Source organism: Hungatella effluvii (genome assembly GCF_003201875.1).
Lineage (GTDB): Bacteria > Bacillota > Clostridia > Lachnospirales > Lachnospiraceae > Hungatella > Hungatella effluvii.
The window spans coordinates 57672-115342 of the sequence record NZ_QJKD01000003.1; the positions used below are offsets into that span (position 1 = coordinate 57672).

The 57671-nt window shown below is 50.5% G+C and carries 53 protein-coding genes, 1 tRNA gene and 1 pseudogene (2 of these 55 cut by a window edge); 13 read left to right on the forward strand and 42 right to left on the reverse strand.

Annotated elements, in window-relative coordinates; all coding sequences use genetic code 11:
• Positions 1-408, forward strand: the 3' portion of a protein-coding gene (locus DFR60_RS06175) for a CvpA family protein (RefSeq protein WP_110322123.1). Its footprint begins 309 nt before the window's first position; 408 of the gene's 717 nt are visible here — the last part of the coding sequence; the start codon falls outside the window, past its left edge; its stop codon occupies positions 406-408.
• A 164-nt stretch (positions 409-572) separates the two neighbouring features.
• Here DFR60_RS06175 and DFR60_RS06180 read toward each other — a convergent pair whose 3' ends face one another.
• The 3 genes from DFR60_RS06180 to DFR60_RS06190 form a co-directional block, all read right to left on the reverse strand.
• Positions 573-1160: a helix-turn-helix domain-containing protein gene (locus DFR60_RS06180; RefSeq protein ID WP_110322124.1), complete on the reverse strand. Its 588-nt coding sequence runs from the start codon at positions 1158-1160 to the stop codon at positions 573-575.
• A gap of 11 nt (positions 1161-1171) precedes the next feature.
• Entirely contained in the window at positions 1172-1516 is a 345-nt protein-coding gene (locus DFR60_RS06185; RefSeq protein ID WP_110322125.1) for a GIY-YIG nuclease family protein, read from the reverse strand.
• Between the two features lie 70 nt (positions 1517-1586).
• On the reverse strand, positions 1587-2825 hold the full coding sequence (locus DFR60_RS06190) for an ROK family protein (protein ID WP_110322126.1): 1239 nt from the start codon (positions 2823-2825) through the stop codon (positions 1587-1589).
• 311 nt (positions 2826-3136) lie between these two features.
• On the opposite strand from DFR60_RS06190, the gene DFR60_RS06195 reads away from it, so the two are divergent.
• Together DFR60_RS06195 and DFR60_RS06200 are read left to right on the forward strand one after the other, a co-directional pair.
• Positions 3137-3517 carry a BlaI/MecI/CopY family transcriptional regulator gene (locus tag DFR60_RS06195; RefSeq protein ID WP_002603229.1) on the forward strand — a complete coding sequence of 127 codons (381 nt, stop codon included), beginning with the start codon at positions 3137-3139 and terminating at the stop codon, positions 3515-3517.
• Between the two features lie 3 nt (positions 3518-3520).
• Positions 3521-5314, forward strand: a complete 1794-nt coding sequence (locus DFR60_RS06200; protein ID WP_110322127.1) for a BlaR1 family beta-lactam sensor/signal transducer — start codon at positions 3521-3523, stop codon at positions 5312-5314.
• A gap of 84 nt (positions 5315-5398) precedes the next feature.
• Here the strand turns inward: DFR60_RS06200 and DFR60_RS06205 are convergent, their stop codons facing one another.
• Together DFR60_RS06205 and DFR60_RS06210 are read right to left on the reverse strand one after the other, a co-directional pair.
• Positions 5399-5755, reverse strand: coding sequence for a hypothetical protein (locus DFR60_RS06205; RefSeq protein ID WP_025529922.1), 357 nt, complete (start codon positions 5753-5755; stop codon positions 5399-5401).
• 158 nt (positions 5756-5913) lie between these two features.
• Positions 5914-8109, reverse strand: a complete 2196-nt coding sequence (locus tag DFR60_RS06210) for a penicillin-binding transpeptidase domain-containing protein (protein ID WP_207659505.1) — start codon at positions 8107-8109, stop codon at positions 5914-5916.
• A 277-nt stretch (positions 8110-8386) separates the two neighbouring features.
• Between DFR60_RS06210 and DFR60_RS06220 the strand changes: the two genes are divergently transcribed.
• Positions 8387-8806 (forward strand): hypothetical protein, encoded by a 420-nt coding sequence (locus DFR60_RS06220; protein ID WP_002603225.1) that lies wholly within the window; start codon positions 8387-8389, stop codon positions 8804-8806.
• Between the two features lie 93 nt (positions 8807-8899).
• Here DFR60_RS06220 and DFR60_RS06225 read toward each other — a convergent pair whose 3' ends face one another.
• The 17 genes and pseudogenes from DFR60_RS06225 to DFR60_RS06305 form a co-directional block, all read right to left on the reverse strand.
• Positions 8900-10339 (reverse strand): D-alanyl-D-alanine carboxypeptidase family protein, encoded by a 1440-nt coding sequence (locus DFR60_RS06225; RefSeq protein WP_110322129.1) that lies wholly within the window; start codon positions 10337-10339, stop codon positions 8900-8902.
• 257 nt (positions 10340-10596) lie between these two features.
• Positions 10597-12999: a family 43 glycosylhydrolase gene (locus tag DFR60_RS31235; RefSeq protein WP_110322130.1), complete on the reverse strand. Its 2403-nt coding sequence runs from the start codon at positions 12997-12999 to the stop codon at positions 10597-10599.
• A 15-nt stretch (positions 13000-13014) separates the two neighbouring features.
• Positions 13015-13998, reverse strand: a complete 984-nt coding sequence (locus tag DFR60_RS06235; protein ID WP_110322131.1) for a LacI family DNA-binding transcriptional regulator — start codon at positions 13996-13998, stop codon at positions 13015-13017.
• Positions 13999-14160: 162 nt separating this feature from the next.
• Positions 14161-15663 carry an arabinosylfuranosidase ArfA gene (gene arfA, locus DFR60_RS06240; RefSeq protein WP_110322132.1) on the reverse strand — a complete coding sequence of 501 codons (1503 nt, stop codon included), beginning with the start codon at positions 15661-15663 and terminating at the stop codon, positions 14161-14163.
• Between the two features lie 38 nt (positions 15664-15701).
• Complete coding sequence (locus DFR60_RS06245) at positions 15702-16544, reverse strand: carbohydrate ABC transporter permease (RefSeq protein ID WP_110322133.1); 843 nt, start codon at positions 16542-16544, stop codon at positions 15702-15704.
• A gap of 10 nt (positions 16545-16554) precedes the next feature.
• A complete protein-coding gene (locus DFR60_RS06250) occupies positions 16555-17484 on the reverse strand; it encodes a carbohydrate ABC transporter permease (RefSeq protein WP_198292966.1) in 930 nt (309 codons plus the stop codon).
• 16 nt (positions 17485-17500) lie between these two features.
• Positions 17501-18850: an ABC transporter substrate-binding protein gene (locus DFR60_RS06255; protein WP_110322134.1), complete on the reverse strand. Its 1350-nt coding sequence runs from the start codon at positions 18848-18850 to the stop codon at positions 17501-17503.
• Between the two features lie 495 nt (positions 18851-19345).
• A pseudogene (locus DFR60_RS06260) lies at positions 19346-19636 on the reverse strand (YmaF family protein); the annotation flags it as partial.
• A gap of 21 nt (positions 19637-19657) precedes the next feature.
• Entirely contained in the window at positions 19658-20974 is a 1317-nt protein-coding gene (locus DFR60_RS06265) for a glycoside hydrolase family 28 protein (protein ID WP_110322136.1), read from the reverse strand.
• A gap of 31 nt (positions 20975-21005) precedes the next feature.
• Positions 21006-22175: an ROK family protein gene (locus DFR60_RS06270; RefSeq protein ID WP_110322137.1), complete on the reverse strand. Its 1170-nt coding sequence runs from the start codon at positions 22173-22175 to the stop codon at positions 21006-21008.
• A gap of 38 nt (positions 22176-22213) precedes the next feature.
• The gene (locus DFR60_RS06275; RefSeq protein WP_110322138.1) at positions 22214-23632 is read right to left on the reverse strand and encodes a sulfatase family protein; all 1419 of its coding nucleotides are present in this window, start codon (positions 23630-23632) and stop codon (positions 22214-22216) included.
• Complete coding sequence (locus DFR60_RS06280) at positions 23619-24860, reverse strand: AGE family epimerase/isomerase (protein WP_167437530.1); 1242 nt, start codon at positions 24858-24860, stop codon at positions 23619-23621. The genes DFR60_RS06275 and DFR60_RS06280 overlap by 14 nt, the downstream gene beginning before the upstream one ends.
• A gap of 52 nt (positions 24861-24912) precedes the next feature.
• A complete protein-coding gene (locus DFR60_RS06285; protein WP_110322140.1) occupies positions 24913-25779 on the reverse strand; it encodes a carbohydrate ABC transporter permease in 867 nt (288 codons plus the stop codon).
• A gap of 11 nt (positions 25780-25790) precedes the next feature.
• Positions 25791-26690, reverse strand: coding sequence for a carbohydrate ABC transporter permease (locus tag DFR60_RS06290; RefSeq protein WP_110322141.1), 900 nt, complete (start codon positions 26688-26690; stop codon positions 25791-25793).
• A 63-nt stretch (positions 26691-26753) separates the two neighbouring features.
• Complete coding sequence (locus tag DFR60_RS06295; protein ID WP_110322142.1) at positions 26754-28067, reverse strand: ABC transporter substrate-binding protein; 1314 nt, start codon at positions 28065-28067, stop codon at positions 26754-26756.
• Between the two features lie 300 nt (positions 28068-28367).
• Entirely contained in the window at positions 28368-29993 is a 1626-nt protein-coding gene (locus DFR60_RS06300) for a VanW family protein (protein WP_110322143.1), read from the reverse strand.
• A gap of 194 nt (positions 29994-30187) precedes the next feature.
• On the reverse strand, positions 30188-31069 hold the full coding sequence (locus DFR60_RS06305) for a LysR family transcriptional regulator (RefSeq protein WP_110322144.1): 882 nt from the start codon (positions 31067-31069) through the stop codon (positions 30188-30190).
• Positions 31070-31314: 245 nt separating this feature from the next.
• Here DFR60_RS06305 and DFR60_RS06310 point away from each other — a divergent pair, with 245 nt between their 5' ends.
• Positions 31315-32313, forward strand: coding sequence for a YeiH family protein (locus DFR60_RS06310; protein WP_110322145.1), 999 nt, complete (start codon positions 31315-31317; stop codon positions 32311-32313).
• 15 nt (positions 32314-32328) lie between these two features.
• On the opposite strand, the gene DFR60_RS06315 is transcribed toward DFR60_RS06310, so the two are convergent.
• Genes DFR60_RS06315 through DFR60_RS06325 form a run of 3 tightly spaced genes read right to left on the reverse strand, consistent with a single transcriptional unit; the run spans position 32329 to position 35031 of the window.
• Positions 32329-33090 (reverse strand): DUF4261 domain-containing protein, encoded by a 762-nt coding sequence (locus DFR60_RS06315; RefSeq protein WP_110322146.1) that lies wholly within the window; start codon positions 33088-33090, stop codon positions 32329-32331.
• 24 nt (positions 33091-33114) lie between these two features.
• Positions 33115-34086: a magnesium transporter CorA family protein gene (locus tag DFR60_RS06320; RefSeq protein WP_110322147.1), complete on the reverse strand. Its 972-nt coding sequence runs from the start codon at positions 34084-34086 to the stop codon at positions 33115-33117.
• 24 nt (positions 34087-34110) lie between these two features.
• A complete protein-coding gene (locus tag DFR60_RS06325; RefSeq protein WP_110322148.1) occupies positions 34111-35031 on the reverse strand; it encodes an NYN domain-containing protein in 921 nt (306 codons plus the stop codon).
• 170 nt (positions 35032-35201) lie between these two features.
• Here DFR60_RS06325 and DFR60_RS06330 point away from each other — a divergent pair, with 170 nt between their 5' ends.
• The 5 genes from DFR60_RS06330 to DFR60_RS06350 all read left to right on the forward strand — a co-directional run bounded on the left by DFR60_RS06330 (position 35202) and on the right by DFR60_RS06350 (position 37662).
• On the forward strand, positions 35202-35405 hold the full coding sequence (locus DFR60_RS06330) for a spore coat associated protein CotJA (protein WP_055658737.1): 204 nt from the start codon (positions 35202-35204) through the stop codon (positions 35403-35405).
• Entirely contained in the window at positions 35405-35701 is a 297-nt protein-coding gene (locus DFR60_RS06335) for a spore coat protein CotJB (RefSeq protein WP_002603201.1), read from the forward strand. The genes DFR60_RS06330 and DFR60_RS06335 overlap by 1 nt, the downstream gene beginning before the upstream one ends.
• Complete coding sequence (locus tag DFR60_RS06340; protein WP_055658735.1) at positions 35701-36312, forward strand: manganese catalase family protein; 612 nt, start codon at positions 35701-35703, stop codon at positions 36310-36312. The genes DFR60_RS06335 and DFR60_RS06340 overlap by 1 nt, the downstream gene beginning before the upstream one ends.
• A gap of 128 nt (positions 36313-36440) precedes the next feature.
• Positions 36441-36513 (forward strand) — tRNA-Val (locus DFR60_RS06345).
• A 120-nt stretch (positions 36514-36633) separates the two neighbouring features.
• Positions 36634-37662, forward strand: a complete 1029-nt coding sequence (locus DFR60_RS06350) for a penicillin-binding transpeptidase domain-containing protein (protein ID WP_110322149.1) — start codon at positions 36634-36636, stop codon at positions 37660-37662.
• On the opposite strand, the gene DFR60_RS06355 is transcribed toward DFR60_RS06350, so the two are convergent.
• From DFR60_RS06355 to DFR60_RS06370, 4 genes are read right to left on the reverse strand one after another with little or no spacing between them, the layout of a single operon-like run.
• A complete protein-coding gene (locus tag DFR60_RS06355; protein ID WP_110322150.1) occupies positions 37574-37903 on the reverse strand; it encodes a GNAT family N-acetyltransferase in 330 nt (109 codons plus the stop codon). The genes DFR60_RS06350 and DFR60_RS06355 overlap by 89 nt on opposite strands.
• The gene (locus DFR60_RS06360; RefSeq protein WP_002603198.1) at positions 37887-38195 is read right to left on the reverse strand and encodes a DUF3837 family protein; all 309 of its coding nucleotides are present in this window, start codon (positions 38193-38195) and stop codon (positions 37887-37889) included. The genes DFR60_RS06355 and DFR60_RS06360 overlap by 17 nt, the downstream gene beginning before the upstream one ends.
• A 38-nt stretch (positions 38196-38233) precedes the next feature.
• Positions 38234-39394 (reverse strand): AAA family ATPase, encoded by a 1161-nt coding sequence (locus DFR60_RS06365; protein WP_110322151.1) that lies wholly within the window; start codon positions 39392-39394, stop codon positions 38234-38236.
• 2 nt (positions 39395-39396) lie between these two features.
• The gene (locus DFR60_RS06370; RefSeq protein WP_110322525.1) at positions 39397-40209 is read right to left on the reverse strand and encodes an RNA ligase family protein; all 813 of its coding nucleotides are present in this window, start codon (positions 40207-40209) and stop codon (positions 39397-39399) included.
• Positions 40210-40816: 607 nt separating this feature from the next.
• Between DFR60_RS06370 and DFR60_RS06375 the strand changes: the two genes are divergently transcribed.
• Positions 40817-41359, forward strand: a complete 543-nt coding sequence (locus DFR60_RS06375) for a DJ-1/PfpI family protein (RefSeq protein ID WP_110322152.1) — start codon at positions 40817-40819, stop codon at positions 41357-41359.
• 22 nt (positions 41360-41381) lie between these two features.
• Here DFR60_RS06375 and DFR60_RS06380 read toward each other — a convergent pair whose 3' ends face one another.
• From DFR60_RS06380 to DFR60_RS06395, 4 genes are all read right to left on the reverse strand, one after another.
• Positions 41382-41582, reverse strand: a complete 201-nt coding sequence (locus tag DFR60_RS06380; RefSeq protein ID WP_025531210.1) for a helix-turn-helix transcriptional regulator — start codon at positions 41580-41582, stop codon at positions 41382-41384.
• Positions 41575-41925 (reverse strand): DUF3796 domain-containing protein, encoded by a 351-nt coding sequence (locus DFR60_RS06385; RefSeq protein ID WP_110322153.1) that lies wholly within the window; start codon positions 41923-41925, stop codon positions 41575-41577. The genes DFR60_RS06380 and DFR60_RS06385 overlap by 8 nt, the downstream gene beginning before the upstream one ends.
• Positions 41926-42072: 147 nt before the next feature.
• The gene (carB, locus tag DFR60_RS06390) at positions 42073-45267 is read right to left on the reverse strand and encodes a carbamoyl-phosphate synthase large subunit (RefSeq protein ID WP_110322154.1); all 3195 of its coding nucleotides are present in this window, start codon (positions 45265-45267) and stop codon (positions 42073-42075) included.
• On the reverse strand, positions 45267-46340 hold the full coding sequence (locus DFR60_RS06395; RefSeq protein WP_110322155.1) for a carbamoyl phosphate synthase small subunit: 1074 nt from the start codon (positions 46338-46340) through the stop codon (positions 45267-45269). Before DFR60_RS06395 ends, carB begins: the two co-directional genes overlap by 1 nt.
• Positions 46341-46633: 293 nt before the next feature.
• On the opposite strand from DFR60_RS06395, the gene DFR60_RS30275 reads away from it, so the two are divergent.
• Together DFR60_RS30275 and DFR60_RS06400 are read left to right on the forward strand one after the other, a co-directional pair.
• Positions 46634-46810 (forward strand): hypothetical protein, encoded by a 177-nt coding sequence (locus DFR60_RS30275; RefSeq protein WP_167437531.1) that lies wholly within the window; start codon positions 46634-46636, stop codon positions 46808-46810.
• Positions 46811-46979: 169 nt separating this feature from the next.
• On the forward strand, positions 46980-48251 hold the full coding sequence (locus tag DFR60_RS06400) for a peptidoglycan-binding protein (RefSeq protein ID WP_110322156.1): 1272 nt from the start codon (positions 46980-46982) through the stop codon (positions 48249-48251).
• 129 nt (positions 48252-48380) lie between these two features.
• Here the strand turns inward: DFR60_RS06400 and DFR60_RS06405 are convergent, their stop codons facing one another.
• The 9 genes from DFR60_RS06405 to DFR60_RS06445 form a co-directional block, all read right to left on the reverse strand.
• On the reverse strand, positions 48381-49286 hold the full coding sequence (locus DFR60_RS06405; protein ID WP_110322157.1) for a DUF368 domain-containing protein: 906 nt from the start codon (positions 49284-49286) through the stop codon (positions 48381-48383).
• 32 nt (positions 49287-49318) lie between these two features.
• Positions 49319-49963 carry an HAD family hydrolase gene (locus tag DFR60_RS06410; RefSeq protein WP_110322158.1) on the reverse strand — a complete coding sequence of 215 codons (645 nt, stop codon included), beginning with the start codon at positions 49961-49963 and terminating at the stop codon, positions 49319-49321.
• A 187-nt stretch (positions 49964-50150) separates the two neighbouring features.
• Positions 50151-50789, reverse strand: coding sequence for a cytidylate kinase-like family protein (locus DFR60_RS06415; RefSeq protein ID WP_110322159.1), 639 nt, complete (start codon positions 50787-50789; stop codon positions 50151-50153).
• Between the two features lie 359 nt (positions 50790-51148).
• Entirely contained in the window at positions 51149-51931 is a 783-nt protein-coding gene (locus tag DFR60_RS06420) for an N-acetylmuramoyl-L-alanine amidase (protein WP_110322160.1), read from the reverse strand.
• Between the two features lie 72 nt (positions 51932-52003).
• Entirely contained in the window at positions 52004-54208 is a 2205-nt protein-coding gene (locus tag DFR60_RS06425) for a glycoside hydrolase family 2 protein (protein ID WP_110322161.1), read from the reverse strand.
• Between the two features lie 107 nt (positions 54209-54315).
• Complete coding sequence (locus DFR60_RS06430; protein WP_110322162.1) at positions 54316-54786, reverse strand: Lrp/AsnC family transcriptional regulator; 471 nt, start codon at positions 54784-54786, stop codon at positions 54316-54318.
• A 305-nt stretch (positions 54787-55091) separates the two neighbouring features.
• Positions 55092-56321: an LL-diaminopimelate aminotransferase gene (locus tag DFR60_RS06435; RefSeq protein WP_110322163.1), complete on the reverse strand. Its 1230-nt coding sequence runs from the start codon at positions 56319-56321 to the stop codon at positions 55092-55094.
• Positions 56322-56342: 21 nt separating this feature from the next.
• Positions 56343-57152, reverse strand: coding sequence for a diaminopimelate epimerase (dapF, locus tag DFR60_RS06440; RefSeq protein ID WP_110322164.1), 810 nt, complete (start codon positions 57150-57152; stop codon positions 56343-56345).
• 10 nt (positions 57153-57162) lie between these two features.
• Positions 57163-57671 carry the 3' portion of an ANTAR domain-containing response regulator gene (locus tag DFR60_RS06445; protein ID WP_110322165.1) on the reverse strand. It continues 40 nt past the right edge of the window, so 509 of the gene's 549 nt are visible here — the last part of the coding sequence; its start codon lies off the right edge, out of view; its stop codon occupies positions 57163-57165.

The following is a 57671-nucleotide window of genomic DNA, read 5'->3' on the forward strand; positions in this document are numbered from 1 at the left end:
CTTGGCCTTCCGGCCTTTTCCATATCCGGCGTCTTTGGAACACTGCTCGATAAGGTAACCGGAACGGGGCGGGATGTCTTAAGCGCGGCGGCTGAGATTATCTCTCAGCGAATTGCCTTCGTACTGATTTTCATTGTCGCATTTATCATCATCCAACTGGCAGTGCTCTTTGCTTCTGGCTGCATCGAAGGGCTGACCAGCCTTCCGCTTATGGGTCCCGTAAACCGGATCGGCGGCGCCCTCTGCGGAGCGCTTCTCGCCGCATTCATCGCGCTGGCCCTTTTGTGGGTTCTGGGAACCTTCTTCCCTTCCCTCACTGCGGATCATGGGATTCTCTCTGAGGAAGCATTAAAAGGAAGCCGTTTGCTGCCGCTGTTTTTGAAGGCTGTAAAGAAAGTATTGCCGTAGCGGGTGCGGCGGGGCAACTCCTTAAAAGATACAAAAAAGGCCGTGCACTGGTGATTTTTCACTCATCGGTGCGCCGACCTTTTCTTTATTTTATTAACGCTACTATTTCACGGTAATTCTGCCCGAACCTGCGGAGAATCTGGATCGATCCGCATCAGTTCAAACTAAAACGGATATTTCTGCAGTCCATGATTGGTACAGTATAAGTACAAATACCCACCCCGTCTAATCATTGGCATACGAAATTCCGGGTTCTGTTCCGGATACAGCCTGTTTAAGCAGATCCAGTCGTGATAAACACAGGCCGCAAAAGCAATATAATGTTCCTTGCTCATATCATGATCTAATGTTACATAGTATTCCAAATCAATCTCCTGGATTGTGGGGTTATGTTTCTCCGAGCACGGTACCGGGACTAACGGCTTTAACTTTCTTCCACAGCAGGAAATTGACGCGGTTCCCGTGCTTACAAGAATATTGCCGCAGTTGGGGCACACGTAAAAGAGAATTTTTTCCATCTTGCCGGCATCCGGGCTGTTGGGAGCAAGTTCGCCCTGAAGCAGTTTTAAAATATCGGCGCCCAGCACCGTGGACAGATCATCCCATAACGATACATCCGGACAGCCCAGACCGCATTCCCATTTGGAGACAGTCTTGTTGCTGATTCCCAAAAGGTCTGCGACCTGCTGCTGTGTCATTCCTTTCTCTTTTCGAAACTGCAGGATCAACCGTCCTACTTTTGCACAATCCATTCTTTCCCCTCTTATTTCCAGATCTTGACGGCCTTCTTATCCGCCTCTAAGCATTCCTCCCGGAGCAGCTCCAGTTCTTCCGTATGGTCCTCGCATGGGTCTTCATACTTCAGCACCTTAATCACCGACTGCTCAAAGCCTTCCTCCCCATACTCATTCCACAGCTCCTGCAGATGCCGGTTCGGATGGGAAGAGCCCGATAATCTGGCAGAGACGCTGTTGAAGGCGGTTCCCGTATCTCCCGATATTCCCAGAAATGATTCGCCGGTAGCCCTGCATTTCAAAGAGATCACCCCCATCTCCGGATGGCGGTTTTTGTATTCCATAATAAGCTGTTTTTTGCGTTCTGTATTCATGTTTATCACCTCGTACTCCATTGTACCGCATAAAACCTGCGGGGACAATCTACGATCCGTAGACTTTGCATCATTCGTCAGATGGACTCTCAAGCGCCCCTGCCTGGTTCGTTGCCGGGATAAACTGGCCCGGACTGTCGAAAATCCGGTCGATGGCTACGATTGCCGCTCCCGTCAGGATCGGATCGCCCTGATAGGTGCTGATCGACAGTGTGAGGCCCTCCCACACGTCGGCCAGAATGCCCTCCCGCACGGTTTCACGGATCACGGTCTCCATTCGTTCCGGATCCGGTCTCGCCATATCATCCCCGATGATGATGATATCCGGGTTAATGACATTGACAATATTGATAATTCCGATTCCAAGGCTCTCGCAGGCGCGCTGGTAGCAGTCGATGCAGAACTGGTCGCCTTCGCGGATCCGCCGTTCCACATCTTCAAAATTACAGCCCAAACGGCCGGCCTGGTCACCGTATACCGCCTTCACTAATTCCAGGGAGGAGGCATACCGCTCCAGACAGCCCTTATTGCCGCAGGCGCACGGCTTTCCGTTCCGGTCGATGGTCATGTGTCCGATCTCCCCTGAGGTTCCCAGAGCGCCCTTGTAAATCTTTCCGTCCATCACAATCCCCGCGCCGATTCCCTGACCGGCCGCGATATAGACCAAGATATCATCGCGGTAGGCATCCTTTAAGTCCCACATATGGGCATAGGCACCGGCGTTGGCATTGTGCTCTAAAAAAACGGGGATGTCCAGTTCTCTGTCAAAGAATTTTTTTAAATCAACGTCCTTCCAGATATCGGCTCCCGTGATCAGAGCGATTCGGTTTTTCTTCGCTATAAACGGCCCCGGCACAGCCATACCTGCCGCCAGTATGGTATCTTTTCCGTATTTTTTCATCAGAATGCGCATCTCGGCCGCGATCTGATTCAGAATATCTTCCGCATCCGGCTGCTCTTCCGGTTTAAAATCCACTCGCTTCTTCGTGATCTGCGTCCCTGTCAAATCGAACAGACCGACGCTGTAATGCTTTCTCGCAAGGCGCACGCCTATGACCCGGTAACGGTCCGGATTAATGGATACGCCGATAGAACGGCGGCCCTTGCTTCCATTCAGGAAGCCCACCTCCGTGACGATTCCCCAGTTTAAGAAATCCTTCATAATATTGGTCACGGTCGCCTGTTTCAGCCCTGTCAGGGAAGCCAGATATGCCCTGGAACACATGCCTTCTCTTCTTAAATTTTTTAAAAGGAGAGAACGGTTCATCTCCTGTGTCACGTCCTGGTTAATTCCCCTGTTTTGGACCATGTTGTCTTACCTCGCACCTCTTGTATGATTGGCCGGACAGTCTCCGGCCGGGGCCATGCCTTTGAACGGCTGACCCTGTTTTAAATGGCTGACTGACCCTAGTACTGCATTGCGCAATGAATCAGGCTTTTATTCCAATTAATTACGCAATGCAGTACTAGTATATCATGGTCCTGCCGAATCCGTCAAATGAGAAAACTTTGAGAAAACCATAAGAAAACTCGCTCAAATATTTGATCCCGCCCCCTTTACAGCGGCGTTCCGCTCGCGTATAATATGTCTATTACATTTGTAAGAACAGGGAGGTTATCATGAGCAGGCTGCCGCAGATATCAGAAGCCGAATATGAAGTTATGAAAGTCATCTGGAGCAAAGCTCCCATAAGCACCAACGAGGTGACGGACTGCCTTTCAGAGGCTACGGAGTGGAGCCCCAAGACGATCCAGACGCTTCTTAAGCGCCTCGTGCAGAAGGGGGCCATTACATATGAAAAGAAAAGCAGGGTCTTTGTATATACCCCGCTGGTAGCAAAGGAAGACTATTTAAGCCAGGAGAGTGAGCATTTTCTTAATCGGTTCTACAATGGAAATCTGACCTCACTGGTGGCAAATTATATGAAGGACGAACGGATCTCCCAGGAGGAACTGGAAGAGCTTCGCGGCCTCTTATCGCATGGCGGGGAAGGAGAATAGCAGATGGCAGAATCTCTGCTTCTTTATCTGCTGCAAAGCAGTGCCGCCATTGCAGTTTCCGGCGGCATCATTATGTTCATACGAAAAGCGTTTGACCGGTACTTGACAGCGGAAACCCGTTACCGCCTGTGGTTTCTTCTCCTGATCCTTGCGGCCGCGCCGTTCCTGGCTGAAGCATTTCCATGGCTGGGCAGGCTGACTTCCCGTCTTGCCGGTCTGCGGACGGCCCCGGCCGGGGATTCGTGGCAGGGCGGGGGCCCGGAGGCTGCCAGTAATATTTTTACAGCCACGGGACTGCTCCATGATTTTTCCGTTTCGGTGAGCCGTAAAATGCCTGGTTATCTGGCATTCTCCCTTCTCTCCCTCTGGATTGGAGGAGCGGTCTTACTTGCGGTCCTCACCCTTATTTCCGCAGTCCGGGTTAATTTTTTAAAGAAGACTGCCCTTCCCGTTCGGGATGCACTCCTGCTGGACATATTTGAGGACTGTAAGAGGCAGCTTGGAATCCGGATGGATATACCGCTTCGTTCTTCCTCCCGGCTCCGCTCCCCGGTTACGGCGGGAATCGCCGCGCCTTGTGTGCTGCTCCCGGCATCCCGCCTCTCCGGACTCTCGGAAGACGAGATCCGCTGCATTCTGCTGCACGAGCTTTTGCATTACAGGCATAAGGATATCATGAGCGGCGTTCTTTTCCGCCTTCTCCTGATTTTTTACTGGTTCCATCCTCTGGTCTGGCTGGCCATAAAGGAGATGGAAAGCGACCGGGAAATTGCCTGCGATACGGCGGTATTGGCGCTTCTTGGTGAAAAAGCGTCCTGTGATTATGGAAATGCCCTGCTTCATTTTGCAGCCGGTCTCTCCCATCTGACCTTCGGGCAGACAGCCGGCATCGGCGGCAGCCGCAAAGAGATCCGGAAGCGGATTCTGTACATTGCCTCCTACCGCCGGGAATCCGGCAACAGACGGTTAAAGAGCCGGCTGCTGTATCTTTTGACCGCAGCGCTGGTGATCTGTACCACGCCGTCCGCCTCCGCTCTCCCATTTTCCTCAGACCGCTATCGTGCGGCTATGCCCCAGGCGTCTTTAGAAGATTTGAGCAGCTATTTCGAAGACTTTGACGGCAGCTTCGTCCTGTATGACAGTTCCGAAAACCGCTATCTGATATCCAATGAGGACGACGCCCGCACAAGGATTTCGCCAAACTCCACCTACAAGATCTACAGCGCCCTGATGGCCCTCGACGCGGGTATCATCACTGCGAAGGATTCTGCCATGGCCTGGAACGGAGAAGCCTGTCCCTTCGATTCCTGGAACAGGGACCAGAACTTAAACACCGCCATGACAAACTCGGTCAACTGGTATTTTATGAATCTGGACCGCCAGAGCGGCCTGGACTCGATCAAACGGGAGCTTACCGCGCTCTCTTATGGAAATCTGGACTTTTCAGGAGGCCTCTCGCGGTTCTGGCTGGAATCCTCCTTGAAAATATCTCCTCTGGAACAGGTGAAGCTGCTGGCTGCATTATCCGGCCACACGCTGCCGTACTCGGAGCGTGACATGGAGACCGTTAAGGACGCGCTTTTCCTCTCCTCCGACGGCACATCGTCACTGTACGGAAAAACCGGCACCGGCACTGTCGATGGAAAAAACACCAACGGCTGGTTTATCGGCTTCATAGAATCTGAAAACGGCTCCTGTTCCTTTGCAGTCCATATTAACGGAGACGACGGGGCAACCGGTGCAAAGGCGGGAGAGATCGCACTGCGTATCCTGAAAGAGAAGCAGCTGTATGGGTAATAAAAATGTCATCAGACGAAACCGTTGCGTTCCCGTCAGATGACATTTTTATTGTCTGAAATCGGAAAAACGGCTTAAAACCGCTTATTCGACCGTAACCTTAAACCGACACTTTTCAGCCCCGCTCAAAACCGTTTCAATTATTTCCACCTCTATGTGCTTTTCCGGCATCATATTTTCCAAAACGTATATCATACTCTGTCTGGAGCATTCACAGAAGGAAGCGTCTTTTCCTCCCGCCAGTGCTTCCTCACATACGCATTTGGGATAACCCATTTCATAAATATGGCCCTTTTCGATTTCTTTTGCAAAGGAATGCTCTGTATCTCCATATTTCTGACAATATGTATCCATATTGAAGCCGCAGTCCTGAAACCACTGCATCTGAACAGGTAATACGGTATCCTTTACACAGTTTATTGCTTTTGTCCTGTAATCCATGATTCTCTCCTCAAATCGAATTTGTAAAATGTACATATCCACTACAGACAAATACGCGCTATACCTTAACAATTTTACTATATCCGTGTGTATCTGTCAAATTCAGAGGTACATCATCACAAGGAAATTTCTACCATAAATCCAGTAACTTAAGTTCACTACTGCACCGGCGGAATATAAGAATCCAGCACGGCCCTCGCCTTTCTCACCACCAGGCCGCTGCCTCCGGCATTCTTGACATCCTCCACCATACTGACCATGAGTATCGGCGTGCGGTCCGGACCGTCAGCCGTATAGACTGCAAACCAGCCCAGCTCTGTTCCAGAGGTGTCTCCTTTCGATGCTTTTATCTCGGCCGTTCCCGTCTTGCCTGCCAGAGTAATATCTCCCCGCATCGCGGCGTGGCCGGTTCCGTGCTCCGAGCTGATTACCTTTTTCAGCGCGGTATCGATTGTTTCCGCAATCTCAGGAGTGCAGGCGCCCTTCAGCCATACTTCCGATGCCGGTTCTTTCCTGTACGTAATATATGGCTTTATGACATCTCCCCGGTTGGGGAACATGGTATAAAGGGCCGCCAGGTGGATCGGATTCATCAGCACCTGTCCCTGACCGTATCCGCTGTCTGCCAGCTGGATTTCCGTCTCGATCCGTTCCGTGTTGGAATACTGGGACTGGGATACAGATATCTCGAAGGGCAGATCCTGATTGAAGCCCAGGCGGTCGAGCCCGGCCATAAAATCGTCATACCCGATCTTCAGCGCAGCCTTCGCAAAATAAATATTATCGGAGTAAATATAGGCATTTTCCAGGTTGACCGGGCTGTAGTCGTGGAGCGTCGTCACCTGATACTTTCCCCAGCTGGCATCCTTCTGCCAGCTAAGTCCCGCACGGTCCGTGCCAAAGCTTTCGCCCGGAGTCAGCGCTCCCGTGGAAAGCCCGATGACTCCCGTTATCGGCTTAAACGAGGAGCCGGGCGCAAAGCGCTGGCGGAAACGGTTAAACATCGGCTTTCTCTCGTCTTCATTTAACGAGGCCCATTTCTCCTCTGACATGCCGAGTATGAAATCATTGTCGTCATACGACGGCGTATTCACCAGTGCCAGCACCTCACCCGTGTAAGGATTCATGGCGACCGTGCAGCTCTTGACGTCTTTGAACGTCTCGTAGATGGTCCTCTGAAGGCTGCTGTCTATGGTCAGCGTGATATTGCTGCCGTCTACCCGCGGTATGGCGGCCAGAACCAGCTTTTCCGCGCCTTCGGAGGTGACGATCGAGATCTTTTCTCCGTTCTGTCCCTTCAGTTCTTTTTCATACAGAGTTTCGATTCCGCTTCTCCCTATGACGCTGTCCGATAAGTATCCCTCGCCCGGATGCTTCTCCAAATCCTCAGCCGTCACATTCTGGACATATCCCACCAGATGGGCCGCCGCCTCTCCCAGCGGATAGGATCTCACCGGTGTATCGGTAATCATCACGCCCGGTATGGCCAGAAGCGCGTCCTGGAGCGCCTTATTCTCCACATTATCCGCTCTTGGACTCGCTGACTGGAGATCAAACTCATCTACCTTTTTCAGCGTCTTGACCGGAACCAGGGAGTCTTCCTTCACCCATTTTGCCGCCAGCTTCTTCTCTATACTCTCCATGGAGACTCCAAGAAGCTCAGAGAGCCGCTCCAGATCAGGGTTAGAGCCGGAAGTCTCTCCCTCCGTTCCCGCGGTATAACCGGCCATTTTCCCGGGCACAAGGCCCACCAGAGAAGCGTTTCCTTTTCCGGCAAGCAGGCCGCCGTCCCGGTCCAGAACCTCCCCTCTCACTGACTGGTCGGTGGAGACACGCACTTTATCGGTGCGGCCCAGATTCGGGAAAATAACCTGATCATTCCAAATCATCCGATAGTCGCCCGCCGCCTTTTTCTTCTTCGTTCCCTTGTCCTCAGCCGCCTGCTCCCAGATAAAATCAACCTGATTCAGAAAATTGATCTCGCCGGCGGAGCTGTTGAGCGAAGTCTGGTAGCTGACCGTCTTCAATCCTTCCGTCCGTTCCTCCACACTCTGGATCTCCACACGAATATCGGCGGCGCCGATTCCCTCATAGATGTTTTTATTTCTCGCTGTAAAGTCCTCCAGACTGATATTCTTCCGGCTCTGTTCGTTCAGCATTCCATACATCGCCTCGTAGTTACCGGTCCTGATATAATCCGTGTACTCCATCAGGAGCTCTTCCGGGGTCTTCTCCTTCTCCGCCTCCCCTCCTCTCCGAAACCAGAAAATCCCTGCCACAATCACCGCAGCAATCAGGATCCCTGCAGCTATACCACCGATCATCAGTCCACGTTTGCTTTTTCTACGTCTCATAATATGGTTCCTCTCTTTACAGCTTCGTTCTCACACCTTTTCCTGAAATGGCATTTTACGCACAATTCCGTCAAATCTCACATCCGCTCCCGCAGACTTCGCGCCCTGCACCGAGTTTTTATAAATTATTACACATGTAAGATTTAAAGTCAATATATCATTTCTATTGTTAAGAAAAATGTAACATTTATTTTCCTTCAAAAACTGCGTCGCCATCTCTTGACAGATCTCCAAAACCGGCATATAATGAACGTTGTTCATTTAAGGAGGTATTCACATGAAAATCAAAAAAAATTATCTACTGCTGCTTGCAGGCATTGTCTGGCTCGCAGCCGGCTTTAATATTCTGCGCATCGGGATCATTTCCTATAAAAGCTATGTGACACTGATCAACCTGGCCCTTTCCGCAGCAGTATTTTTCCTTTTCTGGTTCATGGTGTTTGGCAAACTGGTACGCAGGCACACCGACCGGATTGTACGCTATGAGGAAGAGATGCAGTTCATTCTGAAGTTCTTTGACCGCAAGTCCTTCTGCATCATGGCCTTTATGATGACCTTTGGGATCGGCCTGCGCACCTCCGGCCTCTGCCCGGATATCTTTATCGCAGTCTTTTACTCAGGGCTGGGAACCGCGCTGGTTCTCGCGGGCCTCGCATTTACCGGCAACTATATCACACAGGCGGCCAGGAATCGTTAGTCACTGAAAAAACTCCCGCGGCAGTCGCTGGAATTAAGTATAAAAAAGGCTGTACCCTCTCCCGGTTCCCGGGTGAGTGGTACAGCCTTTTTTCTATCTCTTCTTTCGATTATTCCCTTTACTACGGTCTCCCAGACGCTCTTTCAGCAAACGGTCGAATTCCTCTTCCGTCACGCCTTCTTCCCGAAGCCGTCTGCGCCTCTGCTCCCTGCGGAGCGCGCGCTGCTGTTCCTCTTTCTTCCGGGAGTATGACAGATACGCACCACCGCCGGCAGCGGCGGCAATCACCACCAGTGCGATAATCAGAAAGGGATTGATGGAAAACTTCTTCACGTCCTCTTTCTTGTCATCCGCTTCCGGCTTTGTCTCTTCCTGTGTTGCCGGCTCCGTGACCGGTTCCTGCACTTCTTTCTGCGTCAAATAGGCGCCGCCCACTTTCCGTCCGTCGTATGTATACTGGATAAACGCCACGCTTCTCTCCGGATGCTCGTCCGGAAAATCGGTTGTCAGCGTGTGCTCCGTATCCGCAAATACCGCGCCCTCCGGGAGTGTCACCGCTCCCGACGGATCGATCTTAAGATCCGCCGGCAGATAGCTTTTTCCGGCCACCTCCACGGCTGTCTCGCCTTCGGTATAGGCAGTTTCGTTTTCCGCTACATTAAAATTGGTAAAATGCGCAAATCCATATTCCAGAAGCGCCTTGCTGTCCAGATAATACTGTCCGGGACTCCCCTTCAGAATCACGGATATCATACGCTTTCCGTCCTTCTCCGCATAGGTAACCAGCGTGTTGCCGGCTTTTAAGAGGTATCCCGTCTTGCCGCCCTTCACCGGCGGATAATAGTACTGGCTTGAAGAGTCATTCGTATTCAGGATCAGCTTATTCTCCGCATAAATCGTCAGGCCATCCGGATTGTTGATCGTAGGCGGAAACGTATGTGTCAGCGCCGCGCTGATTCTGATAATATCCGGCTCTGCAAATGCCGCTCTGGAGATCGCCGCCATGTCTCTGGCCGTCACGTACTGTGTGTCTCCGTTGAGGCCGGAGGGATTATCGAAATGGCTGTCCTTACATCCCAGCGCCGCGGCCTTGTCGTTCATCATCTTCACGAACGCTTCCTGAGACCCGGCCACATGCTCTGCCAGCGCGTTAGCCGCCTGATTACAGGAATGAACCAGCAAGGAATAGAGGCAGTCCTCCACGGACAGATTGTCTCCTTCTGCCACATTCAGCTTATTACCGCTGTCGGACTCCACGTTATTGATCGCGCTGCTTGAAAATGTCACCACATCGTCGAGTTTGCTGTGCTCCATCACCAGAAGAGCCGTAAGAAGTTTCGTAATACTGGCCGGCGGGTACGGCGTATCATACGCTTTTCCACCTAAAATGGCGCCGGAATCCATGTCGATGACAACTCCTGCCTCCGCTTGTATATCTGGTCCGGCCGGCCATGCCGGAGCAGCGTAGGCAGTCATGAGAAAACAGTTGCTGATCAGTGTCCAGCAGAGTAATTTCTTCAAAAAACATTTCATATTTTGTTCCCCTCAATTATGTATACACGCCCTGTTATTACATTCGTAAGAGCATTTTTTTATTATACACTGGATTAACCGGTGTGTAAACAGACTTCGTAAATTTTAGAATGAACCGGAAAATCCGGGGCCGCAGTACCTTAAGATCCCTCACTTCTCTCTCCCGGCAAAGAAAAATGCCGGAAAGCCAGCCTCTCGGCCATTTCCGGCATTTCAACTTTGTTTCAATCCACGCTCGATCATTTCACAGAGTGCGACTATACCTTATAGATGTGCGGCTTCAGTTCCAGCCGCTTCATGCGCATCTTCATAAGCAAGGCCTGATATTCTTTCTCCTTAGCCAGGTTATGAAGCTCATACGGGTCGGCCTCCAGATCGTAAAGCTCCTCCGCGTCCCCATGATTATCCACATATTTATACTGCTGCCATACGACTGCTTCCGCCCTCCACGGCGCAAGGTGTCCGTAGGTCTCGGCCAGGAGCGCCGTCCTCCAGCCCGGCCTCTGCTCCGTGAACAGCCGGAATATATCCTCTCCATCCACTGGTGAGCGGAAGGCGCTTCCCGCAGCGCTCACGATAGTAGGAGCCAAATCACAGTTGGTGACCAGCTCCCTGCATATCCGGTTCTTCGGGAGCACGCCGGGGCAGGCCATCGCAAGCGGAATCCGCAGCACCTCCTCCGGCAAATAAAAGGCCTTGTCAAAATGGCCGCCGTGGCAGGCCAGGGCATCACCGTGATCCGCGGTCCAGATAATCAACGTATTCTCATCCATCTGAAGCTCCCGCAGCTTCTCAATCACGCTTCCCACAGCCTCGTCCACCATAGTGATCTGGCCGTAGCATCTGGAAAGGAGCATCTGCCACCGGGACCATTCCATGGGATTCGGCCGGATCAGCTCTCTGTCACGGCTCGTTTCCCTTCCCGTATCGAACAGATAGGATTTCGGCTTTCCGGCCAGATCATCGGAAAAACTCGGGTATTCTTCTATGGATTCCGGCGGATAGAGCGCCGCAAATTCTTCTGTCGGGCAGTACGGCTGGTGCGGTCCCCAGAAATCCACCCGCATCATAAACGGAGCCTCCTCCCGTTTCAGCTCCTCCAGCTGCCGGCAGGCCATATCCGCAACATAGTACGCCTCATGGCACTCTTTCGGTCCCTCCAGGATGCCGGAGAGCGCCTCATTCGTGAGATCCCGTGGGAAATCGTAGAGATCCCCCTCCTTTACATTGTCGATCCAGCCCTTCTCGCACATATTCATTTCCACGCGCATTCTGGCCGGCGGAAGTTCTTTCCGCCTCCGGTACTCTTCGTACTCCGGCTGATGGTATGGATTGGAATAATCCGGGTAGGACACCCCAAGGCATCCCAGATCCGACGGTTTTCCGGCGCAGGCATGCCATTTTCCAAAGTAATAATTCCGGTATCCGGCTTCCTTAAGGACATCCACATACGTTTCATGGCTGTCCCAGGGCGTTTCAAAAGAATTGTCCGTCTGGCCGTGATGGTGGGGATACAGCCCCGTCATCATCGTTTTTCTGGAAGGCATACTGAGAGGCGAGGAGCAGTAGGCGCGTTCAAAGAACACTCCCTCCGCCTTCAGCCGGTCAAAATACGGCGTCTTCACTCTGGGATGACCGTAAAATGCCTGATGGTCCACTACCATCATCAAAATATTAGGACGCCTGTTCTTCCGAAAATGAAACACCGGCTCCTCATTTTCATCCCACTCCACGGGAAGTGTATAGGCATGCCGATTCTCATCATACAGAGGATCGCCCAGAATCTCGTCATACTGCCTGGCATGGAATACCATAATATCCGTGAGACCGTCCTCAGATTTCACGAAGGAATTGTGGCCGGGGCCGAATATTCCCTTTTCCACATCGGTCTTCACCACCGGTTCTCTGGATTTTGACCAGTCAGACGGATCGAGGGGGTCTCCTCCTCTCCGTAAGCGCAGCATTCCCATGCAGTAATCGGCTCCCGTCGAGCTGGCCGAATACGTCAGAAACAGCCTGCCGTCTCTCTCTAAGACAGCCGCTCCTTCGTTCACCCAGAATCCGCGGCGCTCCCAGTCATAATCGGGGGCGCTTAATAGCACCTGCGCCGTCAAAAGCCGGTCCGGCGCCTCCATCTCAGCGATGTATAAATTGGATATCTTTTTGCCGATATTCACCTTCTCCGCCCAGACGCAGTACCATTTTTCCCGGTATGAGAACACCGTCATATCAAGGGAAAAATCCTGAAATGAGAATTTGTCAGGCTCCGGGGTTTCCGCCGCCTTCATCTGTCCCAGTTCCTGCCACTCATCTTCCATCGGGTCTCCCCTGTTTACCAGCACATAAGGACGGATTTTCCAGATATCGTCCTTCTCTCCGGCAGCAAAATAAATGTACCAGGCACCGGATATATAATGAATCTCAGGCGCCCATATATGACAGCTCATCGGTCCGCTGTCGTGCCTGACCCAAAGTGTCTTTTCCTCCGCGTATTTTAAACCGGATATATCCGCGGCTTTTCTCAGTATAATCCTGTCATATTCAGGGACCGACGCGGTAAAGTAATACGTACCATCCTCATGCTTAAAGATGTACGGATCAGCCCTGTTTTCAATCAGCGGAATGTTGTATTCCGTTGATGCATAATGATCTCTGTCCATGTCTGTCCTCTCTGTCTACAGAGTCTCTCCCTGGACAAGGCGGTAGCGCTCGTAGGTTTCCATGGCAATTTCCCGGCCTTCCATCTCGTCGAACAGAAGCTCCACTGCCCTTTTCGCCACTTCCTCCACCGAATTATAGATGGTGGACAGGCGCGGAGATAAATATTCCAGAAGCTCAATATCATCAAAACCCATGATTCCGTAGTCCTTCGGCGCCCGTTTGCCGCGGGCCTTCAAATACTTCATAATATCCATCGCATAGATATCGCCGGAACAGAAAAATGCAGTCCTGCCGCCTCCCTCTTCCAGAATGGAAGCCGCTTCCTCCCCGTACGATTCCGAGCTTATGATCTGCCCCTCCGTGAACCGGCTCCCCATCGCATCCCGAAAGCCCTCCAGACGCTGCTCATGGGTATAGTTGTTCCCTTCCTTGGACTCGCCCAGAGGCGGGCAGACAAACACCACCCGCTCATAGCCGGAATCCAGAATCTTATCCGTCGCTTCCCTTGCCGCCCTCCGCTCATCAATTCCCACAAACGGAATCTCATCCGAAACCTTGTTTCCAATGACGATGAGCGGTGTGTCCAGACTCTTCAAAAACTTATTAAAATGTTCGCCTTTATTTACCGGGGAAAGAATCAGGCCATCCACGTGGTAATCCACCAGCTTTCGGATTAAATCCACCTCTTTTTCCCTGTTCTTTCCATGGAGCGTGATGTTTACACAGTAGCCTCTTGTCTGAGCCTCCGTCTCGATTGCACTTAACATCTGGGCAAAATACTGGTTCTTGACATCAAATACCACGACGCCGATATACATCGTCTTTCCCTTTACCAGTCCTCTTGCCAGAAGATCCGGCCGATACCCCAGTTCTTCCGCTGTCCTCACGATCCTGTCTTTCGTCTCTTTACTGATCCTTCCCTGGTTGTTCAGGGCCCGGATCACGGTCGTTCTCGAAACCTGACAGATTCTCGCTATATCATTCGTCGTAACACCCATTTTGCACCATGCCTCCGGTTTCTTCATTATTCCCGCGAGCAACGAGCCAAACGGACACGCTGGCGCGTCCATTTGGCGACTGCCGCGAGGGTCAAATGCCCCGTTGCTTGCAGCGGGGTTTTTGACTTGCGCCGGAATTCTCTGTACCTGTTCCGGCAGCTGTCACTTAACTTTTATTCGTAACACATTCCATGACAGCCTGTCAAGCATAACCGCAACTTTTCCGTCTTTTATGGCAGCGTCATCCTTTTGTTCCGGTCTCACCGGCTGATGGCCCAGTGAATTTACGGCTTCCGGATCGTCCGAAGCAAGAACGCGGTGCTCCAGCACAGCTTCCGCCTCATATCCCTGTAAATCCAGTGACACCTCCATCTCCTCCGAAGGAGAACGGTTGATCATAAATACAACCATCTCTTCCCCGTTCTCCACCGCGGCCGTATCCAGAAGCGGGATCTCTTTCTTTTCATATAAAACCGAGTCTGAGGTTACACGGCAGTCCATGACGTGGCCGTGACCGTAGGCGGCAGTATCTGCAAATGGATAGTAGATCGGCTGCAGCCACATCCCGCCGCCCTTTTCTGTCATGATCATCGCGCTGACATTGGTCAAAAGGGACTGGCACGCAATCTTGACGCGGTCCGCATGTTTCAGGATTGCCAGAAGCATTCCTCCGAAGAGCAGCGCGTCCTGAAAGCTGTAAACCATCTCGCTGATCGGCATCGCCTGCTGCCAGGGGCTCTCGTCGCACTCTCTTACCGTCTCCTTTGACGCCCTGGTCCACACGCCCCATTCATCAAAACTAATAGAAAGCTGTCTGGAAGAGCGTTTTTTCGCTTTGATATAGTCACAGACTGATGTGACTGTCCGGATGTAGTCACTCATCTCATCCGCCTGTGCCAGGAAGCTTTCCACAGGCTTTTCATGGCCGTCAAAATACTGATGCAGGGATATGTAATCCACATACTCATACGTCTCATCCAGAGACTGCGCCTCCCATTCCGGGAATGTGGCCATGGTATTTAAGGAGCTTCCGCAGGAAACCAGTTCCACACCGGGATCCAGGATTTTCATGGCTTTGGCGGTCTCTCTCACCAGCCTTCCATATTCAGAAGCGCCCTTATGGCCCAGCTGCCATTCCCCGTCCATCTCATTGCCGAGACACCAGGTGCGGACCCGGTACGGTTCTTCCCGCCCGTTCCTTCTCCGCTTTTCGCTGTATGTGGTGCCCTCCTTAAAATTACAGTATTCCAGGTAATGCAACGCTTCCCGGATACTGCCGGTTCCCAGATTGACCGCAAGCATCGGCGATACACCGGCCTTTTCACACCATTTCATAAATTCATCGGTTCCGAACTCATTCGTCTCGACCGCCTTCCAGGCCAGCTCCGGCCTGCGCGGACGCTCCTCCTTCGGGCCGATTCCGTCTTCCCAGTTATAGCAGGAAACGAAATTACCGCCCGGATACCGGATGGTGGTAATGCCGGCGTTTCGGACCGCCTCCAGCACATCCTTTCGGAATCCATCCTCATCAGCCAGCGGATGATCCGGCTCATAGATTCCGGAATAGACCACCCGGCCCATATGTTCCACAAAGCTTCCATAGATCCGGTCGTCAACGGAACCCTTTTTAAACTCTCGATTGATCGTAATTCTGGCTTTCTGCATTGTTTTTTTCTCTCCTCTGTTTCAGCAGCCTGGCAGCGCTAGTCCTTCATTCCGCTGGTCGCGACACTGGCGATAAAATATTTCTGGAAAAAGATATAAATGACGAGCAGCGGCAGCACCGACAGAAGTGCACCTGCCAGCTGCGGCCCGTAATAAGTGGTCGCGTGTTCTCCCACGAAAAGGGCAAGTCCTGCGGAGAGCGTCCTCATCCTCGTGCTGCTGGTCATCATTAATGGATACAGCAAATCATTCCAGTTCTGCATCAGATGGAAAATGGCCAGAGTCAGTACCCCCGGTATCACCAGCGGAAACATAATCTTTGCAAATATACCGAATTCGCTCATGCCGTCCACTCTTGCCGCTTCCTCCAGATCCTTCGGAAGAGCCGCGAAGTAGGACCGCATCATAAAGATGCCGAATGCCGAGGTGGCCTTCGGCAGAATCAGTCCGCCGTAGGTGTCCAAAAGCCCCAGCAGATTCGATTCCAGGAACAGCGGAATCATCATAACCTGGAATGGTACCATCATGGTAAGCAGCACCAGCATGAACAGGATATCTTTCCCCTTAAAATCCAGCCGCGCAAACGCATAGCCCGTTAATGAGTCAAACAGCACTGCCAGAATCGTTGAACCGCCTGCAAATATCACGGTATTTTTAATATATGATGCCATAGGGATTGTCTTAAAAATCCTCTGGAAGGACTTCAGTGTATATTTCGTTCCAAAAACAGTCGGCGGATATCCCAGGATCTCCTTTTCCAGTTTAAAGGACCCGACCGCCATCCAGATAAGCGGAAACAGGACAATCACAATCAGGAACACCGTCAATACGATCTTAACCACACTTAAAAGTGTCACACGTCTTTTCTTCTTTTCGTTCATCCCCGGCCTCCTAATTCTGGTTAATAAACATGTTCTTGTACATCGGAAGGGAGACAGCCAGTATCACCACGAGCAGAAGCACAGAAAGGGCACAGGCGTATCCCAGATTGTAGGGCTGATTAAAACCGGTTTTATAAATATACTGTACCAGCGTCTCGGTCTTAAACTGGGGACCGCCCTGTGTCGTGACGTACACCTGGTCAAACACCTGAAGAGAGCCGATGGTATTGGTAATAAGGCAGAACCCCAGCGTGGGCTTCAAAAGCGGCAGTGTAATCTTAAAGAACTGTGCCGTCTTCCCTGCCCCATCGATCTCCGACGCCTCATAGTAGCTCTGGGATATCCCCTGGATTCCCACTACCAGAATGGACATGGTATAGCCAAAATTTTTCCATACCGTCATGGCGATCACGGTCGGCATGGCCGTCTTCGCATTTCGGAAAAAGGTGGCGTTATGAATACCGATCTGTTCCAGTAAGTACGGTATGAATCCAATATTGGTATCTAAAAGAATGGACCATATAATGCCTACCGCCGCCATGGAGCAGACTACCGGAAGGAAGAAGATGGATCTGGCCGCCTTGTTAAAGAGGCTGGTCTTTACCAGCGCATTGGCCGTCAAAAGTCCGATCACAATCTGAAGAGGCACTTCGAACAGGACGAATATAACCGTGTTCAGCAGTGCGTTCCAGAACCGTGTATCCTGAAATGCCGTGATAAAGTTGTGGGCCCCTGTAAAACTGGTGTCCGTAAAGAAAATATTCATGTCAAACAGACTGATTACGAGACATGCCATCAGCGGAATAATCGCAAATACGAACAGTACCAGGATGGAGGGCAGCATAAATAAATATGCTACCCGATCCGGTTTATTCCAGTATTTTCTGCCGAATGAACGTGAAGGGGACTTTCTTGTTTTTATATTATTCAATGAAATCACCTCTATGTATTGCTGTCTACTCAGAAAGCAGCTTGTTGATGCTCTCCGACGCCTTGCTCAGTTCCTCCTGAGGGTCGTTGCCGGCCACTACATTTTCGATCATGGGGAATAAAATGTCGTTATTGACCTGTTTTACAGATTTAATTCCCGGTGCAAAGGAAAATCCAAACTCAGAGATGGATGACAGTGCATTGACTGTTGCATCCGCTTTGATGTCTGTATCCTCTGCCAGAGACTTTAAATATGGCGGATAGCCGTTGCGCAGGGACCATTCTTTACAAGTCGTGTCTGAATTCCAGTAGGCGATAAAGTCGTAAGCCGCCGCCTTTTCTTCTTCACTGGCCGTGGAGGTGACTCCAAAGCCCTGGACTTCAATGACACCGGCAGCCTCCTTGTCCCCTGCAGGCATTCCCGTAACACCAAAATTGATCTCCGCTTCCTTCAGTCCGCTGATCAGCCATGGACCGCCGCAGTAGATTCCCATCTGTCCGGCAAGCATTAAGTTATCCGTATCGGCTCCTGTAGATCCAACCGGCGCAGCCTCCTGATTGACAAGATTCTGAATATACTGAAGGGTCTTTAAGTTCTCAGGGCTGTCCAGAACAGAACTCTTACCGTCTGCAGAGAAGACGTCACCGCCGTTGGACTTGAACATTGCATCAAAATAGCAGGGCGCTCCGCTGATCGGGAAACCGATTCCATAAAGCTTTCTGGACGGATCAGATATCTTCAGCGCATACTCGGCCGCCTCTTCCCATGTTGCCGGCGGTGTCTCGGGATCAAGTCCCGCCGCTTCAAACAGATCTTTATTCCAGTAAAGGAATGTGGAATGAACCTGCATCGGAATCATCATCTGTACCTTCTGGTACTGAAGCGCCTGAAGTGATGCATCACTGAAATTCGAGGCTTCCACTCCGGTCTGTTCGAAGAAATCATCAAGCGGCGTCAAAATTCCATTATCCGTATAAGTTGCCGTATCAAAATTACCTCTGATAATAAGGGCGGGCGCTGTCTTGGAAGCGATGGCTGCCGGGAGTTTTTCCTCTAAGCTGCTGGCTGGCATGATATCCATCTCAATCGTAATTCCTTTGGTATTTTCTTTATTATAGCGCTCCACAATCTCCCTCAGCACATCGCCGTCCGTTCCTGTAAATGCATTCCAGAACTGAATGGTGATCGGGCCTGCGGCTTCCGCCTGCTTATCTGTCTCTCCCTCTGCTAAAGCAGCCTGGGTATCCGAGCCTGCCTGGGTATCGGCGGCCGTTGTCGTCTCTTCTTTTCCTGCCATCGGTGACTTCGTATTGCATCCTGCCAGTGAACACACCATGACTCCGGCCAGCATCGCAGCAACAAATCTTCTTTTCATATAGAACCTCCTGAAATATGGTTGTTTAACAACTGTAATATATAAATTTTAATGAAAAGAAACCTTTACTTTTTTACTTAAATCATTTAGAATGGTACTGAATAAGGTATCCTGACTGTTTATCCGTATGTTTCGCGGCAGACCGATAAACTCTCAGGGTATTTTTTTGCCCTCGCCTTTCTCTTCCTTCACCGGCATTCGTTATTTTTCCCAAATACGCATTCATTTATTTGGTTATATTTCATTAAATTTATTTCTGTTATTTGTAATCGAGGTTTTTGTATATGCACTTTTTATTTGCGTACACGTGTACTCTATGTCGTTTATTATATTCCTTGCACAATTTATTGTCAATACCCTTCTTTACTTTTTTGCATTTTGTGTAACAGTTCAGACAGCGGAAAAATCACTGATATCCCTCGCCAGTTCCCTCCAGTAAAATTACCAAATCAAAAAAGCTGGCACAGGATTTTCCTCCTATGCCAGCTTTCCATACTATTCGATTGGATTATCGATCAAAGATGCCACCTGAAACTCATGAACATGTCCATCTGCGGAAGTCGTATACGCCTTGGCAAAATGAATATGCTTGCCGCCTCCAACCGGTATCGCGGCAGAAGACGTCCCGCAGAATTCATGGTAATGGCCGTCATAAGAATCTGTGCGGAACTTTATATTGTGAACATGGCTTCCCATGTAAGGAATCGCCTCGTCAGAAACCGTCGCAAACCGATGGTTGTGAGGATCCTTGCAGTACTCTGCGATAAACGTACTCCCTACGATCTCGTGTACATGCTCTAACCTGCATTACCGGTTATCGTAGCTGTCATTTTTCTCATCACGAGCCCCGGATACGGACACTGTAACATTCTGGAACTCGATATCCTTCGTGTGATTGATCACCCCAAACTCCCGGCACGCCAGCGATACATTCTTAAATACTACATGCTCGATGGGCTGATCCTCAAAGCCTTCCATGTGGAACGCCCGGCTGATGCCGTCATACTCCGGTTCATTCCATGCAGTTACATTCTCAATTATAATATCACTGACCTTTGTCTTCGGAACGGAAGCTGGAATTACTTCCAGAAGCTTTTCCCAGTGGGCCGGCAGCTCTCCCCCATAGCCCTGTGGAAGCTCGCAGCAGCTGTATGCCGGATTCCAGTTTAAGAAGAAATGGAACGGATATTTCACATTGACCATGGAAAGGCCGTCCACCCTCACGTCACGGATATAACCGTGTCTCGCCACAGAGGATTTAATGCGGAAGCCACAGTCCGTTCCGTGGTAGCGCAGATTTTTCAGTGTAATGCGGTAGACGCCGCCGGATACTTCGCTGCCGATGGTAACACCGAAACCCGCCTGAATCTCACAGTTCTGCACCGTAATATCATGGCAGGGGCGGTTCACACGGATGCCATCCGCATCTCTTCCCGACTTGATGCAGATGCTGTCGTCGTTGCAGTCGGTGATGCAGTTTTCCACCAGAACATCGTGGCAGGAATCGATATCAATTCCATCAGTGCTGGGACTTTCCGCCCCGCACGATGTGATCTTTACGCCATCCACATGAATGTGGTCACTGTAGCAGATATGAATATTCCAGAAGCCGGATCTCGTTGAGGTAATGCCTCTCAGTGTAATATTGGAGGACTCCATAATGACCACATTTCTGACGCGCATACAATCGTAATCGCAGGCCCATCGGAGCCCTTTCTTATCGTATTCACCGCGCATGCCGCTCTTTCCGTCGTCTCCCCAGTATTTACGCCACCAGTATTCTCCCTGACCGTCTATAGTACCGTTTCCGCTGATAATTACATCTTTCTGTCCGTTGCAATTTAAAATACCTGGATACCAGTCCATCTCGACACCGGCTGCCCTGGTCGGAATCACCGGAATCTGCGATTCATCCGTAGTCCCCGTCAGAACCGCTCCGTCCTCAAAATGGAACTCCATTCCGCTCTTTAAAAATAGCGGCGCCGTCAGATACGTGCCTTTTTCCAGAACCAGGACGCCTCCCGCCTGCGACGCCTCATCAATCAGCGTCTGAAGTGCTTTTGTAACCAGATGTTCTCCGGTATTATCGATATGATATTCCGATGATTGAAATACTTTTCTCATGTGTGTTCCCCTTTCGTGTAAAGCATCATATTTATTCTCCGAAAATATATCTCATTACAATTTCAGACGCGATTCCCCTTAAAATATTCTTCTCTTTTTCTGTGGAACGGTAGAACATAACAGACGAATTCCGCTCTCTGGCATACTGCTCTACCCTGTCATAAAACTCCGGAACTGCCTCAATTAAACTTCCACCCAACACAACGGCCTCCAGTTCAACCATACGAAGATAGTTCAAAATACATTTTGCGAAAATATTCGCCGCCTTATTGATCTGTATAACAGCCAGGGCGTCTTTTGTCCTCACTGCTCTCTGTAAATCCTGGAGTGTCAGATGATCCATATGATTTTTCATACTGCTGTCGATGCCCAGTCTCATCTCTTCCACACACTGAGCCAGGATTGCCGGAACCGATACGTAAGCTTCCACACAGCCATATTCTCCGCAGGTGCATTTGCGGCCATCCATGTCAATCGTCATGTGGGCGAATCCATCCAGTATGATATTATGGTTCAGCATCAGTTTCCGGTTGATAACCAATCCTGAGCCGATTCCATTTCCGACTGTCACATAAACCACATTCTGATGTCTTTCGAAGTAATTGGGAAGATAATTTCCCATAAGTGCCGCCCTCGCGTTGCAGTCCAAGTAGACCTTCCGGTTAAATCTGGTCTGAAGCACCTTCACAATTGGAATATTTTTCCATTCTCCGGCTAAAAAATATAACGGCCTCAGCATCTGCCCGTTCGCATAGTCGAGGGGACCGACAGCGGAGAGACCAATCTCTAAAAACAAGTCCTCCGCCAGTCCCAGCCGTTCACAGGCTTCTGAAAAATCCTGTCTGGCGATATCTGCCAGCTGCTCCGGCGTCATGCCCGGAATCAGTCTGTGCTCCTCCATTGTAAGAATATCATTGCTGAAATCCACTACCGCGCAGTAAAATGTTTCCCGCAATATACAGATTGAAAACACATAAGCATGCCTGCTGTTCATGGACAAAAGCTCACCGGGCCTTCCTTTGCTCCCGTATTCCTCACTGCCGGACACCTCTGCGTATCCATTCTGCACCAGGGCCTCTATCACCCGGTAAAGGGTAGGCGCCTTGTAATGACTCAACTCCAACAGACTCTTTCTTGATACATGCTTCATCGCATAAATGTACCATAAAATTTTCTCTTCCTTTGCACTAAGTTCAGTCATAGTCCCTCTTTCCGGCGCCGCACAAATGCTCCCGCGCTCTATGCCTGTCGGACCGGCAGCGTTGCGTATTCCATCTGAAAAGAACCAGGTTCAAATCCGCTTGCAGTATGCTTCTTGTTCTGTCCGGCTCCTGTCACGTTCGCCTGCCGCCCATCTGTCTCCGGTCTTGTATATTCCGAAAACCAGCTTTCCAGACGTTTATTTAATAATTCTATCAATTCAGGAGCCGCCTTGTCAATCATGTTGAGCATTTCCCCCGGATCAGTTTTAAGATTGTAGAGCTCATCCGGCCCTTCCGGATACCTGCGGATATATTTCCACTCCCTTTGGCGAACCATCCGGACTGCGCCATATTCACTGTAGACAACCACACAGTCATTGATCTCCCGTTCTTCTCCCGTAAAAATGGCTTTCGCAAAGCTTTTTCCCGGAATGTCCTTTTCTTTATACGCCAGTCCCGCAATCTCCATGATCGTTGGGAAGAAATCGTAAGCGCTGTATAGTCCCTTTAAACGTATTCCCGGCCGGATCTTTCCCGGCATACATGCTATAAACGGCACCTTTACCGAAGTATCGTACATGTTAAACGGGGAGGTCCCATTTCCCTTTCCCCATATTCCATGATGGCCGCAGTTAAATCCGTTGTCGCTGGAAAACAGAATCAGAGTATCACGGTCCAGATTCAGCCGCCTCAGTTCTTCTCTGATCTCACCTACCCCAAAGTCCAGAGCGGAGGTTGCCGCAAAATACCCCTTCAGCATTTCCTTCCTGTCATGATTGAACTCGGAAAAATCGATCTGCCATGGATGGTGTTTTTCCACTGGACAACTGGTAAATGCGCAGTCACGGTACAAATCCAGATACTTCTGCGGATGATTATGAATCCAGGGCGTGTGGGGTGCAGTAAAATTAACGCTCAAATAAAACGGTTCGTCTTTCCCCTCCCGCTCCCGCAGGAACCGGACTGCATCCTGGGTAATCAGTTCGGTAACATACCCCGGTTCACGGACCCTTTTCCCCTCCCGTATCATGGGGGCATCATAATAGCTACCGCCTCCTGACTGATGTACATACCAGTGTGAGAACCCCTTCTGCCTTTTTTCACTGTCTCCCATATGCCATTTTCCGCTTACCCCGCAGACATATCCGGCTTCACTCAGATAATCTGTATACCCTTTAAACTCTTCCAGATATTCAATAGGCTTCTCTCCCTCATTTTCCATGTTTCCCTGTAAGATCCAGTCCAGAATACCATGCATAGACGGCATCCTTCCTGTCAGAAGGGTTGCTCTGGCCGGCGAGCACACCGGCGAGGAACAGAAGAAGTTTTCCGCAGTACAGCCATTTCGTGCCATTTTATCCAGATTCGGCGTAACTGCGTCCCTGTTGCCCGCACTTCCCAGTGTCCAGAACCCCATATCATCGGCTAAAATAAATACTATATTAGGTCTGCGCATCACAATCTCCCGTTTCCACTACATATTTTTTCAGTATACAGCTACACTGGTACAACGCTCTTGGTATATGAAATGCTGCCTTTTGAATTCCACCCTTGAGCTTCATTCGCGGCGATCCATCCCGGTTTAATACCGCATACCACTCCCCATAATCCGGATCAAAGAAGTGCTCCCTGCACCAGAGAAAGAGGGTTTTAAATTCTTCCCATGCTGCGCTGTCACCGGTTCTGTCAGCAGACGTCAGCAATGCACACAGCGCCTCTGCCTGTGTCCACCAGACCTTTTCATCCCATTTCAGATGACGAGCCGCATTCCAGTCTTTATACTGTTCGTCGGTTCCATTATCGCTTAGCATGTGAAGAATCCCACCGAATTTTTCGTCATGGCTTCTCTGGTACGTAACTGAAATCGTATGAAGCGCACGCTCCGCATATTCCGGCCGTCCGACTCGTTCAGCCTGCTCCAGAACAAACCACATGGACTCAAAAATATGTCCCGGATTAATCCGATGTCCTTCCTCGCTGTCGATATATCCGCCCTGAAGTGTCCTCGTCTCATGAATGATCCCATCATCTCCATGTCCCAGCACGCCGAAAATTCTGTCCATACAGAAACGAATCAACTCATCCGCCTTATCTCCATCTAAATATCCCCATGCACAAGCCACAGAATTCAGACAGATCATATATCTCCCATGACTGACTGCTCCCGCCTTGTATTCCTGAGGAAATGTTTCACGGCAGTCCTCATTTCGTATATTTTGATCCAGCCTATCAAATGTCTCTCTGATTACGTTCTCATCCTCCATCGATTCTGAGGCCGCGGCGTATGCGCTGAGTGCCATTAAAACGAACATATCTGTAAACAGGGATATGACTCCCTGCTGAACGTTCCCATTCTCATCAAGCAGATAATACCATCTCCCGTTTCCTGCGTATGCATGGGAGATCAGATAATCTCTTCCTGTCTTTGCCAGATTGAGCCAGGCCGGATCTTTGTCCACATTACTGTATATTGTTGCAAACATCCAGACCTGTCTGGCCTGAAGCCAGATATTTTTCTCTTTTCCGGTACAGTTTCCCTCACGGTCGAAGGAAGTTATATACCCTCCATGTTCCAGATCCGCAGTCCTCTCCTTCCAAAAGCTCAAAATGTCGTTAAGAAGACAATTTCTTACAATCTCATACCAGACTGTTGCCTCTTCCGCTAAAACCCCTGTTTTCTGCAATCCTGTTCCCCCTTCCCGGCTAATGCATTCTGCTCTTGTCCCTTTACTGCTCTTATCCTTTTACTGCTCCCATCGTCATCCCCTGCACAAAATCCTTCTGCAGAAGCCATACAATGACAAAGACTGGTATGATAATTACAACACCAGTAGCAGCCATCGGCCCCCATTCCAGTCCACGGTCCGTAATAAAACCGGATATAATAACCGGCAGCGTCTTCGCATTTCTGACGCTCAGGATTACAGCGAATAAAAATTCATTCCAGGTACTGACAAATGTAAGAATTGCGGAGGCCACAAGCCCCGGTTTCACGATCGGAAGCACAAGATAGAAAAATCGCTGCGCCATGCTGCATCCATCAATTTTCCCGGATTCTTCGATACTTTCCGGCACCTCCTGAAAGAATCCCATCATCAGCCAGATTACCATGGGAAAATTAAAGCTGGTATTTAATATAATCATGGCCGTCTTTGTATCAATCAGATGCAGGCTGCGCATAACCAGATAGATCGGTATCGCCGTGGCCACCGCCGGATACATCTTCTGTAAAAGAAACCAGCCGGCAAAGATACTCCGCGTCCTTTTTCCCAGTTTTCCTTTTGTCAGCGCATAGGCAGCCAGACTTCCGAAGGATGCAGCCAAAAATGTCGATACTGCTGTGATAACAGCCGAATTGTACAGTCCCTTTCCCACGCCGTCATTTACAAAGATCTTTATAAAATTTTCTGTCGTTATCCGCGTCGGTATGATAACCGGAGGGCTTGCGAGATAATCCGCCTCCACTTTTATGGCATTTGTAGCAAGCCAATACAGAGGCAGAATCACAGATACTGCAAACAGGGTAATAAAAATCCATTTCGTTGGCTTTCCTAGAAAGTCTGTGATCGTGCTGCTGATTCTGTCATTTTCTTTCCGTCTCATGATTTCCTCCTTTACTCATCCCGAACCCTGGATCTTAAAAATACAAATACCGATGAAAGAACTGCCATGGCTGCGATGAAGACAAGGGCCAGCGCCGCCGCATATCCCGCATCGAAATAGCGCAGTCCCTGGGCGTAGATATAGCTTGGAAGCATCTCAGTCGCCATTCCCGGGCCTCCCCCCGTCATAACAAAGACAATATCAAAAACCTTGAAGGCATCTATGACACGCAGCATCAGCACCAGTGTCAGGACCCGGTAAAGCTGGGGCAGGATTACATAACGGAAACATTTCCACTTCGTGGCCCCGTCCACGAGAGCGGCTTCTATAGTATCGCCGGGAATCGATTTGATTCCCGAAATCAGAAGCAGGGCAAACCACGGAGTCATTCTCCAGACATCCACCATGATCACGGAAAATATAGCCAGCTTCGGATTACCGAGCCAGTCAACTGCGGGCATGCCTATACACGTCAGCAGATAATTAATAATACCTGTATTTTTGTCCAGCATCATTCTCCACATGGTTCCGGCCGCCACTGGGGCCATAATCATCGGAATCAGCATAATCGACCGCATGATACGTGCACCCGTTCCATCCCCGGACAGCATCATCGCCAGCATCATGCCAAGTACCAGCTCCACAGGAACTGACGCGAAGGCAAAAAGGGCTGTATTCTGAACACTGCGGATAAAAACCGGATCATCAAGCATACGCAGGTAGTTCTCCAGCCCTACAAACTGCGGTATGAATCCGGGAACATTAATTCTTACTTTTTCAAAGCTCAGCACAAACGAATTACAGAGAGGAATAATCACTGCAACCAGCACAATGATTAGCGCCGGCATTAAAAACAGCCATGTTGTCAGCTGGTCCTCCGATATCCTCTTCTTTTTCTCTTCTTTTCTCATAGGTTCCTCCGATCGTAAAGCAAAAAGGGGAGGCACCGGCAACCGCTGCGCTCCCCCACGCCCTTATTTCAAAGCTTCTTCTATCGCGATCGCATTGTCATTTTTGCTGTCGGCAGGCGGTGGATTATTCTTAATTGCACGGTTCAGTTCGGAATCGAAAAATTCCATTGCCTGATCCAGTGTCATCTGCTTGGACATATAAGAGCTGACTGCATTTGCCATAATAGAATCCAGTTCCGCCGATACAGGGATCCGCCACTTGGGAAGGCTCGTCTTTAGCCCCTCTCCCAATGGGCCCATCTTGGAATTCTTCACTTCATCCTTTTCCCAGAAACTTGTGTAGGAAGGTAAAATGCCGAATTCATCGAAAAACTTCTCCTGCTTTTCCAGACTGGAGTATTCCCTGATCCACTGGAATGCCGCATCTTTATTCTTTGAATACTTGGAAACAGCCACACACCAGATACTCATTTGGTTGATTCCTGTTTTTTCCTGAGGGAACGGTGCGATAGCCCAGTTATCCACAATCTTGGATTTTTCCGGATCATCCGCCGCCTGTACGATTCCCAGAGTCGGCCATGCCTCACAGAATGCTGCTTTTCCCTGAAGGAAGGCATTGATGGATTCCTCCAGTCCCCATGACAAACCAGCCGGATCGGAATACTTCGTAACTTCTCCCAACTGCTCCATGGCACTGCGTCCGACTTCACCGTTTACCACAACATTCCAGTCTTTGTCCGCAACGTCTGCTCCCATAGCCCATGAACGTACAAGGTAGAGAACTGCATACTGCTCTTTCTTTCCCGGTATGGAGATCCCGTACATTCCATTGTCCGGATCATTGAATTTCTCCGCCATCTGCATATACTCTTCGTATGTCTTTGGCGGTGTATCAATCAGATCCGTGCGGTATGCCATCATGTTTGGTGTCGGTGCCTTCGGAAATCCGTACAGCACATCGTTCCATTTGCAGGCATCGTAGACACTGGGTATAAACTTATCTACTTCCATGCCGCTCTCCTTTACCCGGTCATCTAAAGGCTCCAGATGAGGAGCAAATTCTCCCAGCCATGATAAATTGACCGCAACGACATCGTAGCTTCCCGCCTGACTGGCAAAATCCAGCATGGCAGTCTCATGGAATGAGGCAAACGGAACATCATTAACTTCTACGTCGAACCCTGTTTTTTCTTTGAACTCATCTGTCATGGATCGTGCTGAGTCCGCGTAAACACCCGACATGAACAATACATTGAGTTTACCTGATTTTGCAGTTTCACTTGTAGTACCACTCTCTTTTGGAACGTCCTTCTGCTGTCCGCATGCTGTAAGACAAAGTATTAATATCATCGAAATCATAAAAATACTTTTTTTCATTTTGCTTCCTCCTCTTAATTATTATTTTTATAATAATAAAATACTATATTTTGTGTAATATGTCAATATATATTAATTTAATATTTTATTTTTATTTATTTTGCATATTGTTTTTTATTATTATAATAATTATTACGCAATGTATTTGTATGATTAACAAAATCTTGCAACTAAATCAAGATGACTTTCAGCAAAGAAAAAAAATACCATTTGGAATAAGATCAGTCTCTAAAAGGCTTTTCTTATACCAAATGGCATTTAATAGTTCTATTTTATTATTTATTTTCAATATATCTTAATTCATGTACCTGGAAAAGCCGGTACCACGACTGCGTCTGCGCCTGCCGCCGGTGACTGCTGGGGAACCGCCTGTTGTTGTGACGCCTCCTGCTGCCCTGCATTTCCGTCTGCAGCATTTCCGACACCACTCGTCTGACCTGCATTATCCTGTTCTGCACTTCCCTGTCCAGCACTCTCCTGCGTCTGTCCGCCATCCGCGCTTTCGTTTGCTCCTGCCTCTGCCGAAGACTCACCGGTTTCTGCCGCGTTCTCGTTCTTTTGAATTACCGATGCCTTTCCACGGTATGTCGTATTGTGAAGCGGAGTTTCTTCCAAAACATTGCCGTCTTTAGTCACTACGCGGAAGGTCTTCCAGACTCCGCCTTTCTGGCCCTGATCCACAACCTTCTCCGTACCTGCCGGAAGCCCGTCATTGGCCTCATACACCGGAGCCGGTGGTTCCACGTCCCTTACCTTTTCGGAGCGCATGGTCACCTTCACACCATCTTCCAGAATTGGAAGGCCCACTATGGAGATCTTCAGTGTGTTATCCTTCAGAGAAGCGCGGACTGCCACCGTTGTCGGCTCTGAATTTACAAACTTAAGGTCCGGTCCGGCATAGCCGTCAAAGCTTACCATGGCATCCTCTCCCGGCTGTATGTAACTCGGAGTAAAGCTGTGGGAATGGCGTTCCGTGGCCGAAAGCCCGGAACTCACAATGGCATTATAAAGCGTGGTAGACACCTGGCACACGCCGCCGCCCGGTTCTTCAATCAGCACGCCGTTCCGGTATGCGCCGGCAGGCTGGTATCCCTTCTCCTTCGTCCTGTTTCCAGTGGCAAGATTAAAGGAAAATTCCTCACCCGGCTTCAGAATCCGGCCGTCGATCGCTTCCACCGCCAAACGAATATTCTCATTCCGGTTCTTGTTGCTTGTCGTCTTCGTCGTAAAGCTTCCGATAACCTGATACTGTTCCTTTGCCTGCGCCGCGCTGCGTTTCGGGGAGCTCTCCGAAAATTCAGGTTTCACCGCAGCATAATTTCCCGCTTTCACCGCCTCCATAAGGGCCTGTACCAGCGATTCTTCATTCAGCATTCTTCCAGTTTTCGCCTCCGAATAGGTATAGACGCTAGTTTCCTTATCAAAGGAAACCAGCTGGGAATCGGCCGCCGCACGGTTCCATTTCCCGGCAAGCGTCTTAGCCAGCGCACGGAAGGACTCCTTCAGAGAATCCATGTCGAAACTGAATGTTCCGGTTTTCATCTGACCGTTTCCGTAAATCTCATCCAGAATCCTCCTGACCGCTCCTCCGGTTTCCTCCTCCGCCGTCACGTTCTCCTCCTGCCAGACCACAGACAACCCCTTCGTCTTCTCCAAAAGAAGCTTCTCGGCATCGCTCCGGCTCTTTCCGGTAATGTCAACCCCCTCGACGACTGTGCTTTCGTAAGCCGTTACCGTCCCTGCCAGATGTTCCGCCACAGAAGCCGTGCTGCTCTCTTCCACTGCGGATTCCGCCCTTCCGTCTCCGGATCTCCGCCCAGCCGCCAGGCCTGCCGCTCCCAGAACCGCGGCCAGTAAGATGACCGTTCCACCGTACATCACCAGCCTGGTCTGACGGCGGCGTCTTCTCGATCTGCCTCTCTTCATCTTTATCACTCCATTTCACACAGTTTACTGCATTTTACAGCTAACTGTAACTTTTATTATTTCAGTTTACACTGTAACAATAACAGATACAGTTAATTCTGTCAAGAGTGTTTTCGATAAAACAGAGACGAACCGTAACAGTTCAGCCCTCGCTTCCGGCAGCCGTGGTCCGTCCCGGCACTTTCGTTTCCCTGTCATTCTCCCCGGAGCAGACGGTACAGTTCACGGTAATATTCGGAGTAAATGCTGTCTTTTCTCCATATAAAAGTGAAATCGTGGCTGAGTTCAAAGTCTTCCAGCTCCACGCGCCTCAACCGGCCGTCTTCCAGTTCCTTCTTCACAGCGGCCTCATATAAAAATGTGATTCCCCGTCCATCTGCCACCAGGCTCTTGATAGCGCCAATATTGCTGATCTCCATCAGGTCCTCAAAATCGTGAATCAGAAGGTTCTTGCCTTCCAGATACCGCTCAAACACATATCTGGTACCAGATCCCGGCTCCCGGATAAAAAACCGTTCCTGCGTCAGATCCTCGATCACCTTACCCTCGCTGTGAAACTGATATTCCGGCGAAGCCACGATCACAAATTTCCCTCTGTCGTAGACGAGAAAATCGTATTCCTTTTTTTGAAAAAAGCCCTCCACCACTGCAAATTCGATCTCCCCCTCGTCAAGGCTCCGCAGCAGATCCTGGGTATCGGCCACCACCATTTTCACAGAAATATCCGGCTGGGCGTCCATAAGCCGCATCAGCGCTTCCGGGAGAACGTACTCTCCCACAGTCATAGTCGCCCCGAACACGAGACGCCGCCCGCCGCCATCCGACATCTTGAGCGCCTGCATTAAATGAAGCTCATCGTGCTGCATCGTCGTCGCCGCCGACAGAAGCATCTTCCCTGCCTCCGTAAGTCCGATCTTCTTACCGCTGTACTCAAACAGCTTTACCTGATAGTGTTCCTCCAGATAGTGAATATGGTGCGACACCGCAGGCTGTGTAATGTTGAGTGCCTCCGCCGCCTTTGTGAAATTCATGCATCTGCATACGGCGAGAAATGTATCCATCCGAAAATCCAGCATCTGAACTTTCCTCCTTTTGTAAAATACGTTCCTTTCCCTATATCATAACATATATTTATCAATAAATAAATATTTAGAATTTTATTTTATGGTTATCCTTCTGTATAATGGTAACAGTTTCCATGGTCAGTCAAACACCTCGCGGCAGCCGCCAAATGCTCATGCAGACATGGCCCGCTGCTCGCGGGAATAAATTCACCCCCATGATATCATAATCCTATAAAACAAGAAAGGAATTTATAACTATGAAAAAATATACCGCAGGGCTTCTGATCTGTCTCGCCATATCCATACCGGCCTGGTTTTTAGGCAGACTCTTTCCGGTAGTGGGCGGCCCCGTCTGCGCCATCTTAATTGGAATGGCCATTGCCCCATTTATAAAGGGAAAGGAGCGTTTCCGCCCCGGAATCGCGTTTACATCAAAGAAGATCCTCCAGTACGCCGTCGTTTTACTCGGCTTCGGCATGAATTTATCCGTGGTTCTGGAAAAGGGAAGGCAGTCTCTCCCCATCATCCTGGCCACCATCACCACATCGATTCTCATCGCGGTTCTGCTCTTCCGGCTCTTGAAGATTCCGACGAAGAGCGCCATCTTAATCGGCGTCGGTTCTTCCATCTGCGGCGGCTCTGCCATAGCCGCAACTGCGCCGGTCATCGAGGCAGACGATGAGGAGATCGCACAGTCCATCTCCGTTATCTTCCTGTTCAACATTGCCGCCGCTTTAATTTTCCCAGCGCTCGGCGCCGCTTTAGGGCTTTCCAACGAGGGTTTTGGGCTGTTTGCCGGCACCGCCATTAATGATACCTCCTCAGTCACGGCCGCTGCTGCTGCATGGGACGGCATCTACGGAAGCAATACGCTGGAGGCCGCCGCCATTGTTAAGCTGACCAGAACCCTGGCGATTATACCAATCACCCTGTTCCTGGCCTTTTACCGCACAAAAAAAGAACAGAGCGGCTCCGGAAATACCTTTCAAATCGCAAAAATATTTCCGTTTTTCGTTCTGTTCTTCCTTCTCGCGTCCGTACTGACCACCGTATTTCATCTCCCCGCCACGGTTACGGGACCGTTGAAAGATTTAAGCAAATTCTTCATCATCATGGCCATGGCCGCCATCGGGACCAATACCAACCTGGTCACCCTCGTAAAAACAGGAATGAAACCGATTCTTCTGGGCCTGTGCTGCTGGATCGGAATTTCCCTGGTCAGCCTGTCCATGCAGAGTTTTCTGGGCATCTGGTAGGCGGGTCCTGATTATTTAAGCTGGCATGAAGGCGATCTTTATGCTGTCGCCTTCCACCGCCTCCCCTTTCGACCTGGTGATCGGAAGCTTCTCGTCTTCCGTGAAGCCGATGGTCTCCCCATCCTTTAATAGCACATCATCATAGAGCACATAGCTCGCAGTATCAAAGAGGAATTCGTGAAGCGCGGCTGGCGCAGCCGCGCTTTCCACCACCTCAATCTCATCCTTCCCAAAAGCAGTCATGCCGTATGTATACCCGTTCAGCCCTTTTTCCGTCTGATACAGGCCAAAATAAATCCAGTCTAAAATCGGATACGTTTCTTCTTCCTCTTTCATATCTTCCGCCACAGCGCAGTACATCTCCGGCGCAAACACAGTTCCGCTGGTATAAATCCCGAGCGCATTCTCCTGCTTTAAGCAGGCCGAAGAAATCTTTACGTAAAGCTTGCCGGCTTCAAACGGATCATTTTCCCTTCCCCCGACCACGGCCGCCAGGATATGGGCCCGGTGTTCACTGGCCGCGTCCACAGCGCCTTTCCAGAAATAATTGGACTTGGCATAGTACTCCGCCTCTCCCGCAGGCACAGGCGCCGGCATCAGGCTGATAGCCACCATATAGCTGCCAGCTTCAAATACAATAGTATCGTTCTCCTCATCCTGGTCCGGTACACTGATGCCCCAATCCTCCAGCAAATCCCTTTTCAGTTTCTCCGTATCCCATACCGGAGCTGACAGAAGCACACTTCCAACAAACGAGCCTTTTTCTTTCTTCTCCATCGCTTTCTCCTATAGTATCCGCTTTTATAAAATTTTCTTTTTCTTAAAAAACCAAATTTCGAACGCCACAATTACAACGCTCAAGAGAATCATCCCTGCATAGCCGTATTTCCAGCGAAGCTCCGGCATATTGGCAAAATTCATTCCGTACCAGCCAACCAACAGGCTGAGGGGCAGAAAGATCGTCGTCACCACGGTCAGCCAGCTCATGATCTGATTCTGATTGGAGGCAATCTGAGACTGGTACATCTCCCGAATCTGAAACACATACTCCCGCAGCATCTCCACATGATCGTGAAGGCGGCTGGCCCGGCTGGCGAACATTCCGAAGCCGGCGCATTCCCCTTCGGAAAACAGGTGGTTGTCATTGGACTCCAGTTCCTCTCCCAGAGAGATCAGCTGTTCATAGTAGGTGTGCAGTGCAAGCAGTTCCTTTCTGCTCACGATCACCGTCTCATAAAAATTCTTCGGCTGATGATCCAGCAGCTCGTCCTCCATGTCCTCCAGCTTCGCCTCATACTTCTGCAGGAAAAGCACATCGTTGCGGATCAGATAATCCATTAAGAGGATCAGAAACTCTGCGGGAGCGGCAGGCGTCCCTTTTTCCTTCGCCCTCTCCTCTCCAGCATGCGCATGGGCAGTCCCTTCTTTCGACGCAATGTCCTCCATCCGTCTGATGATCTCAGTCAGCATATCCCCTTCGTCGAGCAGAATCAGCTCACTGTCCGTCACATAGAAGCCGAAGGAAAACTTTTCTCCCAAAAGATTATTCTTGTTGGGAATCATAAAAGTCCCCATCGTGCAGCCGCCGTACGCCTCCGCCTTGCAGTAATGGATATTCTCCATGGAATGCACCAGTACCTTCCGGTGAAGATACGTCTCCTTCGCCTCCCGGAACTCCTCCAGCGTCATAACCGTAATGCAGGCGTCATCACCCTCTCGTCTCTCTCCGTCGGAAAGTCTGGTCAGCCTTTTACCAAAGCTGTAACGTACCATCGTTATTCCCTCTTTCCTTCCGTATTACCCCTGTCTGATGAAGACGACTTTGTTGTTTGTCTTATTTTCCCGGACCTCTAACTGGCTGATACTCTGCACAAACTTGGAAAATGTGGAGTAGCCGTAATCCTTGACCTTGAAATCTCCATACTTCCTGTGCATGCCGTTGCCCAGAGCTGCCAGCTCCAGACCGTTCTTTCCGCTGTTTCTCACCAGCTTTATGGCGTAATCATCCAGCTCCTGTTTCCTGGTGCGGTTATCCTTTATGCGAACCGTAACTACATTGTTTGATTTCTTCAGTTCAAAATTATCCATTTCCTCCAGAAATTTCGATAAAGAGCTGTAACCATAGCTTCTGACATCGAAATCAGAATATTTCTTTACAAGACGATTCCCGATTTCTCCCAGACCAGTAGCCTTATTCATATCATCGTTCTCCAGTATAATAGAAGCAATATCCTGTTCGATGACTTCCCGCCCTACCGTTACTCCGCTGACGCTCTCATCATCCTGGTCAAGCAGGATCTCTAAATTAGTAAATACGGTACAGGCTGCACGGAATGATTTCGGCGTTTTATCTTCACCCATACCGATTACTTCTTTGCCTGACTCTCTGAGTCTGCTGGCCAGCTTCGTAAAATCGCTGTCGCTGGATACAATGCAGAATCCGTCCACATTATCGGTGTATAACAAATCCATAGCGTCGATGATCAGCGCGGAATCGGTGGCGTTCTTTCCCACCGTATTGGAAAACTGCTGGATAGGTGCAATGGAATTTTCCAAAATTTCCTGTTTCCACTTTCCCATCTGAGAGCTTGTCCAGTCTCCATATATCCTTTTGTATGTAATGACACCATACTTTGTCATCTCAGCCAGAATATAGCTGATGTACTTTGCTGAAATGTTATCCGAATCGATTAATACTGCAAATTTCTTGTCATTCAATGTTCTGATCTCCTGTTATCCTAGTGATATCTATCATTATATTTTATTCTGGTCCATTATACAATAAGGCAATTGGTTATTCTGGCATATTTTTTGCATCGTATTTTTATCTTACGGGCAGATACTAGAAGAGAAGATACTTTACAATGCAACATGAAAGGAGTGTTCTTATGAATTTGAATTCAAACAGTTCATGTGGCTGCGGAAAATCCGACAGTGACAAGAGTACACCTGCCGCCGCTTTAACACTGGCGATCGCGACAGTACCGATGCAGCCCTGGGAACAGCCATATGAGCCTGCTGCCGCTTTACAGCACGGAACGATCTTCCCTTGTCTTGACTTACCGTTTTATGTGACAGGAGGTGGCAAATAATGGCAGACCGCGAAACGATGTTAAAACAGATTAATGAAATCAGCTTCACAGTCAATGATCTGACCCTGTTCCTTGACACCCATCCTCTTGACGACAACGCCTTAAAGGCATTCAGCGACGCCATGAAGCAGAGAAAACAGCTGATGCAGACGTACGCGGAGAATTTTGAACCGCTGACGGTTGACTGTGTCTGCCCCGATACCAACAACAAATCAGAAACCCATACGAAGTATCCGGGACAGAAGCATTTTACCTGGTCTGACGGTCCGCTTCCGTGGGAAGGAGGTACTGTCTAATGTGGAATTATGAAAAACGGCTTCAGTTTCCAGTAAAAATTTCGACGCCATGCCCGAAGACGGCATCTCTCATCATCACCCAGTTCGGTGGTCCTGATGGAGAGCTGGCTGCTTCCATGAGATATCTTTCCCAACGTTACTCCATGCCATGCAAGGAAGTTGGCGGACTTTTAACGGATATCGGTACGGAAGAGCTGGCCCATCTGGAGATGATCTGCGCCATCGTCTACCAGCTGACGAAAAATTTAACGCCGGAGCAGGCAAAGACTGCAGGCTTTGACGCCTACTATGTCGATCACACCACAGCTCTGTGGCCGACCGCAGCAGCAGGCGTCCCGTTTAATGCCTGTGAGTTCCAGTCCAAAGGCGACGCCATCACCGATTTAACGGAAGACTTAGCAGCCGAGCAGAAGGCCAGAACCACCTACGACAATCTGATCCGTATCATCGACAATCCGGAAGTCAGAGAACCGCTCAAGTTCCTGCGTGAACGTGAAGTGGTTCATTTCCAGAGATTCGGCGAGGCGCTGGAGAAGATTAAGTCCAATCTGGATTCCAAGAATTTCTACTACTTCAATCCGGAATTTGATAAGCAGTTTGTAAAGAAATAAAGAGTGCGCAATAACACAGAGCGGCGGGAACGATTCCGCCGCTCAATTGTGTTTTTACAGGATAAATTATGATTAATTTTCCATTTTTTTCTTGCATTTTTCCGTCAACGTGGTAAAATAGTTGCTATGGAGGTGTAGCTCAGCTGGGAGAGCGCTTGCATCACACGCAAGAAGTCGCAGGTTCGAGCCCTGTCATCTCCATTAGAAAAAATTGCTGATTTCCTGAATGGGAGGTCAGCATTTTTTTGTTATAAAAAAACTTTCTGTGTAGAAGCAAATGTGGTGAAGCAAACGCAGTGAAAGAAATTCGGAGGAGCAAATATGACCATAAGAAGAATCAGACGTATCTATATAATCAGCGGCATTCTGTCCGCACTATGTTTAACGTCCCTGTCCGGGTGCTCTGGTATGAAGAATTTTCAGGAGAGCACTCCGCCTTATGATATGGTGGAACAGGAGGCGGACGGGACTGAGGCCTTTGGGCAGACAAATAGAGAAAGTATAGAGGAAAATGGTCTTTTGTCTGCACCGGGATCCACCACCACAGAATCCCCTGCACAAGACTCCACCATCGCCGCACCTCCCGCACCATCGATCATAGAACCCGACTGGGCTCACCATTTTAAAGGCCTGAACGGCGCGGCTGTATTCTACAATCCAATCGCAGGCAAAACAATGATCTACAATCCGGAACTGGCCAGCATCCAGCGTTCTCCCTGTTCCACGTTCAAGATCATCTCCTCCCTGATCGGTCTGGAAAACGGATTCATCGATCCCGAAGACTCCATCCGCTCCTGGAGCGGGGAAAGCTTCTGGAACGAGGCATGGAACAAAGACATTGACTTTCCGGAAGCATTTCGTACTTCCTGCGTCTGGTATTTCAGAAAGGTGATCGATGACATCGGACCGGATCTCCTTCAAACAGAGCTAAACCGTTTACAATACGGTAACTGTGATATCTCCGACTGGGAGGGCCGCCTGAACACAAACAATAATAATCGGGCGCTGACGGGCTTCTGGATAGAATCCTCGCTGAAAATCTCCGCATCGGAGCAGGTACGCGTGATGGAACGGATCTTCGGACCGGATGCCGTTTACCGCGCGGAGACTATACAGCAATTAAAACAGGTAATGCTGGTAACTGACCAGAACGAAACCGGTTTTCCCGTCTACGGAAAGACAGGACTTGGCAAAATGGCTGGTGTTGTCGTCGATTCGTGGTTTACAGGCTTCGCAGACACCCACGGCGGAATCGTGTATATCAGCGTTTATTTAGGCGAGACAGAAGGCGCGGAGGTGTCCAGCTCGAAGGCAAAAGAAATTGCCTTGCAGATATTGTCAGAACTCTGACCATTGCCGTTATTAGGGGAATCTGCCATCCCTGACTGTGGGAACAGAACCCTCTGGGATTCCTGCCATACTCCAGGAATCCCACGCTTTTATATAGTGCGATCGCGCCCACATTGGTACTGACTGCCTCTAACTCCAATTGCAGGTAGCCGGCCTGCCTTGCGCATTCTATGCATGCTTCCATGAATGCACGACCGATGCCCTTATTCCAATATCCTAATCCCCTATTTCTGCTCATCATAACTGTACTTCAGCAGCTCATAAATCTCATCTGTCACCGGATCATCTTTAAAATACCCTTCTAAAAGGCTTAAGACTTTCTCCGCGAATTCCGACGGGATCGGCTTCCCATCGATGGCGGTGTGGAGATCCTGCTTCATCTCGCTGACCATCTCCCGCTTTTCCGGTATGGGAAGCCCGTATATCCTGCACAGCATGCCGATCGCCGCACACGCTTCATTCGGCGAGGTCAAAGGTGCGTTTTCGAATCTCGTCTTAATCTCCACTGCCTGTTTGTTAATGTAAAACACCATCTCTCTCCACTCCTCTTTCTCAGATCGGCCTGCCGGCTCTATTTTATCCAGCGGTCGTCATTTTGCTGGAAGTTTACCCGGAAGCCCTCGGTACGCTCTACCATATCCAGCCGGCGGATCATCCGGTTAATTACCTCCACCGGCACGCTCCGCTCCCGAACCGTATTGCGCCGCAGCACTTCCCGGTAGGGCACCTCCAAATATCTGATATTCACTCTTGCACCGTAATTGCCGCAAAGCCGGCATATCTTCTGTCTGTTGTCCAGCACCAGATTGGTTGCATTCCACACAAATGAGGTCTGCGTGCGCAGAAATCCCTTTGCCCGCTCTCTCGCAACGGCCGCCACAGGCCCGGAAGGCTCACTCGGCCGCACTCCCATCTCCTCCCGGATGTCATCCAGGGATATCACCGGGAGATGTGAAAAATTCTCCTGAATATACGTATCCTTACCTGCCAGCGGAAGCCCCGCCATCACATAGACATCGAACTTCGTCGTATCGTAGAGGCATTCCTCCGGCCATATGGTCTGTTTCTCAAAGTAACAGAACCGCGTATACTCATTGGCAAAATGAATCCGCTCATCATAACAGCCTGTTTCCCTGGCATAAGCCCTGAAATATTCCACCGTCTCCAGAGCCGCCGTCTTGTCGCTGCATTCCCGGCCCAGCACATCTGCGCGCCCAAGAAGACAGAGCAGCTTCAGCCTGACGCTCTCCCTTGCTCTCACAAGGCTAACGGCAGGCGACTCCTTCTCCATAAACAAGAGCGGCAGCCCGTGGTAACGGATCAGCCAGGCTATCTCCTCCCTGACCGTAAACGGAATCAAAAAACGTTCCTCCAATTCCTTATAGCACAGCTCCCGAAACCGCTTCATCCCCGCAATGCTGTGCCCGGGGGAAATGATTCTGCCCTCTTCTTCGGCAGAGCGCATCGTGCAGCTCTTCTTTCCGATATCGTGAAACATGGCGGCCATATAAAGGACCGTCCGTTCCTCTCTGTTTAAATCCTTCCACTCTTCGCCTGACACGACTGCACGGCAGACGCGCCTCGTATGCTCCAGCACATTTCCCTCGCGGTGCCATGTGCTGTCCTGCATGACGTCTTCCAGCTCCTCCAGCCATCGAAACTCCGCGAGGAGTGCATCAAAGCAGTATCCCATCTGCTCTAAGAAATCTTCAAGTCTCTGCTGAACTGCCATGCTCACACCTCCTCCCGAAGGGGAAGATCCGAGAATAGATCCGTCCCTGGCGCCAGCTGGTTCGGAATAACGGGCCGGTTGAGCCAATGCGTCTCCGAATCGAGAATTGTGTTTAAAAATGTGTTTCTCACATATTTAAACCGGTCCGTCACCAGACCGTCGTCCTCTGCCTTGATGTAGATGCCCTCCATGAGATCGGACATGTCTGTCTGCCGTTTTACCAGTTCCCAATAAAGCCCCTGTTCCTCACACTGTTCCCGCAGGGACTGCTCATACCGCTCCGACTTAAAATGTGACCTGCCAAGCCAGGAAACCAGCTCTTCCAGAGAATTCAGCCTGCCCTCAAACAGAACGAGGACCGACACAATAAACGGGCACCGTAAGAGCAGTTTCCTTCTCGCAGCCGTACTTAAAAAGCATTTCGTTTCCTTATCAAAAATGTCAAATTCCATAAAATAATGGGTAAGCCGGTCATAGTACACCGTGTGTTTGGCATACAGCCACTCTCCGTACATCACATAGCGCGTCCCCAGCATCTCATATAAATCCGCCTGATGGCAGCTGGCCCACGTCTTAAACAGATCAAACTGGCGCTCTCCATAGCCGCCGTTTAAGAAATGGCCCCTGCTCTGGAGCATCAGTTTGCCGTTCTCCCCAAAGCTGACGCCGCAGTTGGCACCATCCACCTTTTCCTCCAGGACTACGAATTTTCCCCGGATCTCCTCGAATCTCACATTTTTCAAATCCTCGTCGCCCGCCTGGATTCTGGAGCCTTCGATATGGCGGGTTCTCGGATATTTATAAATCATTTCCATATTCATTTCACTTCTTTCTCTCTTCATGTTCCCGTTATATGCCACAGACCTTTCAGCCATCCGCCAAAGCGCACGTTTCCATTTTACGCAGCAGGAGCCCTCTCCCATTACACAAGAAAGAGTCCGGCTCGCCGGACTCTCGCGCCAGAGCGCGGTCGCTTCAGCGGCCATACTTCCTTAGCGCGGAGTGTGCATCCTCCCGGAGGGCTTTTATCTCATAGGACGAACTTTCCTGTGAAATAAAAAAGCTGTGGCCCATACATCACCACAACACAAGTTAAGTCCCGCGGCAGCCTCCGGAAGAAGATCCATACGTATCCTCCCTACCAGCCGCTCACGAAAACAGACGAAAAAGAAATTCTTTTTCGGGCGTGTGTACGGTGTAAAAGTATCGTTTATAAGGGTATCAAATCAAGACGGCCCGCACGCTGCGTTCCATCCCAGGTTCCATTGATTTACTTATAAACAAACCATTACATCGTTCTCACCCTTTCTTTATAAATCTAGAGTAATCTTACCATCAAATAAATAGAATGTCAATTTATCTATACAAATAGCGTGCCGTCACCTATAATAAGGATATCAATTTTATTACGGAGGCAGAACTATGCGTAACTACTTTCTTATTTATGACGGCTGCTGTTTCTTTGAGATCGTGCTGCTGGGATATTTCATGAAATACTCCACTCTCGGTGAACAGCCCTGTGCTTACTGCATGGCTGGCTCCGCCGATGACACAGGCGGCGGAACGATCCGCACATCGGAAGGCTTCTGCGTTCAGGCAGACACATTTTTAAAGGATATCGATCCGGACGAAGTCACATCCTTCATCATCCCAGGCGGTGATATCGCCCATGTCAGAGGAGACGAACTGAGAGCCTTCCTTCACAGCCTGAACCGGGACAAATCCTGTATCTGCGCCATCTGCGCCGGCGTCGATCTTCTGGAAGAATACGGTTTTCTGGAAGGAAAAAACACCATTCGGACAAACGAAGATCTGGCTGTGAGCGACGGACGTCTTATCACAGCCAGACCAAACGGATATGTGGATTTTGCAGTCGAAGCAGGTAAGGCCATCGGCCTGTTTTCAGACGAAACCGACATTGCCGAGACACTGGACTTCTTTAAATACCACAAATCAGAGATCTGACTCGGTGCTGCCGCAAACGGCGTCACGATTCATCCACGGTAAATAGTTCCTCAATCGTGACGCCGAAGACCTTTGCGATATTCCAGGCCAGAACAAGGGAAGGATTGTACTTCCCCTTTTCCAGGTTGCCGATCGTCTCACGGCGGACTCCCACTCTGGCCGCCAGTTCTTCCTGCTTCATATCATACCTGGCCCGGTATTCTTTGATCCGGTTTTTAATCATCTCCCGACCACCAGCTTTCTTTTATTCCGTAATAGGCAGTTGATAACGCATAGACCAGCACCGATGCGCTCCACCCCCAGGCGATCCCGATGACAAGCGCCTTGCTGATCCCATAAAGCGCCGCGTAAATCAGCGTCACCACGGCAGTTAAAAGCATGCCGCACATAAATGCCCTGGCAGCGGACTTATTCATATACTCGATCATCATCTCATCTGTCTTTCTGAAAAAGTACTGAAAATCCACCGCAAATCCAAAGAATGCGAGGAAGGTACGCTCCTCCGTGACAATTCCCAGGATACCCAGCAGCGATAGAAATCCCAGACAACCATAGCCGTATTTCATATTCTTACTCCTTTCTATGTGGTATATTTATAACTTTATGTTATAAATATACCACATTTCTATTGAGCTGTCAACAGCCAGCCTCTAACAATATAAACAGGCGGCAGCCACAGATATTTAAACCTGTAACTGCCGCCCGTCTGCCCTTTAAACCGTTGCAATATCAATCAATGTCAATTCATTTGCCCTGTTTTCCATACTGGTCACAAGGGCCGCCGCCGTATCGAGTGAGGTCAGCACGTTTACGCCTGTCTCGATGGCATTTCTTCTGATTATGAAACCGTCACGGCTCTTATCCGCACCCTGCGGCGGGATATCGATAACCAGATCGATCTCGTGTCCCAGAATCAGATCCAGCAGGTTCGGGGACTCCTGTTCCAGCTTTCTTACCGCCAGCGCCTTTACTCCATGGCTGTTTAAGAACTTCGCAGTTCCCGCGGTGGAGAAAATCCGGTATCCCTGTGCCTGGAATCTTCTTGCTATATCCACAGCCTCCTCCTTCTCGGAATCGCGGACTGTGATAATCATATTTTTGTACTTCGGAAGGCGTATGCCTGCTCCCTCAAATGCTTTATAAAGCGCCTCATTGAAGGTCTTCGCAATTCCCAGACACTCTCCGGTAGACTTCATCTCCGGCCCGAGGCTGATATCGGCACCGCGGATTTTTTCAAAGGAGAATACCGGCATCTTGATGGCGATATAGTCCGCGGAAGGCTGAAGTCCCGGCGTATAGCCCAGCTCCCGGATTGTCCGTCCGCAGATGATCTGCGTTGCCAGCGGCACGATGGGGATTCCGGTAACCTTGCTGATATACGGCACGGTACGGGAAGAACGTGGATTCACCTCGATGATGTACACGTCGTCTCCGTCCACAATGAACTGAATGTTGATCATGCCTTTCACGTGAAGGGCTCTCGCCAGCTTCTCCGTATAGTCTACTAAAGTCTCGATGTTCTTCTCTGTCAGATCCTGAGCCGGATAGACGGAAATACTGTCGCCGGAATGAATACCGGTCCTCTCGATATGCTGCATGATTCCCGGGATCAGAATGTCGGTGCCGTCGCAGATGGCGTCAACCTCGATCTCTTTTCCCATGATATACTTATCTACGAGTATTGGATGCTCCTGGGCAATCTGGTTGATGATTCCGATAAATTCGTCCACATCCTGGTCGCTGATGGCGATCTGCATGCCCTGGCCGCCTAAAACATAGGACGGACGGACCAGCACCGGATATCCCAGCTTATGGGCCGCTTCCTTGGCCTCTTCGGCAGTGTAAACCGTATGGCCCGCGGGTCTCGGAATACTGCATTCCTCCAGAATCTTATCGAACAGCTCCCGGTCCTCCGCCGCATCCACATCCTCCGCGGCCGTACCGAGAATGGTCACCCCCATCTTCATCAGACTTTCCGTCAGCTTGATGGCCGTCTGGCCGCCGAACTGAACCACTGCCCCATCCGGCTTTTCGATGTCCACGATGCTCTCCACATCCTCCGGTGTCAGCGGCTCAAAATACAGCTTATCCGCAATATCGAAGTCGGTGCTTACCGTCTCCGGGTTATTATTTACAATAATCGTCTCATAGCCCTCTTTGCTGAACGCCCAGGTGCTGTGAACCGAACAGAAGTCAAACTCGATCCCCTGGCCGATACGGATCGGGCCGGAACCGAGGACAAGCACCTTCTTCCGCCCGCTGGTATATGCGGCTTCATTCTCACTGCCAAAGCAGGAATAGTAGTAAGGCGTCTCCGCCGCAAATTCAGCTGCGCACGTATCCACCATCTTAAACGCGGCCACAATGTTGTTATCCTTACGCATCTGATGAATCTCCTGTTCGGAGCTTCCTGTCAGTCTGGCGATGACGTTGTCCGGGAACTCGATTCTCTTGGCCTCTCTCAGCAGATCCACCGTCAGTGGTCCCTTCTTAAGCGCCTCTTCCATCTCCACGATGATCGCCAGCTTATCGATAAACCATATGTCGATTTTTGTGATCGCATGGATCGTCTCATAGGTGAAGCCGCGTCTTAACGCCTCCGCGATCACCCAGATTCTCCTGTCGTCCACGAGGGCCAGCGTGTCCTTTAATTCCTCGTCGGAAAGCTCCGTAAAATCATAGGACATCAGGCTGTCCACATGCTGCTCTAAGGAACGGATGGCCTTCATTAAGCCGCCTTCAAAGTTCGTACAGATGCTCATAACCTCTCCGGTCGCCTTCATCTGGGTTCCCAGCGTTCTCTTGGCGCTGATGAACTTGTCAAATGGGAGGCGCGGCATCTTGACCACACAGTAATCCAGCATCGGCTCGAAGCTGGCGTACGTCTTCTTCGTAACCGCGTTCTTAATCTCATCCAGAGTATAACCAAGCGCGATCTTGGCCGCAACCTTGGCAATCGGATATCCGGTGGCCTTGGAAGCCAGCGCGGAGGAACGGCTCACTCGGGGATTTACCTCAATGACACAGTATTCAAAGCTGTCCGGATTTAAAGCGTACTGTACGTTACAGCCGCCGGTGATTCCCAGTTCGCTGATAATTTTAAGCGCCGATGTACGAAGCATCTGGTACTCCTTATCGCCCAGAGTCTGGGAAGGAGCCACAACGATGCTGTCGCCGGTATGAACGCCGACCGGATCGATATTTTCCATATTACAAACGGTAATCACATTTCCCGCACCGTCGCGCATCACTTCGTATTCGACTTCCTTCCATCCTGCGATGCATCGCTCCACCAGGACCTGTCCCACACGGGACAGACGAAGGCCGTTTTCCAGAATCTCCGCACATTTCTCCGGGTTCTCAGCGATACCGCCGCCGGAACCGCCCAGTGTGTAAGCCGGACGAAGGACTACGGGATAACCGATCTTTTCCGCGATTTCCAGACCGTGTTTGACATCCTCCACGATATCGGAGGGAGCCACCGGCTCGCCGATCTTCTCCATAGTCTCCTTAAACATCTCACGGTCTTCCGCCTTCTTGATGGTGAGAGCCGTGGTTCCGATCAGACGCACGTTGTGATCCTTAAAAAATCCGGCGTCCTCTAATTCCATGGCAAGATTCAGTCCCGCCTGACCGCCCAGAGTTGGAAGCACGCTGTCCGGTTTCTCCTTCAGGATCAGCTGTTCCACCACTTCTACCGTCAGAGGTTCGATATAGACCCTGTCCGCAATATCCTTATCCGTCATGATGGTGGCCGGATTGGAGTTTAAGAGAACCACCTCGATGCCTTCCTCTTTTAAAGAACGGCACGCCTGGGTTCCCGCATAATCGAATTCCGCCGCCTGGCCGATGATGATCGGACCGGAGCCGAGAACAAGTACTTTTTTAATATCAGGATTCTTCGGCATTACTTTCCCTCCTCCATCATTTTCAAAAATCTGTCAAATAAGTAGCCGGAGTCCAGCGGTCCCGGACATGCCTCCGGATGGTACTGAACCGTAAAAATGTTCTTATTTACGTATTTTAATCCCTCGTTGGTGCCGTCGTTGACATTGACAAATGCCGGAACGGCCGTCTCAGATTTAATTGTATCCATGTCCACCACATAGCCATGGTTCTGTGACGAGATGTAGACGCGTCCTGTCTCCAAGTCCTTTACCGGATGGTTTCCGCCGCGGTGACCGTATTTTAACTTGTGGGTATCCGCGCCTGTGGCCAGCGCCATCAGCTGATGGCCGAGGCAGATGGCAAAGATCGGAACCTCTGATTCATATAATTTGCGGATCTCGGTGATAATATCCGTACACTCCTTTGGATCTCCAGGGCCGTTGGAAAGCATGATTCCGTCAGGATTTTCCGCCAGAATCTCTTCCGCGGCCGTCGCCGCCGGGTATACGGTAACCTGGCAGCCTCTCTCATTCAAAGAACGGGCAATGTTCATCTTGGCGCCTAAATCGAGAAGCGCCACCCTCTTTCCATCTCCCGGAAGCACGTATTTTTCGGCGCAGGTGGTTTTCTTCACCACACCGGTAACCGAATAATTTTTCATACGGGCAACAGCCTCATCACAATCAAAATTTTCATTGGTTGTAATCATGCCGTTCATCGTACCTTTTTCTCTTAAGATTTTTGTTAGGGCTCTCGTATCGATACCACTGATACCTGGAATATCTTGTTCCTCTAAGAAATGCTGAATGGTATCCCCGCTTCTGAAGTTGCTGGGAATTCTAGATAATTCTCTGACAATGTAGCCGTCCGGCCATGCTTTATACGATTCCATATCTTCACGACAAATTCCGTAATTACCAATCAGCGGATACGTCATCACCACGGCCTGCCCCGCGTACGAGGGGTCGGTGAGGACTTCTAAATAACCGGTCATGGAAGTATTAAATACGATTTCGCTGATTACTTCCCTTTTCGAACCAATGCTGGTCCCTGTGAATACGGTTCCGTCTTCCAGTATTAAAAAAGCTTTCATACGTAAAGTCCCAATCCTTTCTTAATGCTATGCGTTGTTTGAGCGCTCTGAAAATCAGCCCAAATTGAATAGATTATACATGATTTCACGACATTTTTCAACTGTTTTCTGCACGATTGCCTGACTATCTTTTTCCGGTTTTCGCAGACTATTTTAAACAAATTATACAATACCCGGTTTTACAAATGGAGATGGATGGTTCTTCCGGCCATGGCATTCACCTCCTTAAGGAATTGCATTCCCGGCGAATAACCGGGTTCAAAACTGCAGAGACTATCTCCGAGGTGATGTTTATGATAGATAACAGTGAAATGCCCATCGGTTTTACCATGGAGCTGGCACAGCATTCCGACATTCTGACCCGTTTTGCGGAGCTTCCGGAATCCAGACGGAACGAACTCGTAGACGGAGCCAGAAACGTTGAGAGCCGGAATGAAATGCGTAACTACGTAGAGTCCATGTTCCGGTAAAACGTCCGGAAATTCGGAATCCCTTCAGTCAGCCAGGATTCCCGGTCTGCGGCGCCTGCCCTCTCCCGGCAGAAACTTTCTCCGCCGCAGCCCGTTTTCCGGAAAAACCGGAACATTTGCGAGACAGCCGTCATATACTGTCAGTAATCATCCAATAAAGGGGCAATCTATGAGAAAATATATGACCGCTGCCGCACTGGAACCTACTGATACCGGCTCACTCCAGGTAAATGTAGTTTCTGCCGAAAACAATTTTCCTATCCGCGATGCCGAAGTTTCCATCGCTTACAAAGGAGATCCTGAAAGCACTGTAGAATCGACGAACACCAATTCTTCCGGCCAGACCGGGGAGATCCGCTTAGCCGCTCCTCCGCTGGAATACAGCCTGTCGCCCGGCTTAACCCAGCCCTATTCCGAATATACCATCACCATCCGGGCGCGGGGCTTTGCGGAAGTCGCTATCTCCGGAACGGAAATCCTGCCGGACGCTCTTGCGATCCAGCCGGTCCGTATGACGCCACTGGCCGACGAGGTATCACCGGACACTCCCATCGTCATTCCGGATCATACGCTCTATGGCTACTATCCGCCTAAAATTGCTGAAGCTGAAGTAAAGCCGGTGGCTGAAACTGGTGAGATCGTCTTAAGCCGCGTGGTAGTTCCTCAGACCGTCGTGGTTCATGACGGGGTTCCTACCGACTCAACCGCCCCCAATTACTACGTTCCATACCGGGACTACATCAAGAATGTGGCCTCCAGTGAAATTTATGCCACCTGGCCCCGTTCCTCCATCACGGCAAACGTTCTGGCCATCATGAGTTTCACACTGAACCGTGTCTACACGGAGTGGTACCGCAACCAGGGCTACGATTTCACCATTACCTCTTCCACCGCTTTTGACCATAAATGGATCTACGGCAGAAATATCTTCCAGTCCATCTCCGAGGTTGTGGATGAGATCTTCGACAACTACTTATCGCGTCCCGAGGTCAAACAGCCGATCTTGACCCAGTACTGTGACGGCAACCGGGTGTCCTGCCAGCACAAAGGCTGGATGACGCAGTGGGGCTCCGCCGACTTAGGTGAGCGCGGATACAGCCCCATTGAAATTCTGCGCTATTTCTACGGTGATGACATGTACATCAATACCGCCGAGCAGATTTCCGGCATCCCCGCTTCCTGGCCCGGCTACGATTTAACCATCGGCTCCAGCGGCCAGAAGGTACAGCAGGTGCAGGAACAGCTGGATGCCATCGCCACCGTCTACAGCGCCATCCCGCACATCACGCCGGATGGAATCTTCGGACCGGCAACCGCTGCCGCTGTGCGGGAATTCCAGTCCATATTCGGCCTCCCTGTGACGGGAGTCATCGATTTCCGTACCTGGTATAAAATCTCCCATATTTATGTGGGAATCACAAGAATCGCCGAGTTAAATTAATTAATATAATAAGAAGAAACAAAAAAAAGCCAGATGCATCGGTTCTGCTGATCAGACGATGCATCTGGCTTTTTGTATTGCTGTTTTTTGTATTCCTGTTTTTTGTATTCCCGTTCCTCAACCGCCGGCTCATCCTTCTCCGCCGCACCGAACCGCCGCCACGTATCCTAGCAGGCACAGGGAAATCCCGCCAAGCAGCTGGTAGAGTTCGATCTGTTTCCACGCCACATCCCACAGGATCACCACCGGCGAGGAGAATACCAGGCCGATGATCACGCGGTACATCTGGCGCTCATGATTGACCAGAAGATGTTCCACAATTTTGGCAAACAGAAAAATTCCGAGTCCCAGCCCTGTAAAATACGGAAGCAGGACCAGTCCATCGGACAGAAGCGCTGGAAAATCAAACGCGGCGGCTGCCCTGATACAGCCGTTTGTCGTCTGCAGCAGCGGCTCGTACACACCGATCATCATCATGATCATGGAGCCGCTCACGCCCGGAACCACCATGGTTCCCGCAGCCAGTATACCCACGAAGAACATGGAGAAGATCCAGAACCGACCGGAAGAGAGATAGGCCGCTCCGGTCTTCACCGCCTCGCCTCCAGCCTGGGAACCGGAGGCGAGGGACATTCCGCCAGCTACGGTGATGAAGATCACCACGGCGGCTGTGATGCAGATCGTCACCGCCCCCAGTCTCTTCTCCCCAGGCTCCGCCTTCGCCTTCGTCTTCTCAAACAGGGCCGGAAGGCCGCCGCCGATAAGCCCGATAAACGCCAGTTTCGTCTGTAAGGGAAACGTCCCAAATAAGTATTCGAACACCAGAGACAGACTGATGATCCCAGCCACCGCCCCCAGACCGTAGGGAAACAGCGTTTTTATACTTTCCACCGGTTCCTTAAAGAGCCGGTTCACCGCATGGATGATCGTGTCGTACACGCCCATGGATATGGCCAGCATCCCGCCGCTGATGCCGGGAAGGATATTGGCAATTCCTATGACCACGCCTTTCAGCAATTCACCGATATACTCCAAATCATTCCTCCTTCAAGGTTGTATATCGTATTTTATGCTTCATCCACCACTTCTAATACCTCTTTCACCCTGGCAATGTGATAATCCGCCAGACTCTGGTCGAAATTGTAGCGGTTATCGATCACCGCCGCGATCTTCATCCCGGCTCTGCTGGCCGCAGTGATCCCGATGGTGGAATCCTCCACCGCCAGACACTCTTCCGTCCTGACGCCCAGCTGGGCCGCTGTATACTGATAGATTTCAGGGTCCGGTTTGCTCCGTTTAAACTGGTTGCCGCTGACCACTACTTCAAAATATTCCCGGATCTCATTTTCACGAAGGACCCGTTCCACTAAGTCCAGCTGAGTGGAAGAAGCCAGTGCGAGCCGATATCCCTTTTCCTTCAAAGTTTTTAAGACCTCTGTAACTTCGGGGCGGTAGATCTCTCTATAGTCCACCTCACTGTAAATATCACGCTGACGGCACTCATCTCTCAATTCCTCCCACGGCTGTCCGTTATCGACCGCACGCTCCAGTACCTCCCACGCCTCTTTTTTCGTCGCGCCAACCATCGGATAAAGTTGTTCGATGCGCACGTCCGGGTTCTTCTTCCTGGCAAATTCCAGCTGAAATTCCAAATACGTTCCCTCACTGTCGATGATCACGCCATCCATGTCAAAAATCACTGCCTTAACCATGTGTTTCCTCTCTCCTGTCCCTTATCCTGCGTTACCAGTATTTCCGTTATTACCATTCCCAAGCACCTTTCCGCAAGTCTGGCTTGCCCGGATGGCTCTATCATATCACATTACTGACGGTTTTCACAATATATCATTTTCATCCGTCAGAAAGCGGCACAGCCAAACCTGACTGTGCCGCCCGAACTCATATGTTATAGCCTCTGATCTTTATGTACTCCTCGATCATTCTGACACTTCCCTTAATTCCGGCCGTTGATGTATTGATCAGAAGATCGTAGTTCTCCGGGTCCGCCCATCCTCTCCCCGTGTAATAACGGTAATAATTCCGGCGTTCCTTGTCAATCCGCTTCACATTCTTCTTAATGTCCTCCGGCGCATAGAGTTCTTTCTCCTTTACCCTGCGGATTCTCGCGTCCATATCCGAATAAATGAAGATCCGCACCAGTTCGATATTGTCCGCATCCTCCAGTACGTAATCCGCGCACCGGCCCACAATGACGCAGGACTGCTCCTCTGCCAGCTTCCGGATCACCTCCGACTGAAAACGAAATAAGTTGTCCGCCGAGATCAGGTCCGAACCGAAGCTGGGGCCTCTCATCTCCGGCGTCATGCTGCTGATAATCCGGTACAGAAGCCGGTTCCCCGCTTTCTCATCCGCCAGATGAAAGTAACTCTCCTTGATGCCGCTCTCGTCGGAATTCATACGCAGGATATTCTTGTCGTAAAAATCAATTCCCAGTTCTCCCGCCAACTTCCGACCGATTTCATTGCCGCCGCTGCCATACTGACGGCCAATGGTAATAACAAGTTTCTTATCTCCCATGTGAATCCCTCCTGTGCATGCGTGACCGTTGATTTGTTGTTTTTCTGTCTTCATTATAACACATATTTTCTGCCGCGGACACTATTTTTACGGAATATGGAGTTCCCCAGCTGGATCATATTATAGTTCACAGCCATGTCGGTCTCTGCTTCCCGGTCTGCTCCGGCTGGCTTATGTGTTGTTTCCAGTGACTTTGCAGGGGATTAGCAATTCTGCACGTTTAGAAGTGCTTATCCCCGAAACTGGAACTGGAAACAACACATAAGCCAGCCGGAGCAGACCGGGAAGCAGAGACCGACATGGCTGTGAACGGTAACGGGACCATTTTCACCGTTGGAAAATGGTCCCGGTCCGGTCTCTTAAGAAACTGCCGGTCTTCTGACAAGAAATGTATTGTATCCATACCGTCTCAGCTCCTGCTCCATGCGCACGGCGTTATCCAGCTCCCGGAAAGCGCCGGCACGTACCTTGAATAAACCGTCCTCACTGACGATAAAGGCCGGGAATCCCTGGGACCGCAGTGTGTTCATCTGCTGCTCTGCCAGAGAGCGGATGCGGTAAGCTCCCGTCTGAATCTGGTAGTACTCCGGCTGCTCCGCTTCCCCTTCCCGGATCGTTGTCAGAATTCCGTCGGCAATCGCTTTTGCGATGGCATCGAAATTATCATCAAAGAGCTGGTTGTCGGCCTCATTGTCGATGAATCCCACCTCCACCAGAACGGCCGGCATCTCGGTTCTGCGAAGCACGACCAGCCCCGGCCTCTCGATGATGCCCAGGTTGGCAAACCCCGTATTGGCCAGCTCTTCATTGATATTGTTCGCAAGCTGGGCCGGAACCCCCTTATTCTCAAATACGAGACTCATGACTCCGGAGGCGTTGCCCGGTATCGGCATGGCATTCCGGTGAATCGATACGAAATAGTCCGCTCCCGCCTCATTCGCCATCGTGGCCTTTTCCAGAGGCGTATTATACGTATCATCTGTTCTTGTATATCTGACGTCTACTCCATTCTCCGACAGAATTTTTCCTACCGCCAGGGCAAGCCTCAATGCATCGTCCTTTTCCTGTCTTCCTTCAAATTTTGCGCCCGGATCAGCGCCGCCGTGACCGGCATCTATCACTACTATCTTTCTTTCAGCCAAAAGAAAAACTCCTTTCACATACCTCTATGATGTAAAGTATGTGAAAAGAGCCCTGAATGTACCATTTTTGATCTATTCCTGTAGTTTCTTCACTTTTGTAAGGCGTTCATTCAGCCGGACAACCCATTCCTTGCGTATGAGTCCTCCCGATTTCCTTGCAATGCTTTCTAACGGAAACTCTCCCAGTGTATGCAGCAGGGGCTGGCTCAACACATCGGCTCCCGCCTCCTCCTCCAAAACCTTTTTTGCCACCGGATTATCCAAAATCTCATCCAGTGTATCGTATACGGAATGATACCCGTTCCTCACACGGTACTCGGTCGCCACCTCCCGCATCTCCGCATTCCTGTCCTGTCTGAATAAATAGGAAGGTTCATCCGCCTGTTCTCCATACAGGATCACATCGTCGTAATCTCCGCGCTCCGTCTTCACCAGAATATCATTCTTCCCCGGAAGCAGTACCACCCCGTCCAGCCAGAAGATATGGCAGTCCTTGCACATGGCTCCCATGGATTTGCTGTTCACAAACAGCTCCACATCCTCTGCGTTTGAATAAACACGGATGGTGTTCCTGCTTTCCGCCCGTCTCTTATAACGCTTTCCGGTAATATGAACCACAGGCTCCCCGGACCACTCCGCCTTGTACAGGTAGAACGCATCCTTTCTCGTCCTTCGGTCATACGTGACCAGCCCCTTGTTATTTCTCCCGCTCACACCGCCTTCCCTGCGGTTGACGGAGGCAAAATCACACAGATTCCACACATAGGACGCCCATACCAGCGGATGCTCCCTTATGATTGCCAGCATTTCTTCGTGGTACAGAGACTGGTAGCTCTCGGAGTAATCGCCTCTCGTCGGCGAACCGGTCTGGTAAGTCAGAATTCCATCGGCGCCGTATTCCGATATGGCGATCGGAACGGGCACCTGCTTCTGCTGCAGTTCATCCAGCCAGACTCCCAGGTCACTGCACTCGCCCACATACCACCCGTAATAGACGTTATAGCCGATTCCGTCGGTAATAGCGCTCAGAGGGCTGTCCTCCGCAAGCATCATCATGTGGGAGCAGACCGTGATGCGTCCGGGATCGAGGCGTTTCGCCAATGCATTCATCTCCCGAAGCGCCGCCTCCACCCAGTCCTCTGCGCCGAACATGGTCACATCGTTGCCGATTCCCCAAAAGCAGATGGACGGATGATTGTAGTTCTGTTTTATCAGCTCCGTCAGCTGCAAAAGAGCGTTTTCTCTGGCCGCCGCACTGTCTGAGAGCCTGGAGATAAACGGAATCTCCGCCCATACTGCCAGCCCCTCCCGGTCGCACAGCTCATAAAAATAAGGAGCGTGCTGATAGTGGGCCAGCCTTACGGTATTGGCGCCGATTTCCTTTAAGAGGGCCATGTCCTCTTCCATATCCTCCCGGGAAATGGCCCATCCGCGGTCCTCCCGGTCCTGATGGAGCCCCACGCCATGGAGACGCAGCCTCTGCCCGTTCATCTGAAAACCGCTGTCTGCGGAAAGGCTGATGCTTCGGAAGCCGAATCGGATCATCCGCTTCTCCATCCACTTTCCGTCCTTCAGCAAATCCGCAGACAGCGTGTACTGATAAGCACCCCCGCGTCCATTCCACAAAACAGGCTGCTCGACAAAAAGTTCTGCCGGCTCCTTTCCTGCCTTGACCGTCGCTTTCGCACACAGCTCCCCGTCCTGATCCAGCACCTGGCAGCAGACCTCGCACCCCTCCGGCTCGTCCACCACGCTGTACACGCGGACCCTTCCTCTGCCGCCGCCTGTAATCTCCGGAATGATATAAACACCCTCGGAGCCGTCGTCATCCAGGCTGAATCTCGACGCATCCGCCACCACCAGATTGACATCCCGGTAAATACCGCCGAAAAACGTGTAGTCCGCCGCAATCGGATACACATCGTCGCGCACGGAATTGTCCACCCGCACTTCAATCCGGTTGTACTGCCCCGCTCTCATCCATTCCGTAATGTTAAACCGGAATAAGGAGTAGCCGCCCTTATGCGTCCCCACCGGCTGACCATTGACCACAACCTCGGCGACACTGCCCGCAGCGCCTATCTCCAGATAGATGTCCCTGTCTTTCCAGTCATCCGACATCTCAATCTGCTTTTCATAGATGCACACTCCCACATAGCCGCCGTTTCCATTCTGCCCTCCCCTGATATCCCAGATGTGAGGCAGCGTGACCACGGCGGCAGGGCTTCCATCGCCTTTTCTGAATTTCCAGTCAGAATTAATATTATATCTTCTCATTCTGCTCCTCCCTGCTGAAAACGCATCCCTGTCAGACTGATACCTTTAGCTACATTATACAAAACCTTCAGAAAAGGTACAATACTTTTTATAAAAATGCACTATAATTAATAATTAGTCGACTGAAGAAAGGAATCGCCGGCCTCCATTCCATCCGCCCCCCTCGGACCGATCGGAGTTGACAGTACGATCTGTGTGTTCGTCTTCCCGTATTTCTGCACTTCACCGATAAAAGCGTCCAGTTCCATGGTGCTCCGGAAGGCCACCTTCAGCAGCATGGAATAGTCTCCCGTCACGCAGCTGCACTCCAGCACATTGGGGATCTCCGCCATACGATCGTAAAATCCTGGCTTATCTCCAGGCAGAACATCCAGATTTACATATGCAGTGATGTGATATCCCAGCTTAACCGGATCCACCGCCGCATGATACCCGGTGATGATATCCTCCCGTTCCAGTTTTCCAATCCTGGAGGAAACCGCCGGCGAAGACAGAAAGGTATTCTCAGCAATCTTCTTGAGGGAATACCTTGCATTTTCCTGCAGCATCTGCAATATTTTCTTATCGATCTCATCCATCTGATTTTTCTCTCCTTTTATAAAATAAAAATTCCGGCAGGCGGGGCCCCCGTAAAAGAATAAAGAGTCCGGCTCGCCGGACTTTCGCGCCGGAGCGCGGCTGCTTCAGCGGCCATACTTCCTTAGCGCGGAGGGCGCATCCTGCCCGGAGGGCTTTTTTGTGTAATAGGAGTACTTTTCTAATTACATAAAAAAAGCGTCAGTACCACCAGGGTACGAACGCTTTTGTCCTTTTTATTCACAACCATTATCTTTATTTTCTTATTTCTCATCTATCATAACCACAGAAAGAGCGGTTGTCAACGTTATTTTCTTAGGGAAACCATATTTTTCATGCGTTCCACGGCCTCCACCGTGTTCTCATACGTGCCGAATGCCGTTAAACGGAAGTATCCCTCGCCGCTGGGCCCGAATCCGCTTCCAGGAGTTCCCACCACGCCAGCCTCGTTTAAGAGGCAGTCAAAAAACTCCCAGGAGGTCATTCCGCCAGGGACTAAAAGCCAGATATAGGGGGCGTTGACACCGCCGTACACCTCACAGCCAATTTCCTTCAGCCCTTCATAGATCACCTTCGCATTTCTCATATAATAGGCCACCTGCTCCTTTAGCTGCGCTCTGCCTTCCGGAGAGTATACCGCCTCACCGGCCTTCTGAACGATATAGGGGGCGCCGTTAAACTTCGTTCCGTGGCGCCTCGCCCACAGGGAATGAAGCATGACACCTCCGCGGACCAGTTCCTTCGGAATCACGGTAAAGCCCAGACGCACGCCGGTAAAGCCGGCATTTTTCGAGAAGGAACGGAACTCTATGGCACACGTTCTGGCCCCGTCGATCTCGAAGATGGAGTGTGGAACCGACGGCTCTGCGATATACGCCTCATAAGCCGCATCGTAAAGGATCACGGCTCCCGTTCTGTTGGCATAGTCGACCCACACCTTAAGCTGGTCTCTCGTAAGCGTCGTTCCGGTCGGATTGTTTGGAACGCACAGATAGATCAGATCGGGAGTCTCCTCGGGGAGCTCCGGAACAAACTGGTTTTCCGCCGTGCACGGCATGTAAATGACTCTGCTCCATTTTCCCGTCTTCTCATCATACTCCCCGGTTCTGCCGGCCATGACATTGGAATCCACGTAAACCGGATAGACCGGATCGCAGACGGCAATGACCGCGTCCTCGCTGAAAATCTCCTGGATATTGCCGCAGTCGCATTTCGCACCGTCGGAGATGAAGATTTCATCCGCCTCGATCTTACATCCGCGGGCCTCGTAATCGCCAGCCGCGATGGCCTCCCGCAAAAAGCCATAGCCCAGATCCGGCGCGTAACCATGAAATGTCTCTGCACTGCCCATCTCATCCACGGCATCGTGAAGCGCCTTTATGAGAGCCGGCGCAATAGGCTGCGTGACGTCGCCGATTCCCAGACGGATAATCTTCTTATCCGGATTTGCAGCAGTATAGGCGTTCACCTTTTTTGCGATAGCGGAAAACAGGTAGCTTCCCGGCAGTTTCAGATAGTTGTCATTTACTTTTACCATCGATGTCCTCCTGTGAGCATATTATAAATTTTCTGGATCAAATTCCCCCTGAAATACTTCCACGGCCGGCCCGGTCATATACACATGGCCGCTCTCCCGGTCCCAGGTAATGCTTAATATTCCCCCCTTCAGTTCCACCTCCACGGTATTCTCCGTCCTGCCGCTTAAGACGGAGGCCACAGCGCTTGCCGTCGCTCCCGTGCCACAGGCCCACGTCTCCCCGCTTCCGCGCTCCCACACACGCATGCGGAGATGGCTTCTGTCGATCACCTGGATAAACTCTGAGTTGGTCCGTTCCGGAAAACGTTCATGTGTCTCAAACGCCGGTCCCATGGCCTCTAAATCCAGTCCGTCAATCTCATCCATATAATAGATGGCGTGAGGATTTCCCATGGAGATTCCAATGAATTCATAGGACCGGCCGTCGATCATGATCGGCTCCGGCACCTCTCCCGTCACCTCGGGAATCCCCATATCCACGGTGATTAATGAGGCCTTACCGCCCTCGTCAGTAACCTTTAAATGCTTGATTCCCGCCTTTGTCTCCACATCGAATTCATCCTTTTCCACAATATGGTGGTCGTACACGTATTTTCCCACACACCGAATTCCGTTTCCGCACATCTCGCTCTCGGAGCCGTCGGCATTAAACATCTTCATGCGGCAGTCCGCCTGCCCGGAAGGGCAGATCAGAATCAAGCCATCCGAACCAATTCCAAAATGGCGGTCACTAACCTTCACCGCCAGCTCCTCCGGCCGTTCCACCGTCTCCTCAAAACAGTTGATATACACGTAGTCGTTACCCGTTCCCTGCATCTTTGTAAACTTCATGGTATCCCCCTTATCTGTTAATCAGACTCATGATCATCTGCGCGGTTTCCACCATGTTGGTGCCGCTGTCCATGCTGCATTTCTGCAGATAGCGGTGGGCATCCGCCTCAGTCATATGATTTCTGTCCATCAGAAGTTCCTTCGCCTGTTTGATTAATTCCTGTTCTTCCCTGCTCCGTTCCAGAGGCTTCAGTCTCTGTTTTCTCCTTCTCCTGACCAGCGATTCCATCATCATCTCCAGAGTGCTGATCAGATCGTGAACCTTCAGGGGCAGTCCGAGACAGACCACATCCTCCGGCGCTCTTCCGTTCCAGAGTCCCGGCGATGCCACCAAAAGCATCCGGACTCCCGGCGGCAGACAGTCGTAGAGTTCCTCGTACACCATGTCTGCAAATCTTGCCCCGCATACCACAATCCCGCTTCCCAGTTCATCGGCGCTGTTAATGGCCTGTGCGCCGGAAGTACAGACCGACGCGACCGAAAAGCCATTTTTTGCAAGAATATTCCTAATATTTTTTG

What these genes read in the sequence shown, in the direction of transcription:
- DFR60_RS06180 (WP_110322124.1), bottom strand. Translation starts at nt 1,160, where the DNA reads ATGGATTGTGCAAAAGTAGGACGGTTGATCCTGCAGTTTCGAAAAGAG.
- DFR60_RS06185 (WP_110322125.1), bottom strand. Translation starts at nt 1,516, where the DNA reads ATGAATACAGAACGCAAAAAACAGCTTATTATGGAATACAAAAACCGC.
- DFR60_RS06190 (WP_110322126.1), bottom strand. Translation starts at nt 2,825, where the DNA reads ATGGTCCAAAACAGGGGAATTAACCAGGACGTGACACAGGAGATGAAC.
- DFR60_RS06195 (WP_002603229.1), top strand. Translation starts at nt 3,137, where the DNA reads ATGAGCAGGCTGCCGCAGATATCAGAAGCCGAATATGAAGTTATGAAA.
- DFR60_RS06200 (WP_110322127.1), top strand. Translation starts at nt 3,521, where the DNA reads ATGGCAGAATCTCTGCTTCTTTATCTGCTGCAAAGCAGTGCCGCCATT.
- DFR60_RS06205 (WP_025529922.1), bottom strand. Translation starts at nt 5,755, where the DNA reads ATGGATTACAGGACAAAAGCAATAAACTGTGTAAAGGATACCGTATTA.
- DFR60_RS06210 (WP_207659505.1), bottom strand. Translation starts at nt 8,109, where the DNA reads ATGAGACGTAGAAAAAGCAAACGTGGACTGATGATCGGTGGTATAGCT.
- DFR60_RS06220 (WP_002603225.1), top strand. Translation starts at nt 8,387, where the DNA reads ATGAAAATCAAAAAAAATTATCTACTGCTGCTTGCAGGCATTGTCTGG.
- DFR60_RS06225 (WP_110322129.1), bottom strand. Translation starts at nt 10,339, where the DNA reads ATGAAATGTTTTTTGAAGAAATTACTCTGCTGGACACTGATCAGCAAC.
- DFR60_RS31235 (WP_110322130.1), bottom strand. Translation starts at nt 12,999, where the DNA reads ATGGACAGAGATCATTATGCATCAACGGAATACAACATTCCGCTGATT.
- DFR60_RS06235 (WP_110322131.1), bottom strand. Translation starts at nt 13,998, where the DNA reads ATGGGTGTTACGACGAATGATATAGCGAGAATCTGTCAGGTTTCGAGA.
- arfA (WP_110322132.1), bottom strand. Translation starts at nt 15,663, where the DNA reads ATGCAGAAAGCCAGAATTACGATCAATCGAGAGTTTAAAAAGGGTTCC.
- DFR60_RS06245 (WP_110322133.1), bottom strand. Translation starts at nt 16,544, where the DNA reads ATGAACGAAAAGAAGAAAAGACGTGTGACACTTTTAAGTGTGGTTAAG.
- DFR60_RS06255 (WP_110322134.1), bottom strand. Translation starts at nt 18,850, where the DNA reads ATGAAAAGAAGATTTGTTGCTGCGATGCTGGCCGGAGTCATGGTGTGT.
- DFR60_RS06265 (WP_110322136.1), bottom strand. Translation starts at nt 20,974, where the DNA reads ATGAGAAAAGTATTTCAATCATCGGAATATCATATCGATAATACCGGA.
- DFR60_RS06270 (WP_110322137.1), bottom strand. Translation starts at nt 22,175, where the DNA reads ATGACTGAACTTAGTGCAAAGGAAGAGAAAATTTTATGGTACATTTAT.
- DFR60_RS06275 (WP_110322138.1), bottom strand. Translation starts at nt 23,632, where the DNA reads ATGCGCAGACCTAATATAGTATTTATTTTAGCCGATGATATGGGGTTC.
- DFR60_RS06285 (WP_110322140.1), bottom strand. Translation starts at nt 25,779, where the DNA reads ATGAGACGGAAAGAAAATGACAGAATCAGCAGCACGATCACAGACTTT.
- DFR60_RS06290 (WP_110322141.1), bottom strand. Translation starts at nt 26,690, where the DNA reads ATGAGAAAAGAAGAGAAAAAGAAGAGGATATCGGAGGACCAGCTGACA.
- DFR60_RS06295 (WP_110322142.1), bottom strand. Translation starts at nt 28,067, where the DNA reads ATGAAAAAAAGTATTTTTATGATTTCGATGATATTAATACTTTGTCTT.
- DFR60_RS06300 (WP_110322143.1), bottom strand. Translation starts at nt 29,993, where the DNA reads ATGAAGAGAGGCAGATCGAGAAGACGCCGCCGTCAGACCAGGCTGGTG.
- DFR60_RS06305 (WP_110322144.1), bottom strand. Translation starts at nt 31,069, where the DNA reads ATGCTGGATTTTCGGATGGATACATTTCTCGCCGTATGCAGATGCATG.
- DFR60_RS06310 (WP_110322145.1), top strand. Translation starts at nt 31,315, where the DNA reads ATGAAAAAATATACCGCAGGGCTTCTGATCTGTCTCGCCATATCCATA.
- DFR60_RS06315 (WP_110322146.1), bottom strand. Translation starts at nt 33,090, where the DNA reads ATGGAGAAGAAAGAAAAAGGCTCGTTTGTTGGAAGTGTGCTTCTGTCA.
- DFR60_RS06320 (WP_110322147.1), bottom strand. Translation starts at nt 34,086, where the DNA reads ATGGTACGTTACAGCTTTGGTAAAAGGCTGACCAGACTTTCCGACGGA.
- DFR60_RS06330 (WP_055658737.1), top strand. Translation starts at nt 35,202, where the DNA reads ATGAATTTGAATTCAAACAGTTCATGTGGCTGCGGAAAATCCGACAGT.
- DFR60_RS06335 (WP_002603201.1), top strand. Translation starts at nt 35,405, where the DNA reads ATGGCAGACCGCGAAACGATGTTAAAACAGATTAATGAAATCAGCTTC.
- DFR60_RS06340 (WP_055658735.1), top strand. Translation starts at nt 35,701, where the DNA reads ATGTGGAATTATGAAAAACGGCTTCAGTTTCCAGTAAAAATTTCGACG.
- DFR60_RS06350 (WP_110322149.1), top strand. Translation starts at nt 36,634, where the DNA reads ATGACCATAAGAAGAATCAGACGTATCTATATAATCAGCGGCATTCTG.
- DFR60_RS06355 (WP_110322150.1), bottom strand. Translation starts at nt 37,903, where the DNA reads ATGATGAGCAGAAATAGGGGATTAGGATATTGGAATAAGGGCATCGGT.
- DFR60_RS06360 (WP_002603198.1), bottom strand. Translation starts at nt 38,195, where the DNA reads ATGGTGTTTTACATTAACAAACAGGCAGTGGAGATTAAGACGAGATTC.
- DFR60_RS06365 (WP_110322151.1), bottom strand. Translation starts at nt 39,394, where the DNA reads ATGGCAGTTCAGCAGAGACTTGAAGATTTCTTAGAGCAGATGGGATAC.
- DFR60_RS06370 (WP_110322525.1), bottom strand. Translation starts at nt 40,209, where the DNA reads ATGGAAATGATTTATAAATATCCGAGAACCCGCCATATCGAAGGCTCC.
- DFR60_RS06375 (WP_110322152.1), top strand. Translation starts at nt 40,817, where the DNA reads ATGCGTAACTACTTTCTTATTTATGACGGCTGCTGTTTCTTTGAGATC.
- DFR60_RS06380 (WP_025531210.1), bottom strand. Translation starts at nt 41,582, where the DNA reads ATGATTAAAAACCGGATCAAAGAATACCGGGCCAGGTATGATATGAAG.
- DFR60_RS06385 (WP_110322153.1), bottom strand. Translation starts at nt 41,925, where the DNA reads ATGAAATACGGCTATGGTTGTCTGGGATTTCTATCGCTGCTGGGTATC.
- carB (WP_110322154.1), bottom strand. Translation starts at nt 45,267, where the DNA reads ATGCCGAAGAATCCTGATATTAAAAAAGTACTTGTTCTCGGCTCCGGT.
- DFR60_RS06395 (WP_110322155.1), bottom strand. Translation starts at nt 46,340, where the DNA reads ATGAAAGCTTTTTTAATACTGGAAGACGGAACCGTATTCACAGGGACC.
- DFR60_RS30275 (WP_167437531.1), top strand. Translation starts at nt 46,634, where the DNA reads ATGATAGATAACAGTGAAATGCCCATCGGTTTTACCATGGAGCTGGCA.
- DFR60_RS06400 (WP_110322156.1), top strand. Translation starts at nt 46,980, where the DNA reads ATGAGAAAATATATGACCGCTGCCGCACTGGAACCTACTGATACCGGC.
- DFR60_RS06410 (WP_110322158.1), bottom strand. Translation starts at nt 49,963, where the DNA reads ATGGTTAAGGCAGTGATTTTTGACATGGATGGCGTGATCATCGACAGT.
- DFR60_RS06415 (WP_110322159.1), bottom strand. Translation starts at nt 50,789, where the DNA reads ATGGGAGATAAGAAACTTGTTATTACCATTGGCCGTCAGTATGGCAGC.
- DFR60_RS06425 (WP_110322161.1), bottom strand. Translation starts at nt 54,208, where the DNA reads ATGAGAAGATATAATATTAATTCTGACTGGAAATTCAGAAAAGGCGAT.
- DFR60_RS06430 (WP_110322162.1), bottom strand. Translation starts at nt 54,786, where the DNA reads ATGGATGAGATCGATAAGAAAATATTGCAGATGCTGCAGGAAAATGCA.
- DFR60_RS06435 (WP_110322163.1), bottom strand. Translation starts at nt 56,321, where the DNA reads ATGGTAAAAGTAAATGACAACTATCTGAAACTGCCGGGAAGCTACCTG.
- dapF (WP_110322164.1), bottom strand. Translation starts at nt 57,152, where the DNA reads ATGAAGTTTACAAAGATGCAGGGAACGGGTAACGACTACGTGTATATC.